We start from the raw sequence: 56,252 nt of genomic DNA on the forward strand, positions 1-56,252 counted from the left end.
TAGCCATCGCAATTCAGTTTGCGGCAAAAGCGCAGCACGGTGGTGGTGGAAACCCCTGCCGCATCCGCCAGTTCGCGGATGGTCATGTACATCACCCGATCGCGGTTTTTAATGACGGTGTTATAGACCATCATCTCCAGATTATTGAGGCTGGCAATGGCGGAATGGGAGAACATGCTCACAGTGGCTAAACTCACTCATCAGACTTCATCTTCAGGGAATAATAACATGCAGCCAAACGACATTACTTTTTTTCAGCGCTTTCAGGACGACATTCTGGCCGGACGTAAGACCATCACCATCCGGGATGAGAGCGAGGCACACTTCAAAGCGGGCGATGTTCTGCGGGTGGGACGTTATGAAGACGACGGCTACTTTTGCACCATTGAGGTGACGGGAACCTCGACCGTGACGCTGGAAACGCTGACCGAAAAACATGCTCAGCAGGAGAACATGACCCTCGGTGAACTTAAGCGGGTCATCGCGGAGATCTACCCGAGTCAGACTCAATTTTATGTCATTGATTTTAAATGTCTTTGATTGATAAGTCGAACAGGCGTTAGCTGAAATATTTATATAAATACATGATTTAATTGGTTAAATATTTATATGATATTTATTTTAGCTAACAGGTGTTCACTGGAATCATTCTCAGTTAGCATAGTCAGCGATGCATTATTAACTTATGTTTTCCCGGAGTTCTCTATGGTTAGCAAACCATTAACCACACAGGGATATTCGCTGGCTGAGGAAATAGCCAACAGTATTAGTCACGGAGTCGGCCTGGTGTTTGGCATCGTCGGGCTGGTACTGCTTCTGGTTCAGGCCGTCGACACTAACGCCAGTGCGCTGGCGATCACCAGTTACAGCCTGTATGGCGGAAGCATGATTCTGCTGTTCCTGGCGTCCACCCTTTACCATGCCATTCCGCATCAGCGGGCCAAGATCTGGCTGAAAAAATTCGACCACTGCGCCATCTATCTGCTGATTGCCGGGACCTATACGCCGTTTCTGCTGGTGGGGCTGGATTCGCCGCTGGCGCGCGGGCTGATGATTGTTATCTGGAGCCTGGCGCTGCTGGGGATCCTGTTTAAGCTGACTATCGCGCACCGCTTTAAGGTGCTGTCGCTGGTGACCTATCTGACCATGGGCTGGCTGTCGCTGATTGTTGTCTATCAGCTGGCGGTAAAACTGGCGGCAGGTGGGGTAACGTTGCTGGCGGTAGGCGGAATCGTCTATTCGCTGGGGGTGATTTTTTACGTCTGCAAGCGCATCCCCTATAACCACGCGATCTGGCACGGGTTTGTGCTGGGTGGCAGCGTATGCCATTTCCTGGCGATCTATTTGTACGTTGGGCAGGTTTAAAGCGGCTTGTGCCCGGCGGCGCTTCGCTTGCACGGGCCTACAAGTCGAACCGTAGGCCGGGTAAGGCGAAGCCGCTACCCGGCATTCACACCATCACTCTTCCAGCGAATACGGCAGCGGCTCGATGCTCAGGGTATTTACATCTTCGCGCACGCGGAACACGCTGTCGGGCTCCATGTCATTGTTCATAACGGCCTGCACCAGCAGACGGCCATCATCGAGCTGAACGGCGGCGAGCACGGTGCCGGTCCGGCGCCAGTTCTCACCCATTTTCAGCTCCAGATCTTCACCGGCTTCCGGAACGCGGCTGGCCTGGCCCGCCAGATACCACAGCGCGCGTTTGTTGGCACCGCGGAACTTCGCACGAGCCACCATCTCCTGGCCGGTATAGCAGCCTTTTTTGAAGCTGATCCCGCCGAGCGCCTGCAGGTTGGTCGCCTGCGGAATAAACTGTCCGCTGTTGGCGGCGTCGATTACCGGGATGCCCGCTTCAATATTCAGTGACAGCCACTGCTGGCTGTTATTCAACTGGGCTTCACCGCGCAGGGCCTCGGTCACGCGCTCCGCGGTGGCGACATCGGTCACCAGCAGGAAGCGCTCCGCCGGGTGTTCAAACCACAGCAGCGAAGTGGCACCCTCGTGGGTCACCTGTTTTTCGGCATCAGGCAGTTCGCTGAACAGGTTTTTCAACGCCGCACGCGCCTGGAACCCGGCCACGCCTAACAGCACCAGCTCGTCATCGGCGGCAATGGTGACTTTTGAGAACACCGCATACTTTTTCAGCTCGGCAAGCTGCGCGTCGCGCAGGCTGCGGCGTTCAATCAGGGCAAAACCGTCCTGACGGCGGAAGAGACGCAGGTTGCTCCACATCTTGCCTTTCGGATCGCAGTGCGCGGCCAGCAGATGTTGGTGTTCGGTCATTTGACTGACATCAGCGGTCACCTGGCCCTGCAGGTACTTTTCGCTGTCGACACCGACCAGTGTTGCCAGCGCCCAGTCATCAAGAGTCATAAGCGTCAGCGGCAGACGCGCAGAGGCGACAGGCTGGCGCGGAGAAAAAGGTGTAAATGCCATAGTGATGTCCTGAATTGCATAACGCTTTATTGATGCCTAATGGTAAAAGAGACTGTAGCCAATGCAAGCGGTTTCAACAGGCTATTCGTGCCCTCACGCTGTTCTGCGTAACGCCACGCAAAACGGATGAACGCCCGGATTTGTTGTGGTTTTTTCTGGAAGAGTGCGCCAGCAACCTAATATTCCAGTAATGAAACAGCAAAAAACACGTTACACTAAGAGCCGTTTCTTCCCGGTAGATTTGCTTTCTCAGCCGATACGAACGGAACACTGCCTGAACTCAACGTTATGCAGGAAAATGCACATGGACATTACTAATAAAGCCCGCATTCATTGGGCATGCCGCCGCGGTATGCGCGAACTCGATATCTCCATCATGCCGTTCTTCGAATACGAATACGACACCCTGAGCGATGAGGACAAAAAGCTCTTCATCCGCCTGCTGGAGAACGACGATCCTGATTTATTTAACTGGCTGATGAATCACGGCGAACCTGCCGACGCCGAACTGCAACGGATGGTGCTTTTAATTCAAACACGGAATCGGGAACGTGGTCCTGTGGCAATCTGATTTACGCGTCTCGTGGCGCGCCCAGTGGATGTCTCTTTTGCTCCACGGCCTGGTTGCGGCCTGCATTCTGCTGATGCCGTGGCCGCTGAGCTACACCCCATTATGGTTAATCTTACTGTCGCTGGTGGTGTTCGACAGCGTGCGCAGTCAACGGCGCATTAATTCCCGCCAGGGCGAAATCAAACTGTTTATGGACTCCCGCCTGCACTGGCAGGGCAGCGAGTGGGAGATTATCGGCACGCCGTGGATGTTAAATACCGGCATGATGCTCCGCTTACGCAAAGGCGACGGGAAACGCTATCAGCATTTATGGCTGGCGGCAGACAGTATGGACGAAGGGGAGTGGCGGGATTTGCGCCGGATGCTTGCACAGCAGCCGACGCAGGGGCGGTAGCGGGTTAGCTAAACTGCTCCGCCATTTCGCCGAGGATCTGCTCGCACCAGTTTTGCAGGCGCTCTTCGCTCAGATCGTATTGATTGGTCTCATCAAGGGCCAGCCCGACAAACAGCTGGCCGTCGGCAATGATCGGTTTCTTGCTGGTAAACTCATAGCCTTCGGTCGGCCAGTAGCCGATAAAGGTGACTCCTTTCGGCACCAGCTTGTCGTGCAGCATCCCCAGCGCGTCGAGGAACCATTCGCCGTAGCCCAGCTGATCGCCCATGCCGTACAGCGCGATAATTTTACCTTCCAGCTGCAGGCCATCCAGACTATCCCAGATGGCTTCCCAGTCTTCCTGCAACTCGCCAAAATCCCAGGTCGGGATACCGAGGATCAGCACGTCGTACTGCTCCATCAGCGTCGGGGCGTCGTCTTTGAGATTATGCAGGGTGACCAGTTCCGGACCGATAATGTCGCGAATTTTCTCTGCGGCCATCTCGGTGTAGCAGGTGCTGGAACCATAAAACAGACCAATATTCATCGCTAAAATGTCTCAATACTTGCTATGACTTTGCGTGTAGTGTACCAGAAACAACCCGCATTCAGGCATAATGCACCCATTGCAGAACGAAAGAGGCTGACGTGGAAAAGGATCTCGCACTCATCGAGCAGTTTCTCGATGCACTGTGGCTGGAGAAGAATCTTGCCGAAAATACCCTCAGCGCTTACCGACGCGATCTGACGATGCTGGTGGCCTGGCTGCATCATCATGGCCTCACGCTTGCCACCGCACAGAGCGACAACTTGCAGGCGCTGCTTGCCGAGCGCATGGAGGGGGGCTATAAAGCCACCAGCTCCGCGCGGCTGCTGAGCGCCATGCGGCGTCTGTTCCAGCATCTGTATCGTGAGAAATTACGCGCCGACGATCCCAGCGCCGCGCTGGCGTCACCTAAGCTGCCGCAGCGTCTGCCGAAGGATCTCAGCGAAGCGCAAGTTGAGAGATTATTACAGTCGCCGGTGGTTGACCAACCGCTGGAGTTACGCGATAAAGCGATGCTTGAGGTCTTGTACGCGACGGGGCTGCGCGTCTCCGAGCTGGTCGGGCTGACGATGAGCGATATCAGCCTGCGTCAGGGCGTGGTGCGGGTGATTGGTAAAGGCAACAAAGAGCGTCTGGTACCGCTGGGTGAAGAGGCGGTGTACTGGCTGGAGAACTATCTTCAGCATGGGCGCCCGTGGTTGCTTAACGGAGCCTCCATTGATGTGCTGTTTCCGAGCCAGCGCGCGCAGCAAATGACGCGTCAAACCTTCTGGCATCGCATCAAACATTACGCCACACTGGCGGGTATCGACAGTGAAAAACTTTCGCCGCACGTTCTGCGTCACGCTTTTGCGACCCATCTTCTGAACCATGGTGCCGACCTGCGCGTGGTCCAGATGCTGCTTGGGCACAGTGACCTTTCAACGACGCAAATCTACACGCATGTCGCGACGGAACGCCTGCGGCAGCTACACCAACAGCATCACCCACGGGCGTGATGACTTGTAACAGGAACCCATATGAAAAAGTCTTTAGTGCTGTTCTCTCTGCTGGCAGCCTCATTATCTGGTCTGGCGCATGCTGACGATGCGGCCATTAGACAGTCTCTGGCGAAGCTCGGCGTTACCGGGAGCGAAATCCAACCTGCGCCAATCCCGGGGATGAAAACCGTCATGACCAGCGGCGGCGTACTGTACGTCACCGAAGACGGTAAGCACTTCCTGCAGGGGCCGCTGTACGATGTGAGCGGTGCCCAGCCGGTCAACGTCACTAACCAGATGCTGATGAAAAATCTGAACGCGCTGGAAAAAGAGATGATCGTCTACAAAGCGGCGCAGGAAAAGCATGTCATCACCGTATTCACCGACATCACCTGCGGCTATTGCCACAAGCTGCACGAAGAGATGAAAGACTACAACGCGCTGGGGATCACCGTGCGTTATCTCGCCTTCCCGCGTGCGGGCGTGCAGAGCCAGCCTGAGCAGGACATGAAGGCCATCTGGTGTGCAAAAGATCGCAACAAAGCCTTTGATGATGCCATGAGCGGCAAGGGTATTCAGCCCGCCTCCTGCGATATCGACATTGCCAACCACTACGCGCTGGGCGTGCAGTTTGGCGTGACCGGCACGCCTGCCATCGTCCTGAGCAACGGCTACGTGGTGCCGGGTTACCAGGGGCCGAAAGAGATGAAAGAGTTCCTCGACGCGCACCAGAAACAGTTTGGCGGTAAATAATTCGCGTGAAATCTTCGATCCAACTCCGTCGTCGTGAAGTGAACGACAGCGCCGTGTTACCCGCGGATCTGTCGCCTCTGTTACGTCGACTGTACGCCAGTCGTGGCGTACAAACGGCAGACGACCTTGAGCGAGGCGTAAAAGGTATGCTGCCCTGGCAGCAGCTGAGTGGCGTCGAGACGGCCACGGAGCTGCTGTACAACGCCTTTCGTGAAGGGACGCGCATCATCGTGGTGGGGGATTTCGATGCCGATGGTGCCACCAGTACCGCGCTGAGCGTGCTCAGCCTGCGGGCGATGGGGTGCGATAACGTCTCCTATCTGGTGCCGAACCGCTTTGAGGATGGCTACGGCCTGAGTCCGGAAGTGGTCGATCAGGCCCATGCCCGCGGCGCGCAGATGATCCTCACCGTCGACAATGGGATCTCCTCCCATGCCGGTGTCGATCGTGCGCATGCGCTGGGGATCCCGGTGCTGGTTACCGATCACCACCTGCCTGGCGACACGCTGCCGGCGGCGGAGGCGATCATCAACCCCAACCTGCGCGACTGCGACTTCCCGTCGAAAGCGCTGGCGGGTGTCGGCGTGGCCTTCTACCTGATGCTGGCACTGCGTACGAAGCTGCGGGATAAAGGCTGGTTTGAGGCGCAGGGCATTGCCGCGCCGAATCTGGCGGAATTCCTCGATCTGGTGGCGCTGGGCACCGTGGCGGACGTGGTGCCGCTGGATGCCAATAACCGCATTCTCACCTGGCAGGGCTTAAACCGTATTCGGGCGGGCAAGTGCCGTCCGGGCATTAAGGCACTGCTGGAGATCGCTAATCGGGATCAGCAGCGGCTGGCGGCCAGCGATCTGGGCTTTGCCCTCGGTCCGCGTCTCAACGCCGCCGGGCGACTGGATGATATGTCGGTCGGCGTGGCGCTGCTGTTGTGTGACAACGTCGGCGAAGCGCGCGTGCTGGCTAACGAGCTGGATGCCCTGAACCAGACCCGCAAAGAGATCGAACAGGGGATGCAGGCCGAAGCCCTGATCCTGTGCGAAAAGCTGGAGCGCAGCGGCGAAACGCTGCCCGGTGGGCTGGCGATGTATCACCCCGAGTGGCACCAGGGGGTGGTTGGGATCCTGGCCTCGCGCATTAAAGAGCGTTTTCACCGCCCGGTGATTGCTTTTGCACCGGCCGGAGACGGCACGCTGAAAGGATCGGGCCGATCCATTCAGGGGCTGCATATGCGCGATGCGCTGGAGCGTCTGCACACGCTCCATCCCGATCTGATGATCAAGTTTGGCGGCCACGCGATGGCAGCGGGCCTGTCGCTGGAGGAGGCGAAGTTCGACCGGTTCCAGCGCCTGTTCAGCGAGCTGGTCACCGACTGGCTGGATCCGGCCCTGTTGCAGGGCGAAGTGGTCTCCGACGGTCCGTTAACGCCTGCGGAAATGACCATGGAGGTGGCGCAGATGCTGCGTGATGCCGGGCCGTGGGGGCAGATGTTCCCGGAGCCGCTGTTCGATGGCCGTTTCCGTCTGCTGCAACAGCGGCTGGTGGGGGAACGCCATCTGAAAGTGATGGTGGAACCGGTTGGCGGCGGCCCGCTACTGGACGGTATCGCGTTTAACGTCGATACCACCATCTGGCCGGATAACGGCGTGCGCGAAGTCGAACTGGCCTACAAACTGGATATCAACGAGTTTCGCGGCAACCGCACGCTGCAAATCATCATCGACCATATCTGGCCACTTTAGCATCACTATTCCGCTATAAAACAGGGCGTGAATCCGGTACAATTCCGCCCTTATCTCCGCATTTTGACTAGTCCATAAAAGAAAACAGACCATGTTTGAAATTAATCCGGTAAAAAACCGCATTCAGGACCTCACGGAGCGCTCCGACGTTCTTAGGGGGTATCTTTGACTACGATGCCAAGAAAGAGCGTCTCGAAGAAGTAAACGCCGAGCTGGAACAGCCGGACGTGTGGAACGAACCTGAACGCGCACAGGCGCTGGGTAAAGAGCGTTCCTCTCTGGAAGCTATCGTCGATACGCTGGATCAGATGGCGCAGGGTCTGGATGACGTTTCCGGGCTGCTGGAGCTGGCCGTTGAGGCCGACGACGAAGAGACCTTCAACGAAGCCGTGGCAGAACTCGACGTGCTGGAAGAGAAGCTGTCGCAGCTGGAATTCCGCCGTATGTTCTCCGGCGAATATGACAGCGCCGACTGCTACCTGGATATCCAGGCCGGTTCCGGCGGCACAGAAGCGCAGGACTGGGCCAGCATGCTGACCCGTATGTACCTGCGTTGGGCTGAAGCCCGCGGCTTTAAGACTGAGATCATCGAAGAGTCTGAAGGCGAAGTGGCAGGCCTGAAATCTGTCACCGTTAAAATCATTGGCGATTACGCCTACGGCTGGCTGCGTACTGAAACCGGCGTTCACCGCCTGGTGCGTAAGAGCCCGTTCGACTCCGGCGGCCGTCGTCACACCTCATTCAGTTCCGCGTTTGTCTATCCGGAAGTGAAGGACGATATCGACATCGAAATCAACCCGGCGGATCTGCGTATTGACGTTTACCGCGCCTCCGGTGCGGGTGGTCAGCACGTTAACCGTACGGAATCCGCAGTGCGTATTACGCACCTGCCGACCGGGCTGGTAACACAGTGCCAGAACGACCGTTCCCAGCATAAAAACAAAGACCAGGCCATGAAGCAGATGAAAGCGAAGCTTTATGAACTGGAGATGCAAAAGAAAAATGCTGAGAAGCAGGCGATGGAAGATAACAAATCCGACATCGGCTGGGGCAGCCAGATCCGTTCTTACGTCCTTGATGACTCCCGCATCAAAGACCTGCGTACCGGTGTCGAAACCCGTAACACGCAGGCGGTGCTGGACGGCAGCCTGGATCAATTTATCGAAGCAAGTCTGAAAGCAGGGTTATGAGGAACCAACATGTCTGAACAACAAGCACAGGGCGCTGACGCGGTCGTCGATCTTAACAATGAACTGAAAACCCGCCGCGAGAAGCTGGCTGCGCTGCGCGAGCAGGGCGTGCCGTTCCCGAACGATTTTCGTCGTGACCACACCTCAGACCAACTGCACGCTGACTTCGACGCTAAAAAGAACGAAGAGCTGGAAGCGCTGAACATCGAAGTGGCCGTGGCCGGCCGCATGATGACCCGTCGTATCATGGGTAAAGCCTCCTTTATCACGCTGCAGGACGTTGGCGGCCGCATTCAGCTGTACGTCTCCCGTGACGACCTGCCAGAAGGCATCTACAACGAGCAGTTCAAGAAATGGGACCTGGGCGATATCCTCGGTGCCAAAGGCAAGCTGTTCAAAACCAAGACCGGCGAGCTGTCCATTCACTGCACCGAGCTGCGTCTGCTGACCAAAGCCCTGCGCCCGCTGCCGGACAAGTTCCACGGCCTGCAGGATCAGGAAGCGCGCTATCGTCAGCGTTATCTGGACCTCATCTCAAACGATGAATCCCGCAACACCTTCAAAATTCGCTCCCAGATCATGGCCGGTATCCGCCAGTTCATGGTGAAACGCGACTTTATGGAAGTGGAAACCCCGATGATGCAGGTGATCCCGGGCGGTGCCTCTGCGCGTCCATTCATCACCCATCACAACGCCCTGGACCTCGACATGTACCTGCGTATCGCGCCGGAACTGTACCTGAAGCGTCTGGTAGTCGGTGGCTTCGACCGCGTGTTTGAGATCAACCGTAACTTCCGTAACGAAGGCATCTCCGTGCGTCATAACCCAGAGTTCACCATGATGGAACTCTATATGGCGTATGCGGATTACAAGGATCTGATCGAGCTGACCGAATCCCTGTTCCGTACCCTGGCGCAGGACATTCTGGGCACCACTGAAGTGCCTTACGGCGAAGAGGTCTTCGACTTCGGTAAGCCGTTCGTGAAGCTGACCATGCGCGAAGCGATCAAGAAATACCGTCCGGAAACCGAGATGGCCGATCTGGATAACTTCGACTCGGCGAAAGCGATCGCCGAAAGCATCGGTATCAAGGTTGAGAAGAGCTGGGGTCTGGGCCGTATCGTGACCGAGATCTTCGAAGAAGTGGCCGAAGCGCACCTGATTCAGCCGACCTTCATCACCGAGTACCCGGCAGAGGTTTCTCCGCTGGCGCGTCGTAATGACGAGAACCCGGAGATCACTGACCGCTTCGAATTCTTCATCGGTGGCCGCGAAATCGGCAACGGCTTTAGCGAGCTTAACGATGCAGAAGATCAGGCGCAGCGCTTCCAGGATCAGGTTGATGCGAAAGCCGCAGGCGACGACGAAGCGATGTTCTTCGACGAAGACTACGTGACCGCGCTGGAACACGGTCTGCCGCCAACGGCGGGTCTGGGTATTGGTATCGACCGTATGGTTATGCTGTTCACCAACAGTCACACCATCCGTGACGTGATCCTCTTCCCGGCGATGCGTCCGGTGAAGTAAGCCGCAACGATATAAAAAAGCCCCGAAAGGGGCTTTTTTATTGCGCCGCGAAGGCCCTGAGTGCCTCGCGAGCCGTACTCGCCTCCATGACCATCCACGGGCTAAAGGCCCAGGGCGTCGCATCCAGCGCGCGGAATAAGGCTTCCAGCTCAACCCACTGATAGTCCATCACTTCATCATTATTCAGTGTGACGTCACTGATGATGCGAGCGGCAAACACCGGGCAAATTTCGTTTTCAACAATCCCGGAAGGATCGGTTTCACGGTAGCGAAATTCAGGCGCGACGGGAGTGATACGGGCAATTTCAGCCCCCACTTCAAAACGACAGCGGCGGATAATCGCCTGCTCTGTCTCTTCGCCAGACTGCGGATGGCCGCAGACCGAGTTTGTCCAGACGCCGGGCCAGGCTTTTTTGCTCAGTGCGCGGCGGGTAATCAGGCACTCTCCTCTGGCGTTAAAGAGCCAGGATGAGAATGCCATGTGCAGTGGGGTATGAGAGGTGTGCGCGGCGTACTTTTCCTGAGTGCCAATCACCTTTCCCTGGTCATTTACCAAAATAACGTGTTCTTGAATGCTCATTCTTGCTCCAGGACCAGACATGCCAGATGGTGTGGTGCCATCCGCGGCATGATTATACTGCATTCTTATACGAACGGTTTGACGCGCAGAGCGGAAAAGGGCTGACCCATATCTGTCCGGGCTGCTATCATAGCGCGGCCATTCACGTTGACCGAGGAACTGTTTTGTTTGCAGGAAGCCCGACGAAAAACCCTGTTTCTGCTCTGTTTTGCCTGATCCTGGCTCTGTTGCTGGCGGGATGCGCGGGCAATCAGTCATCGGACTCTGGTCCTGTGTATACCGTCAAGCGCGGCGATACGCTGTACCGCATCTCGCGTGCGACCGGCACCAGCGTGAAGGATCTGGCGCGCCTTAATAATATTTCTCCGCCTTACACTATTGAAGTGGGACAAAAGCTGCGGGTTAACGGCAGCGGCGGCACAGCCAAAAAATCCTCGTCAAAGAGCAGCCGTAAAACCGCTGCAGTCACCCCGTCTTACGTGGTACCTAAGTCCTCCTGGCCGCCCGTCGGGCAGCGCTGCTGGGTCTGGCCTGCCAGCGGAAAAGTGGTAATGCCGTACTCCACCGCGGAAGGGGGAAACAAAGGGATTGATATTGCGGGCACCCGGGGATCGCCTGTGTACGCTTCTGATGCGGGCAAGGTGGTCTATGTCGGCAACCAGCTGCGCGGGTATGGCAATCTGATCATGATTAAGCATGGCGAGGATTACATCACCGCCTATGCCCATAATGACACCATGCTGGTAAATAACGGACAAAACGTGAAGGCCGGGCAGAAGATCGCCACCATGGGCAGCACCGGCTCCAATACCGTGGCGCTGCATTTCCAGATCCGTTATCGGGCGACGGCCATCGATCCGGTACGCTATTTACCGGCGCAGGGCGGTAAACCGAAGTGCTAAGTGGTTATTTTATCGCCGGTTAGCGCAAAGGAGTCTTGTCAGAAGAGGCGTAAGGTCTATAATGCTTTACGCACCTCAAAGCGGGCGTAGTTCAATGGTAGAACGAGAGCTTCCCAAGCTCTATACGAGGGTTCGATTCCCTTCGCCCGCTCCAGATTTTTCCCCAGCCAGACCTGTTCGAAATCCTCTGTTTCTTTCAGCCCGCTATGCAGTCGTGCCTCATTCACTCTTTTTGAATAGAAATCTTCATTACACGCATAACCATTCAGTGCTAGCATGGCAGGTCTGTTCCTGTACTTCTGGAGATGGCGATGCTGGATATAACTAACTTTGGGCTTTTTGCTCTGTCCGTTTTTCTTCTTTCCGTAACACCGGGGCCTGACATGGCCTACGTGATAGGTCAAAGCGTGGCTAACGGAAGACGATCGGGTGTCATCTCTGCGGCTGGTGTCGCCTTAGGTAGCTGTACCCATGCTGTAGCAAGCGCAGTGGGATTAACGGCATTGATCACCGCTTCTCCGCTGATGTTTACCATCATCAAGTATCTCGGTGCGGCTTATCTTATCTATCTCGGAAGTAAGATGGTTTTGGGGACCTTCGCAAAACACACCACCCATCACAGCGAAGCTGAACCCGTAAAGACCAAAGCTAATCTCACGAATCTGCTTTCTAAAGGCTTCATTACCACCTTAACCAATCCGAAGGTGCTTTTATTCTTTATCTCCTTCTTTCCTCAGTTCGTTTCACCCGGAGGCGAGCACCAGACAGCCTCTTTTCTGATCCTGGGGATGGCTTACGCGCTGATCGCTTTTTTGACGGATTTAACCTTCGCGATTCTTGCAGGTAGCGCCGCGGGTGCCGTCTCACAAAATCGGGGTTTGCAGAAAATCCTGGATCGGATTGTGGGGGTGACTTTTATTGGATTGGGGTTGAGGCTGGCTCTGACGCGTCGTTAAAAATGAGGGGGCGTTGCGCCCCCTATTATTAGATTAATGTTTTCACATCAAAATCGATGTTTGTATCGGTATCGGCTTCGTAGTTAACCTCTTCGAATCCGAAACCAAACAACTTCAGGAACTCTTCTTTATAAGCGATGTAATCTGTCAGCTGCTCCAGATTTTCATCGGTAATGGTCGGCCAAATTTCGCGGCACGCCTGCTGAACGTCTTCGCGAAGTTCCAGATCGTCCATACGAATTCGCTGCTCGTCATCAAGTTTGGCATCATCGCCGTACAGGCTGGTAGTCATCAGACGATTGATTTGCTCAATACAACCTTCGTGGATCCCACGGTCTTTCATCAGCTTGAAGACGATAGAAATGTAAAGCGGCATCACCGGAATGGCTGAGGACGCCTGGGTGACAACAGACTTCAACACCGCCACGTTTGCAGCGCCGTTGAGCGGAGCCAGCTTGTTGCGTAACGCTTTCGCAGCCCGATCCAGGTCTTCCTTCGCCTTACCGAGCGCGCCGTGCCAGTAAATAGGCCAGGTCAAATCCGTGCCGATGTAGGAGTAGGCCACGGTCTTCACGCCGTCAGCCAGAACGCCCGCGTTATTCAGCGCATCAATCCACAGTTCCCAGTCCTCGCCACCCATCACGGTAACCGTATTACGCACTTCTTCTTCGGTTGCCGGTTCAATGCTGGCGGTAATGATCTGATCTTTGTTGGTATCAATGGCTTTAGAGGTGTAAACCTCACCGATTGGCTTCAGCGCAGAGCGAACAACTTCGCCTGTTTTTGGCATCTTTCTGACCGGAGAGGCCAGCGAATACACCACTAAATCAATCTGACCCAGATCTTCTTTGATGAGCTTGATGACTTCGTCACGGCACTCATCGGAGAAGGCGTCGCCGTTGATGCTTTTCGAGTAAAGACCTTCACGCTTCGCCGCTTCATCAAAAGCCGCGGAGTTATACCAGCCCGCAGAGCCTGGCTTGGTATCCGTACCTGGTTTTTCGAAGAAAACACCGATAGTGGACGCACCGCCGCCAAAGGCAGCAGAAATTCTGGAAGCCAGCCCATAACCCGTGGAAGCGCCAATCACCAGCACACGCGCAGGGCCATCAGTGAGTTTTCCGTTTTTACGGACGTACTCGATTTGTTTGTTTACGTTGACCTGGCAACCAACCGGATGTGTGGTGGTACAGATGAATCCACGAATCTTGGGTTTAATTATCATGTTGATTTTAATCCATATTCAAAATGTCTTTAACATACATTTAATGATAACTCTTTTAGGAACAGTTGTAATGAAGAATACGCCTGCATTACCTAACCGAAAGATTGATAATGTTTTTTTAAAACGTAAATGTTATTAGATTTCAGCGTCATCACAGCGGTGTCAGAATACCTACGTTAATAAGAACTGAACCAGCATCTGTACAAAATACAACGCACAGGCGATCTGGATTACCCGAAACCCCCATCTGACATCACGCCACCTATGGCGTTCCCGGGCATCAGCTTGTGCGATAGCGGGATCCTCGGGCTGTTTTTTTCGCTTCGGTTTAAGGAGATCCCAGATCCAAAAGGCAAAAAGTAAAACAACTAACGCTTTCAAAAATAGTGGATTATCCATAGCGATCATAAGCCCCGGGCGGTTTGCCGATCAAAAAACCAGACTAACCGAAAGGGCTTGTATTAACCATGGTTATTGAATGATGCCGGGCGCTAAAGGGAGTGGATCAATGTATTAAATAAATGTTAACTTTTTTAAGCTGCACGCCAACACGATGTTTGTTCCCGACCCCATAATAATTACAGAGGCAATGTCATGGATAACGATCTCCTGCAAGCGGGATACCGGGCCTATACCGGTGAAAAAATTGATGTTTACTTCAATACCGGTATTTGCCAGCACGCGGGAAACTGCGTGCGCGGCAGCGCCAGACTCTTCAACCTGAAACGTAAGCCGTGGATCGTCCCTGATGAAGTGGATGTTGATACGGTGGTACGTGTGATTGACACCTGCCCAAGCGGCGCACTCAAATACCGCCACAAATAAGCGAGAAACCATGGAAATTCAGGAAGGCCATAACAAGTTTTACGTCAACGATGCCGAAGGCAACCAGGTCGCGGAGATCGTCTTTGTTCCTACCGGCGAACACCTCAGCATTATTGAGCATACCGATGTCGATCCCAGCCTGAAAGGGCAGGGCGTGGGCAAACAGCTGGTGGCGAAGGTGGTGGAAAAGATGCGCGCAGAAAACCGCAAAATCATCCCCCTGTGCCCGTTTGCGAAACACGAATTTGATAACACCCGCGAGTATGACGATATCCGCGCCTGATGTTAAACAGCACGCTGTTGCAAACCAGCGTGCTGATGTTGGTCAGGCAATAAACATCACCGACACGCACAATACCCCGACGATCAGCGTCAGCACGTTGCCGATGGAGCGGTAAGGCTTCAGGGCCGGGATCAGGAAGGTCGACAGGGTCGGCATGATAAACAGGATCATAGCGATAAGCGGCCCGCTGATGGCGTAGATCATCGAGATGGCGTTGGGATTAATGCAGCACACCGCAAAGGTGATCAGCGAGACCCCCATTACCGACACGGCCCGATTGAAGGCCCGGCTTTTCTTCACCCCAACCTGATTTAATCCTGATTTCACCATCTCCGTCGCCCCTTCAATCACGCCAAAATAGGTGCCAAGGAAGGATTTCGACATCGCGATGATGGCCACCACAATACCGGAGATCCCAAGCCAGGAAGGGGAGGAGGGCATCATCGACAGCGCAGAGAGAATAGTCACCCCTTCCTCTTTGGCAGCGACGATATAGGACGGCGGGATCGACAGCAGGCAGCTGAAGACGAAGAACAGCACGCTCAGACAGATGATCAGATACGCCACCTTCATAATGCGGGTACATTTGCCCATCGCGGCGTCGCCGTATTTCTCCTGCCGGTCGACGGCAAAGGTCGAAATAATCGGGGTATGGCTGAAGGCGAACACCATCACCGGAATGGAGATCCACACCTGGTGCAGGGTGTGCTTATCCACGTTCATCTGGCTGGTGAGCAGCGCGGGCTGCCAGCTGTGGACGAGATACAGCGACACCAGCAGAAAGTAAGCAATGAGCGGAAAGACCAGAAAACCCATCACCCGGATGGTGACATGACGCCCCATCAGAAAGATCAGGTTTAACGTCAGCACCACGCCGAGACTGACCAGCACCCGCGCGGTCATGTCCACCGCCATATGCTTCGCCAGCTGTTCGGTCAGAGAATTGGTGATCGCCACGGCATAAATCTGCACCACCACAAAAAAGGCGACAAAGTAGAGGGTGGTGATCAGATTGCCGATCTTTTTCCCGTAGTAGTGCGTCACCGCGCCGGTGATCCCTTCGCTACCTTTAGTTTTTGCGGAGAGGATGAACTGGCATAACGCTTTGTGGGGCCAGTAGGTGAATGGATACGCCACGAGGGCGGTGATAAACAGGACGACAGCGCCCGCAGATCCCAGCTGGATGGGCAGAAACAAGGTTCCTGCGCCCACGGCCGTGCCGTACAGGGCAAAGCTCCAGAGGGTCTCTTCTTTAGACCAGATTTTCGACATGAGAGAAACGTATCAACTATAAAACCAACAAAAAGGAGACTATTTTACCATAATCCTCAGTTGGCGTGGCGGTTGGCGCGGGGTTAAGCAGGCCGGAAAGCATTTCCGGCCGGAGGGATTAATTCGTGGCGGCCTGCCGCTGCTGGCGTCGCTTCATCATGCGATCGCGCAGGGTGTCGTAGGCCCAGTTATAGACCATGGTGTACGGCAGGAAGAAAATAAAGAAGCCGATCTCCAGGGTGAACGCCTGCAGCAGGCTCACGCCCAGCACCAGCGACACAATGCCGACACCGATAAAAATAAACCCGACCTCAAAGCCGAGGGCGTGCAGGGCGCGGACTTTGGCGGTGCGGGTGACGATATGCCGCGGCCAGAGTCTGTCGAAACCGGCGTTATAGATGATGTTCCAGATCATCGCCGTGGTGGCGAGGAGAATGGTTAATCCACCCATCTCCAGCACCGGACGTTGCATCAGCCAGGCGGTGGTCGGAGCAAGGATCGCTGTGGCGATGCCCTCAAAACAGACGGCGTGGAAGATACGCTCCGGCAGTTTTCGCTGTTGAATATCGTTGTGCTGCATAACCTGATACCTCATGAACTTGCCAGAATGGGCAGAATCAGGCCGCTATTTTTATCGTTAAAAGTGATATATAAAAGTTAGATTCCATCGATAAAGTAGATACATCATGCGCTACTCCCCCGAAGCCTTAACGGCCTTTGTCGAGACGGTTGCCGCAGGCTCGTTCTCCGCCGCTGCCCGCCGTCTGCGCAAAAGCCAGTCCACTATCAGCACCGCCATCGCCCATCTGGAAGACGACCTCGGGTTTGCCCTGTTCGATCGCAGCGCCCGCCAGCCGGTGCTCACCGCCCAGGGCAAACAGGTGCTGGGCTATGTTCAGTCGATCCTCGCCGCCAGCGCCCGGCTGGACGAGCTGGCGGTCTCCCTCAGCGAAGAGACCGAAGCGCGGCTAAGCTTTGTGCTCTCCGATACCCTGCACCCGGACGTGCTGGAGGAGATGCTGTTTCGTTTCGACGAGCGTTTTCCCCACACGGAATTCGAATGCCTGATCGGCGAAGATGACGATGTCATCGACCTGTTGCAAAAAGGGCGGGCACACATCGGCCTTACCGAGGCGCGGGAGAGTTATCCCACCGACATTGCCGCCGTCCGCCTGCCGATGCAGACCCACATGGCGATCTATACCTCCGCCACGCATCCTCTCGCCGCGCAAAGTCGCACCGAGGCCGATGAGCTGCACGGCTGGCGGGAGCTGCGCCTCAACACCTATCTTGAGCGGGAACCGGTGCTGGCTCAGGGGCCCGTGTGGTCCGCACCCAACTACCTGATGCTACTCAGCATGGCGGTGCAGGGCTTCGGCTGGTGCGCGCTGCCCTGTGCGCTGGTGGCGGAGTTCGCGCCCGCGAATGCGCTGGTGCAGATCCACGTCCCGGGTTGGCCGCGCTCGGTGGCAATCGATCTGGTGTGGAATAAGCGCTCCCCGCCCGGGACGGCGGGAAACTGGCTGCGGCACTGGCTGCAGCACCAGGCGGATCCGGCGTGACGAATACGACATTCACCTGATCGATGCCGAAATCTAAAAGGACTACACTTAATGGGGTGAATTTACGGGCTGAGAAGAGATATGAACGCTGAAAATACCATTACGCCCCGCGTGCTGATGCTCTCAGCCCGAGACTGGGTGCCGAATAATCCTCATCTGCCGGTGCTGATCTATAAAGGAGTGCTTTCGGAAGGCGACATAGCCAGCCAGTTTGAACAACGCTTTGCCGACAACGGGTGGCCGCCCCAGTGGCGCGATGGGATTTTCGACTATCACCATTACCACTCCACGGCCCATGAGGTGTTAGGTGTTGCCCGGGGAACGGCGCGCCTGATGATTGGCGGTCCGGGGGGAGAAGAGATCGAGGTAGAAGCCGGGGACGCGCTGTTATTGCCTGCGGGTACCGGGCATTGCCGCTTGTCTGCAACGCTCGATTTTCAGGTGGTGGGGGCGTATCCGCCGGGGATGGAGTTCGATCTGTGCAAGCAGCCGGCGACGCCAGCCATACTGGCGCGCATCGTTGCGTTGCCGTTTCCTGAGTCGGACCCGATAAACGGCAGCTCGCCGGCCTTAACTCAGTACTGGAAAACTCCGCCCTTCAGCCAGTGAAGGGCGGAATGGCATTACTTGCCTGTATAAATATCAAAGCTGAAGTATTTTGCGGCGAGCTTCTTGTAGGTGCCGTCGGCCAGGATCGCCGCGATGGCACCGTTCAGCTCCTGGCGCAGCTGGTCATCCTCTTTGCGCAGGCCAATCGCCGCCCCGGCACCGAACAGGGCATCGTCCTGCAGGGCACTGCCGACAAAGGCAAACTCTTTGCCCTGCGGCTTGCTGAGGAAGCTGTAATCCGCCATCACCCCGGAGAGCACCGCGCCGTCAATACGCCCTGACTCGAGGTCGCGGATCACCTGATCGGCACCCTGATAGGCCACCACGTTAACGCCCTTGCCGCGCCACTGCTCATTGGCATAGGTTTCCTGGGCGGAACCCTGCTCAACGCCGATGGTTTTCCCTTTCAGCTGATCCACGCTGTTGCCGGTGAGGCTGTTTTTACGTGCCACCAGGAAAGCCGGGCCGCTGTAGATCTTGTCGCTGAAGGCAATCTGCTCTTTACGCTTCTCGGTGATATACATCCCGGAGAGGATGGCATCAAATTTTCGCGCCTTCAGGGACGGAATGATGCCGTCGAAGTTACTTTCAACCCAGACGCATTTCGCCTGCAGTTGCTGGCAGAGGGCATTGCCCAGGTCGATATCAAACCCGACCACCTCGCCCTGCGGGTTTTTTGATTCAAAGGGGGCAAAGGTCGGATCCACGCCGAAACGCAGCTCTTTGGTCTCTGCTGCAAAGGCAGAGGATGTCGCCAGCAGCGCTACCAGCGGTAAAAGGTATTTTTTCATGTTATATCCCTGTCTTAACGGCAATAGTTTTCAACCAAACGGGCAAAGAAGGAGGCCCCGGTGGTAATGATTTCGTCATTGAAGTCGTAGCCGGGGTTATGCACCATGCAGCCGCCTTTTTCCCCTTTCTCGCCATTACCGAGCAGGAAATAACTCCCCGGACGTTGCTGGAGCATAAAGGCGAAATCTTCACTGCCGTTGGACGGGGAGACGCTGTCCAGCACTGCATCCTCGCCAAAGAATTCGACGGCCAGCTGGCGGGCGAAGGCGGTCTGCTCCGCATCGTTGACCAGCACCGGGTAGGAGTCGTAGATCTCCACTTCGCTGGTGGCCCCGTAGCTGCGGGCGGTGAACTCGGTAAGCTCCTGAATGCGGCGGATCAGCAGGTCGCGGATCTCCGGCTTCATCGAACGAACCGTCAGCTCCATCACCGCGCTGTCCGGGATGACGTTGGAGGCGATACCCGCCTGGAAGGTCCCGACTGTCACCACGGCGGTTTCACCCGGCGGCACGTTACGCGCCACAATGCTCTGCAGGGACATGATCAGCGCGGCCCCGGTCACAATCGGATCCACGGTGCGCTCCGGGTGCGCGCCATGTCCGCCGTACCCTTTCAGGGTGACTTTGACGGTATCGGCGGAGGCCATAAAGTTGCCTTCATAGAAGCCAAACTTACCGGTCGGCAGATAAGGCATATTGTGCAGGGCAAAAATACGGTCGCAGGGGAAGCGGTCAAACAACCCGTCTTTAATCATTAAATCCGCGCCGCCAATCGCCTCTTCGGCAGGCTGGAAAATAAGGTGCACGGTGCCGTTAAACTGGCAGGCATCGGAGGCAATATATTTCGCCGCGGCCAGCAAAATTGCCGTGTGGCCGTCGTGACCGCAGGCGTGCATTTTGCCCGGAACGGTGCTGGCCCAGGGTAAATCGGTGGCTTCAAAGATGGGTAAGGCATCCATATCGGCGCGCAGGCCGATGGATTTGCTACCCTGGCCTTTTTTGATGGTGCCGACCACGCCGGTTTTGCCGATTTCGCGCGTGACCTGATAACCCCAGCCTTCCAGCTGGCGAGCCACCAGGTTGCTGGTATTAAACTCTTCGAGGCTTAATTCGGGATTGGCATGGAGATGACGGCGGATAGCGATGATTTCTTCTTCTGATTCTTTTATTTCTGGAATGATACAGTCGGACATTTGTTACTCCAGTGTAAACGCGTGTTTGCCACTCCTAACTTATCGCCGCGCCGTCATAATGCAAACGCGTTATCTAATAATTACCGTGAAAATTATAAGTTACGTGAATACATGCAGATTCCGCGCACGATCCTTTGTGATAAAACTCACTTTTTTTAAACAATTACATCATTGGTTGATAACAATCCTATACGATGAGCGGTGTCATTTTGCACAGAGGTTGAGATGAAAGACGTCGTGATAGTGGGTGCGTTGCGCACAGCAATCGGCTGTTTCCAGGGAGCGCTCTCACGCCACTCGGCGGTAGATCTGGGCAGCGTGGTGGTCCGCGCGCTGGTGGAGCGCAGTGGCATTGAGGCCCACGAGGTTGATGAGGTGATCCTCGGTCAGGTGCTGACCGCCGGAGCGGGGCAAAACCCTGCCCGCCAGGCGGCGCTGAAAGGGGGCTTACCCAACACCGTCTCGGCCATTACCATCAACGACGTCTGTGGCTCCGGCCTCAAGGCGCTGCACCTGGCAACCCAGGCGATCCAGTGCGGGGAAGCCGACGTGGTGATCGCCGGTGGGCAGGAGAACATGAGCCGCGCGCCGCACGTTCTGACCGACAGCCGCACGGGTGCCCAGCTGGGAAACAGCCAGCTTATCGACAGCCTGGTGCATGACGGGCTGTGGGATGCGTTCAACGATTACCATATGGGCGTCACGGCGGAAAATCTGGCCCGGGAATACGGAATCTCCCGTGAGCGGCAGGACGCTTACGCCCTTAGCTCGCAGCATAAAGCCCGGGCTGCCATCGACGCAGGCCGCTTCCGGGATGAGATTGTCCCGGTCAACGCGCAGAAGCAGAACGGTGAACCTCTGCTGGTGGATACCGATGAGCAGCCGCGCACCGACGCCAGCGCCGAAGGGCTGGCGTTGCTCAATCCGACCTTTGAACTCACCGGCTCGGTGACCGCCGGGAATGCCTCCTCCATTAACGACGGCGCTGCCGCGGTCATGATGATGAGCGAGAGCAAAGCCGAAGCCCTGAATCTGCCGGTGCTGGCGCGCATCAAAGCCTTTGCCAGCGTCGGCGTGGATCCTGCCCTGATGGGGATCGCCCCGGTGCATGCCACGCGCCGCTGCCTGGAGCGGGCAGGGTGGCAGCTGGCGGATGTCGATCTGATCGAAGTGAATGAAGCCTTTGCCGCCCAGGCGCTGTCGGTGGGCAAAATGCTGGAGTGGGATGAGCGCCGGGTCAACGTCAACGGCGGAGCAATCGCGCTGGGCCACCCCATTGGGGCCTCAGGCTGCCGTATTCTGGTTTCGCTGGTGCATGAGATGGTCAAACGCGATGCCCGCAAAGGGCTGGCTACGCTGTGCATTGGCGGCGGACAGGGTGTGGCGTTAGCTATAGAAAGATAATTCGCGTTGATATATATCAACCAACACAGGCCTCCCTACCCGGAGGCTTATTTGTTTGTGAGCTTTGTCATATTTTTACGCTTGTAAGTAAATCCTCAAACCTCCCCGAAATATTTATCGCCTTCCCTGAAGCGCTAATAACATTTTAGTGTGATCCCGATCCGTTAAATTCCCCTTAAAACCCCTCTTTTGTTGATACCGCTCACGCCTGGCTTTGCCAAAAAAAATGAAACAAATAATTACGATCATGATCACTAAAATTACGTATTTAAAAAAATAAAATGCAATTCCATAAAAACGAAACATCATTTTAAACGAGGGTTTTTCCATGTTTAAGAAATCTCTGGTCCTTGCTTCTCTTATTGGCGCTTCTTTCGCAGCTCAGGCTGTCACCGTCGATCTGCGTCACGAATACATTGATACGGGTACCAACGCAGACCGCGTGGCCGTTTCACACCGTTTTGATAATGGCTTTGGTTTTTCAGTCGAAGCGAAATGGAAATCCGGCGGCGATAAAACTGACCAGCCGTTTTCCGATATGGTAGGTAATGGTCACGAAGACCAGATTAGCTGGCGCTGGAAAGCCAACGACAATATCTCCCTGACCCCAGGCTTTACGGTCGAGAGTAAAGAAAGCAACACTATTTATAAACCTTTCCTGCAGGCGCAATACAGCTTCGACAACGGTTTCTATATTTCCGGTCGTTACCGCTATGAGTACACCCGTTATCCGTCAACCCCGGACAGAGAAGACGATAAAGTTAACCGTGGTGATGCATGGATTGGTTGGGTAATGGGCGACTGGCGTACCGAGCTGAACTACGTTTACGCCAAAAGCTCCGAAGGGAATATTCGTAACAACAACAAAGATTACTCCCAGGAATATAACGTCAAGCTGGCGTACAAAATTGATAAAAACTGGTCCCCGTATGGCGAAGTGGGTAACGTCGGCGTGAAAACAACGGATGAACGTCAGACCCGTCTCCGTGTTGGCGTAGCATATTCGTTCTGATAACAAGCAGTACCTCCGGGATTAACCGGCTCGCAAGAGCCGGTTTTTTTATGCCTGCAATGTATGTCTTCCCGATCTGCAGATAAAAAAAAGCCCTCCATAAAGAAGGGCAAGGCCAGTTACAGGAACACAAACACTAACTTTTATTCACGCAACAGTTCAGGTTGCTCAGGAAGCTTCGCAATATAGAGAGCAGGTTTGCCGTCTTTATCGGAACTAAACAGAACCGCTTTATCATCCGGGGTAAAGGATGGGTGCGGATGGGTTACCTGGCGGCTGTTAGCCACGGTGGCCCAGGAGGTATCGTGACGCGCGATGCGGAAGTACGCTTTTTTCGCTACGTCGAATGCATAGAGGTAAGGATCGTTATCGATGGTGTAACCGCTGGTGTCCTTCACATCGACCGGAGTACCGGAACCATCCCCCACCAGCATTGTGCCGTCAAAATTACTCATCAGGTGCGAACAGGCGGGCATCTGCATCACCGCGCTGTTCTCGCCGGTATCCGGGTTGAAGCTGTATACGGTACGGCCTTGTTGACCTTTCAGATAAGAGACATACACCAGCGCCGAGCCGTTCGGAACCCAGAATTCGTGGGTGCAGCTTTCGCCTTCCGCATGCTCTTTAACCTTACGCACGTTGCTGCCGTCTTCGTTGACCATCCACATGCGGGCATCCACCAGATCGTGCGGCCCTTCATGGCAGAAGGCGACGGTGTTGTCGTCAAACGGACGGTAGATAGGGTGGCCGAGCCAGTTTTTCTCTTCGTGGATCACGCTACTTTCGCCGGTCTGCAGATCGACGCGCAGCAGGCGGCAGTGCGGGCCTTTATGGAAGAAGTCGTGGAAGATTTTCCAGTCGTTCAGCGGCGTCCAGTCGCTTTTCGCAATTTCGATCCCCACCAGTTTGGTGCAGTCAGAGTTGGCGACCCAGGTACCGTAGCCCACCCAGTCGTCGCTGACGCGATACACTTCGCGCTCGGCAAGCGTCGTCAGATTGACTTCCAGCAGGGTGCGATCATTCTTAACGTAATAGAGGGATTTATCATCCGGCGACAGGAAGCCGCCGAAGGTGTTGTCCCCCGCGCCTTCAGTTAACTGCACCGCTTCAGCCTTTTTCAGATCCAGCAGATAGTAGTTCCAGTGACCATCGAATTCGCCGGCAAACAGCAGATGGCTACCGTCGTTGAAAAAGCACTTTTGATAGAAGTAGTTACGATGACAGGTTACTTCAGGTGGGGTCAGGCGGGTCACTTCCACGCCTGTATCCGGATCGCGACTGACCTCATAGTTCAGTTTGACCCGCATGCCTTTTGCCATGATGCGCTCCTTGAATTCGACGGCAGGATATCGCCTGCGGTCCGATCGATAAAATATGAGTTTAAAAACTGGGTGTTAAAATATCAAAACATCGTTTCAGTGTGTGTGACTGGTGGCGCACTTCTGAAGGAAAAGGCCGCAAAACCTGCACTCTCTTTACATCTGTTCAGATTTTTATCATCCCAACATCAATTTATTATCCTTTCATAACTGACTGTTTAATCTATAAATTAACCCTAAAGTATTAAAGAAAGGATTTAACAAAGCCCTGTCAACTCCCTGACATTCGTGATCGCAACTGCAATTTTGAGATTAACTTACAGAAAAAGTGAAACATCGTTTTAAATGTAATTGAAAACCCATTTCACAGCAGATAATATGTGCCCATCATGAAAACGGAACACCGTTTTGTTAATTGTCCAGGCCTTCGGGGCCGATAAATTCTGGAGGTTAATGTGGAAGTCAGACAAAGCATCCACAGCGCGCATGCAAAAACGCTGGATACCCAGGGTCTGCGCGATGAGTTTTTAGTTGAGAAAGTGTTTGTCGCAGATGAGTACACCATGGTGTACAGCCATATTGACCGCATTATCGTGGGCGGCATCAAGCCGGTGACCAAAACGGTCTCCGTCGGGGGTGAAGTGGGCAAGCAGCTCGGGGTCAGCTTCTTCCTCGAGCGTCGTGAGCTGGGCGTGATTAACATTGGCGGCCCGGGCACCATCACCGTTGACGGTCAGTGCTACGAAATTGGCCATCGCGATGCGCTGTACGTCGGGAAAGGCGCGCAGGAAGTGGTCTTCGCCAGCGTCGATAGCAGCCAACCGGCGAAGTTCTACTATAACTGCGCTCCGGCACACACCACTTATCCAACCAAAAAAGTCACGCCGGCAGACGTCGCGCCCGTCACCCTGGGTGACAACCTCACCAGCAACCGCCGCACCATCAACAAATACTTCGTTCCTGACGTGCTGGAAACCTGCCAGCTCAGCATGGGGCTGACCGAGCTTGAGCCGGGCAACCTGTGGAACACCATGCCGTGCCATACCCATGAGCGCCGCATGGAAGTGTACTTCTACTTCAATATGGAAGAGGACGCCTGCGTATTCCACATGATGGGACAGCCGCAGGAGACTCGCCATATCGTGATGCATAACGAGCAGGCGGTGATTTCGCCAAGCTGGTCGATTCACTCCGGCGTGGGCACGCGTGCCTATACCTTCATCTGGGGCATGGTGGGTGAAAACCAGGTCTTCGATGATATGGACCACGTAGCCGTTAAGGATCTGCGCTAGTCGCGGACAGTTAAGCACAAACTTGCCTGTTCGTTCAGGCGCTGAAAGATAAAGGATAAAAAATGATTCTGGATGCATTTTCTCTGCAAGGTAAAGTGGCGGTCGTGACCGGTTGTGATACCGGCCTGGGTCAGGGTATGGCGGTGGGTCTGGCGGAAGCTGGCTGTGACATCGTCGGGATCAACATCGTTGAGCCGCAGGAGACCATCGAGCGTGTCACCGCCCTGGGCCGTCGTTTCCTGAGCCTGACCGCTGACCTGCGTAAAATCGACGCCATTCCTGAGCTGCTGGATCGTGCGGTGGCGGAATTCGGTAAAATCGACATTCTGGTCAACAACGCCGGTCTGATCCGTCGCGAAGACGCGATCAACTTCAGCGAGCAGGACTGGGACGACGTGATGAACCTGAACATCAAGAGCGTGTTCTTCATGTCTCAGGCGGCGGCGAAGCACTTCATCGCCCAGGGCAACGGCGGCAAAATCATCAATATCGCCTCCATGCTCTCCTTCCAGGGCGGCATCCGTGTGCCTTCTTACACCGCCTCTAAAAGCGGCGTAATGGGCGTGACCCGTCTGCTGGCGAACGAATGGGCGCAGCACAACATCAACGTTAACGCCATCGCACCGGGCTACATGGCCACCAATAACACCCAGCAGCTGCGTGCTGACGAAGAGCGCAGCGCGGCGATCCTCGAGCGTATCCCGGCCGGTCGTTGGGGTCTGCCAAGCGATCTGATGGGGCCAGTTGTGTTCCTGGCCTCCAGCGCATCTGACTACATCAACGGCTACACCGTTGCGGTTGATGGCGGCTGGCTGGCGCGTTAATTCTCGCCTCTGCCAATAAACCTCTGCCCCCGGGCGGAGGTTTTTTTTGCGTCAAATAATTCATTGTCCATATGGGTAAAAGAGAAAAATCCATAGTCTTTTTAGCAAAATGACCCATATCACATATTTATTTCCGATAAATCATGTTTTTAACAAAAAGTGGTGAATATTCATCGCTGTTTTAAATTGTAATGTCCATCACAGATCGCACCTTGCCAGCTGATATATCCATATTTTCACGTTATACGACCTGACACTTTTTCAGGGTTTCTCGTAATTTCATTTAACGTCTTACGCTGTTCAGGCAGGAAAATATGACATCAATAAACGACTCTACCTTTATGCCCCGCGCCCTACGCGATACCCGCAGGATGAACCTGTTTGTGTCCATTTCCGCGGCGGTGGCCGGTTTGCTGTTTGGGCTGGATATCGGCGTTATTGCCGGTGCGCTACCTTTTATCACCGATCACTTTACGCTCAGCAATCGCCTGCAGGAGTGGGTAGTGAGCAGTATGATGCTGGGCGCAGCAGTCGGTGCCCTGTTCAACGGCTGGCTCTCCTTCCGCCTTGGCCGAAAGTACAGCCTGATGGTGGGCGCCGTTCTGTTTGTGGCCGGCTCACTCGGCTCGGCGTTTGCCACGGGGGTTGAGGCGCTACTGCTTTCTCGCGTGCTGCTGGGCGTGGCCGTGGGGATTGCCTCCTACACTGCACCCCTTTATCTCTCAGAGATGGCGAGCGAAAACGTTCGCGGCAAAATGATCAGCATGTACCAGCTGATGGTGACGCTCGGGATCGTGCTGGCCTTTCTTTCCGATACGTATTTCAGCTACAGCGGCAACTGGCGCGCCATGCTGGGTGTGCTGGCACTCCCGGCGGTATTGCTGATCGTGCTGGTGATCTTTTTACCTAATAGTCCGCGCTGGCTGGCGCAAAAAGGGCGACACGTCGAGGCGGAAGAGGTGCTGCGGATGCTGCGCGATACCTCTGAAAAAGCGCGGGAAGAGCTGAACGAGATCCGCGAAAGCCTCAAGCTGAAGCAGGGGGGCTGGTCGTTATTCAAAATCAACCGCAACGTCCGTCGCGCGGTCTTCCTCGGCATGCTGTTGCAGGCGATGCAGCAGTTTACCGGCATGAATATCATCATGTATTACGCGCCGCGTATTTTCAAAATGGCCGGGTTCACGACTACCGAACAGCAGATGATCGCCACTCTGGTGGTGGGGCTGACCTTTATGTTTGCCACCTTTATTGCGGTGTTTACTGTTGATAAAGCGGGCCGTAAACCGGCCCTGAAAATTGGTTTTAGCGTGATGGCGCTGGGGACGCTGATCCTCGGCTACTGCCTGATGCAGTTTGATAACGGTACGGCGTCCAGCAGCTTGTCCTGGCTCTCTGTGGGGATGACCATGATGTGCATCGCGGGTTACGCGATGAGTGCTGCTCCGGTAGTGTGGATCCTGTGCTCTGAAATTCAGCCGCTGAAATGCCGCGACTTCGGGATCACCTGTTCCACCACCACCAACTGGGTGTCGAACATGATCATCGGGGCCACCTTCCTGACCCTGCTGGATGCGATCGGTGCGGCGGGTACCTTCTGGCTCTATACGGTGCTGAACGTGGCATTTATTGGCATCACATTCTGGCTGATCCCTGAAACCAAAGGCGTCACCCTGGAGCACATCGAGCGCAGGCTGATGGCAGGGGAGAAGTTAAGAAACATCGGCGTGTGAGGTTAACGCCCGGCGGCACTTCGCTTGCCGGGCCTAGGGTTTTGTCTTTTTGTAGGCCGGGTAAGGCGCAGCCGCCACCCGGCTTTTTTTTACACCCGGGCGAGATACAGCGCCGGCATCCCTTCTTCGTCCGACGTATACAGCACCCAGTTGTTGTCCGGTGAAAACGACGGATGCGGATGGGTCACCTGGCGATCGCCGTCCAGCACTTTCCAGCTGGTGTTGTGCTGGCAGACGGCGGTCTGCGTGCCTCGTGCAATATCGAACACCCAGATGAAGGGATCGTTGAGGCTGATATCTCCGGTATTGTGCGGCGCACCATCCCCGACGATCAACGAGCCGTCGTGGTTACTCATCAGGTGCGAGCAGGGCGGGATCGCCATCAGTTGACGGTTCTCCAGCGTCGCCGGATCGGCGCTGAACAGATAGCGCTGCGGGTCGTTCTCCTTGTGCGCCACGTAATAGAGCGCCGAGCCGTCCGGTACCCAGAACTCGTGGGTAAAACTCTCGCCCTCCGCATGCTGACGCACCTTGCGCAGATGGCTGCCATCCTCGCCGATCAGCCACATGCGAGCATCGATCGCATCGCGCGGGCCTTCGTGACAAAACGCCACCGTGCTGTCGTCAAACGGACGGTAAATCGGATGACCGAGCCAGCGTTTCTCCTGCAAAATCACCCGCCGTTCACCGGTCTGCAGATCGATATTAATCAGGCGGCATTCCGGGTTGGTGAAATAAAAGGCGCGGAACTTGCTCCAGTCGGTGAGCGGCTGCCAGTCGCTTTTTTTGATCTCGATGCCCACCAGTTTCGTGCAGTCCGAGTTCGCCACCCAGGTGCCGTAGGCCACCCAGTCGTCATCGACCTCATACACCACATACTCTTCCAGGCTCTCAAGATCGACGCGGCGCAATTCGCGGCTATTTTTCACGTACCACAGGGAGGTATCGTCCGCGGAGAGGAAGCCGCCGAAGGTGTTGTCGCCCGCGCCGTCGGTCAACTGGGTTGCCTGCTGCTGTGCAATGTCCAGCAGGTAGTAGTTCCAGTGACCCTCAAAGGCGCCGCCGAAGATCAGCTTGCTGCCATCCCGGGTAAAGCATTTCTGATAGAAGTAGTTACGGTGACAAATAATGTGCGGCGGCGTCAGGCGTATCACCTCGTGTCCGGTTTGACTGTCCTGACGGGTACGAAAACGCAGGGGGATGATTTTTCCTTTCATAATGTGTTCCTTCAGATAAAAAAATACCCCACCGCAGAACGGTAGGGTATTGATAATCTAAAATAATTAGCGCATTGCGCGTTTCAGGATACGTTCAGCCTGACGCTGGAAGTCAGCGGCAGTCTCTTCCACGGTTTTCTGACCATAGTCGATGTACTGCAGGGAGGTACCGAACTGGGCCACGATCTGCGGGTCATCAAAGTATGGCGAGACGGAGAGTTTGGCTGGCAGGGACTGGGCCAGACGCAGACCCGCAACCGCCGGATCGTTCTCTTTGATGGTGCCGTCTTCGGTCAGGTATTTCACCGCCACTTTGCTCAGCGGTACGCCACGCTCCAGGCCCAGGGTCTCAACGCCTTCTTTGCTGTTCAGCAGGAAGTTGATGACTTTCGCTGCGGCTTCCGGGTTCTTCGTGGATTTACCGATAGAGAGCATCTGGGCAGGTTTAAAGAACAGACCCGCGTCGGTTGCACCCGGCAGCATTGGGTAGCTGCCCAGCTCCAGATTTGCTGGTGGCTTCAGGTTGTCGGAGTATTTCTTGATGGTGGAGTTCCACATGTAGGTCCCGCCCCATTCACCCTCGATCCACGGCTTCATCTCGTACATGTTGCTCTTACCGAAGGACGCATAGTACTTGGTGTCCGGCATCACGTGGCTGTCGATCAGCTTTTTATAGGTCTGGAAGAACTCAACCCACTGCTCTTTGCTGTAGGAGAATTTCTTCGCCTTCTCGTCAACCGCCGGGATGTTGTACTTCTGGATCATGTAAGAGTTCAGCAGCGCCAGGGTATCCTGGTGCTCCAGCACGACCGGGTAGTACTGTTTGCCCAGTTTGCTCTCGAAGGCTTTACCCGCCGCCATCAGCTCATCCCAGGTTTTCGGGTATTCAACGCCCGCTTTTTTCCAGGCTTCATCGTTGAAGTAGAAGACGCGTGCGGTCACGGAGATCGGGATCCCGTTCAGCTTGCCGTTCACCGTGGTGGACTGCAGCTCTTTCGGATCGAACTGAGACAGGTCGATCACGTCCTTCATTTTGTTCAGGTCGTAGAAGCCGTCGCCGGTTTTGGAGAAGATCGGCAGCCAGTTCCAGTTGGTCTGCATCACGTCCGGCTCGGTGCCGCCCGCAATCTGCGTGGTCAGACGCGACAGGTGACCGTCCCAGCCGGTGTATTCCGACTTCACGTTAATATCCGGGTTCTGTTTATGGAACTCTTCCAGAGCCTTCAATGTGACCTGGTGACGGCCATTGCCGCCCCACCAGGACATACGCAGATCGGTGCTGTCCGCAGCAAAAGTGGGTAGGGCACTCATTCCAAAGGTAGCGGAGATAACGGCGCTTAAAAGCACTTTTTTCATTTTTATAACTCCATTAAAGAGAGATGTTCTGTTCAGTTTTTGCGTCAAAAATATGACATTTATTCATATCAAACTTGAAGTACACCTTACGGTGAAGGCCCTTGTTGATCATGGGCTTAGCTTCATCGGAAGGAATTCGGGCCGTCAGTTCATACTCGCCAACTTTCAGGTACACAAAGAATTCATGTCCCATGTTTTCTGCACGAACCATCTCACCGCTGCAGCAGCCCTGGGCGAAAGGCTCATCGGCGATCGAGACAAAGTCCGGGCGAATACCGTAGAAAATGTCCTGGTCGGCGTAGCTTTCAACTTTCGCTTTCAGCTCAGGGCTTAACGGCATGGTCTGGTTGCCGATGGTCAGAGAGAGCTGGCCGTCCTGCTGCACCAGCTTGCTGGCGCGGATGTTCATCTCCGGCGAGCCGATAAAGCCAGCCACGAACATGTTTTTCGGTTTGTGATACAGGTTGTCCGGGGTGTCCACCTGCATGATATGGCCGAGCTTCATCACGCAGATGCGGTCGCCCATGGTCATGGCTTCGGTCTGGTCGTGGGTTACGTAGACGGTGGTCGCCGGTTTGCCGGAAGCCTTCAGCTGCTTGTGCAGATCTGAAATACGGATACGCATCGAGGCACGCAGTTTGGCGTCGAGGTTAGAGAGCGGTTCGTCGAACAGGAACACGTCCGGCTTCTTCACAATTGCACGGCCTACGGCCACACGCTGGGCCTGACCGCCGGAGAGCTGGCGCGGCAGGCGGTCCAGCAGCTCATCCAGCTCGAGGATTTTCGCCGCTTCATTCACCTGAGCCTCAATCTGCGCTTTTGGCAGCTTGCTCAGCTTCAGGCCAAAGGCCAGGTTTTCACGCACGGTCATGTGCGGATAGAGCGCATAGTTCTGAAACACCATCGCAATCCCGCGCTCTTTTGGCGCGAGGTTATTGACGATCTTGTCGCCGATACGCACTTCGCCGCCGCTGATAGTCTCCAGACCGGCCAGCATACGCAGGGTGGTGGACTTGGCGCAGCCGGATGGGCCGACGATCACCATGAATTCACCTTCAGCGATTTTCAGGTCGATAGCATGTACCGCTTTGAAGCCGTTGGAGTAAACCTTTTCCAGTTTGTTGAAAATAACTTCAGCCATGATATTTCCCTCTTAACCTTTAATTCCGCTGCTGGTTACGCCCTGTACGAAGTAGCGCTGTGCCAGGAAGAAGACAATGATGGATGGCAGAATGGAGATGCTCGCCATTGCCAGAATTTCGTTCCACGGCGCACCTTCGGTGACGTCGATGGACATTTTCAGAGCCAGTGCAATCGGGTATTTATCCACGCTGTAGACGTAAATCAGCGGCCCGATAAAGTCGTTCATTGACCACATGAACTGGAACAGCGCCACGGAGATGATGGCCGGCTTCAGGATAGGCACCACTACGTACCACAGCACCTGAATGGAGTTACAGCCGTCGATCTGCGCCGCCTCTTCCATGTCACGCGGTACGCCGCGCAGGAACTGGATCAGCATGAAGACGAAGAACCCCTGGGTGGCGAAGGCCAGCGGCAGGTACAGTGGCATGTAGCTGTTCAGCATGCCCATTTCACGGAACATCAGGTACTGCGGGATCAGCAGCACGGTGCTTGGCAGCAACATGGTGGTGATCAGCGTGGCGAACCAGAACTTCTTCCACGGGATCTCGAAGCGGGCAAAGCCGTACGCCACGATGGTGGAGGAGATAATGGTCAGGATCACTTTCGGGATCACATACTTGAAGGTGTTCAGCATGTAATGACCGAAGTTGTACTCGGTACCGGTTTTCCAGCCGTTAATGAAGCCGTCCCAGGTCGCGTGGGCTGGCCACAGGCTCAGGGTGGTAAAGATCTCGTGGTTCGGTTTGAACGATGCCGAGAACATCCACACCAGCGGATAGAGCATCAGCAGGCCAACAAACAGCAGGATCACATAGCGAATGCTGGCGCTTATTTTTTCACGACGCAGCGTCCGCGCCACTTCACGTTCTGCGACGCTTCTCGCCGTGGAGAGTTGTTGAATATCAGCCATTTTTGCCTCCCTTATCGGCGGAGTAGAACACCCAGTATTTCGAAGACTTAAAGGCGATAGCGGCGAAGACCGCGACGACCAGGAACAGGATCCAGGCCAGTGCCGCGCCGTAACCCATGTCAAAGTACTTGAATGCGGTGTCGTAGATGTACAGCGAGAACAGATAGGTGGAGTAGGTTGGTCCACCGCCGGTAATAACATACGGACCGGTAAATTCCTGGAACGCCTGGGTGGTCTGCATGATGAAGTTGAAGAAGATCACCGGCGTAATCAGCGGCACGGTCACTTTCATGAACATCTGCCACTTGGACGCGCCATCGATCATCGCCGCTTCATACTGCGACTGCGGGACGTTCTGCAGGGCGGCGAGGAAGATCACCATCGCGGAGCCGAACTGCCAGACGCGCAGCAGGGTCACGGACATCAGCGCCAGAGAAGGTTCGCCAAGCCAGTTCACCGCGTCAAAACCAAACACGCCGATAAAGCTGTTGAGCAGGCCATCAATCGCAAACAGCGCGCGCCACAGCACGGCAATAGCCACGGAGCTGCCGAGGATCGACGGAATATAGTAAGCGGTACGGAAGAAGCCGATGCCGCGCAGTTTAAAGTTCAGAACGAACGCAATACCCAGCGCAAAGGCCAGTTTCAAAGGGATGGTTAAAAAGACATAGGCAAAGGTCACGCCCATGGATTTCCAGAAGAGGGTATCTTCCGTAAACATGTAGCGATAGTTTTCTATGCCGTTAAATACCGGCGGGCTCATCAAATCGTACTCAGTAAAACTGAGGAAGAAAGACGAAACAAAGGGGAAGGCGGTGAAAAGTATCAACCCAATTATGTAGGGTGATATCCACGCCAGCCCCAACATCTTGTTTTCATTCATACATACCTACCTGGTAATTAATGGTTTAAAACGGAATCTGTACGGGTGCTGCTGGCCGCTGTTTCAATTTTTTAAAACTTATGAACCACCGTTTTCAATTTGTAAAACGACGTTTTAATTTATTTTATTGTGATTTAAATCCACGTCATTCGATAAATAGTGGAAATGTGATCGCGGTCGAAACAGCGTTTCAATAAGGTGAGATGGATGGCATTTTTATCGACTTGCGGGGAAAGACGATGAGAAAAAACCTGCTAAACAGCGGACTTTGCTCACCTATTCTGGGAATTTTCATCGGTAGAGACAAACTACTAATATTTGTAGCAAAAATGTAACATCGAGAGGGCGGAAAAAAGGCGATGCCGGTGCATCGCCTTGTGGTTTATTTCAGGAAGTCTTCCCGAACCGGGGTAAAGGTATCCAGCAGGGTGCCCGGCTTCAGGCAAACGCAGCCGTGCATAATATGTGGCTGCTTATACAGGGTATCCCCGGCGGTGACGACATGCTTCTCTTCACCGATGGTGAATTCGAATTCGCCGGATAATACATAGGTCAACTGTTCGTGCGGATGGTTGTGCATCGGACCGACGGCACCCGCTTCAAAATTGACTTCCACCGCCATCATTTTGCCGTCGTGCGCCAGAATACGGCGGGAAACGCCGTTGCCCAGGTCTTCAAGTTGGGTCTCTTTGTGGAAAATAAACATGCTCATGTCCTGTTATATAGTGAAACATCGTTTCATTTAATTTATCCCAGCGCCGGGTAAAAGGAAATGTGGAACCAGAGAACTGGAAACTCGATCACAAGTTTGCTTCACTGGGAAAAACCGTAAAGGAGAGCACGATGAAAACGATTGGCCTGTTGGGGGGAATGAGCTGGGAGTCCACCATTCCCTATTATCGTCTGATTAACGAGGGGGTGAAGCAGCGCCTGGGGGGATTGCACTCGGCCAGCCTGCTGCTGCACAGCGTCGATTTTCATGAGATAGAAGCCTGCCAGTCCAGCGGCGACTGGGAGAAGGCCGGAGAGATCCTCGCCGATGCGGCGCTGGGATTACAGGGGGCAGGGGCGGAGGCCATTCTGCTCTGCACCAACACCATGCACAAAGTCGCGGCGCAGATTGAAACCCGCTGCTCCCTGCCGTTCCTGCATATTGCCGATGCTACCGGGCGGGCCATTACTGCGGCGGGCATGACCCGCGTGGCGCTGCTCGGCACCCGCTACACCATGGAGCAGGATTTCTACCGCGGGCGGCTGACGGCGCAGTACGGTATTGAGAGCCTGATCCCGGAGGAGGCGGATCGGGCCCGCATCAATCAGATCATCTTTGAAGAGCTGTGCCTCGGCACCTTTAGCGAGGCCTCACGTCAGTACTACCTGAGCGTGATCCAGACGCTCGCCGAACAGGGGGCGGAGGGGGTGATCTTTGGCTGCACCGAGATTGGCCTGCTGATCCCGGCGGAAGAAAGCCCGATCCCGGTGTTTGATACCGCCGCGATCCACGCCGCCGATGCGGTGGCGTTTATGCTTTCGTAACGGGCGAGGTTAAAAGCCGCTCCAGCGGATCAACAAAAGCGCCCAGCCCCTGTTGCAGGTGGGCGCTGAAGGTATCCACCAGCGCCGAGGCCGGGCGGTGCAGCGGCCTGATTAGGCTCACCGTAAAGGGCACCGAAATGCTGAAGCGACGGATCGCAATTCCGCTGTCGGCATAATCCAGCGCCGTCAGCGGATTCACTACCGAAATCCCCACACCCGCCCGCACCATCGCGCAGATCGACGCCGCGCTGTGGGTCTCCACCACCATCCGTCGTTTCACCTGATGCTCGGCAAACAGCGTATCGAGCAACTGCCGGTAGCTGTCGGTGCGCGACAGGCTGATGTAGTTCTCGCCCTGAAAATCGGCCGGAGTCAGCACCGCTTTTTCAGCAAGCCGATGCCCGGCGGGCAGGACGCACACCTCATCCAGCGACAGCAGCTCGTGACGGGCGGTGCCCGCCGGGGTGGCGAGGGTCTCGGTCAGGCCAAGATCGTGGCGCTGGGCCGAGAGCCACTCCTCCAGCAGGGGCGACTCCTGCGGGACGATGGTCAGGTTCACGTCCGGGTAGCGGGCGAGAAACGGCTGTAGCAGGGCGGGCAAAAACGACTGGGAGAAGACCGGCAGGCAGACGATGGACAGCTCGCCCTGTCGAAACTCGCGCAGGCTGTCGGCGGCGCTGACGATGCGGTCCAGCCCGTACCAGGATCGCTGCACCTCCTCGAACAGCCGCAGCCCCTGCACCGTGGGGTGCAGCCGCCCGCGGGTGCGCTCGAACAGCGTCAGGCCGATCACCTTCTCGAAGCGCGCCAGCTCGCGGCTCACCGTCGGCTGGGAGGTGTGCAGCAGGCGGGCGGCTTCGGTTAGGTTTCCGGCGGTCATCACGGCGTGGAAAATCTCAATATGACGGAGGTTTACAGCGGGCATGGGAGGTAACCTGTTTCAGCACGTTATCCATATCATTTTTGCATAGACTGGCGATAAAACGATATTTTTTATTCTCTTCGGGCTGTGGCGTAATCAGTAAAAATTGCTTTCCCGGAGAAGACCATGCCACGCCCGCTGAACAACACCGATACCGATCTGAACGCCGACAATTTGCTGCGCCTGCCTGCGGAGTTTGGCTGCCCGGTCTGGGTTTATGACGCGCAGATTATCCGCGACAAAATTGCCGCCCTGCATCAGTTTGACGTGGTGCGTTTTGCCCAGAAAGCCTGCTCCAACATCCATATTCTGCGCCTGATGCGCGAGCAGGGCGTGAAGGTTGACTCCGTGTCGCTGGGTGAGATCGAGCGTGCGCTGGCGGCGGGTTACGATCCAAAGGCTGACCGCGACTCCATCGTCTTTACCGCCGACCTGATCGACAGCGCCACTCTGGCGCGGGTGCATGAGCTGCAGATCCCGGTTAACGCCGGTTCGGTGGATATGCTGGAGCAGCTGGGTCAGGTGTCGCCGGGCCATCGCGTCTGGTTGCGCGTTAATCCGGGCTTTGGTCACGGCCACAGCCAGAAGACCAACACCGGCGGCGAAAACAGCAAACACGGCATCTGGTATAGCGATCTGCCTGCGGCCCTGACCGTCCTGCAACGCTATAACCTGAAGCTGGTGGGGATCCACATGCACATCGGATCGGGCGTGGACTACGGTCATCTTGAGCAGGTGTGCGGGGCGATGGTGCGCCAGGTGATCGAGTTTGGTCAGGATCTGGAGGCGATCTCCGCGGGCGGTGGCTTATCGATCCCGTATCGCGAAGGGGAAGAGGCGATCGACACCGATCACTACTACGGCCTGTGGAACGGCGCGCGGGACAAAATTGCCGCCCATCTGGGCCATCCGGTGAAGCTGGAGATCGAGCCGGGACGTTTCCTGGTGGCGGAGTCCGGCGTGCTGGTGGCGCAGGTGCGCAGCGTGAAGGCGATGGGGAGCCGTCACTTCGTGCTGATCGACGCGGGCTTTAACGATCTAATGCGTCCGTCCATGTACGGCAGCTATCACCACATTACCGCCCTCGCGGCGGACGGCCGGGATTTAACCCAGGCCCCCGTGGTGGAGACGGTGGTGGCCGGCCCGCTGTGCGAGTCCGGGGATGTCTTCACCCAGCAGGAGGGCGGGAAAGTGGAAACCCGCGCCCTGCCGCAGGTGGTACCGGGGGATTATCTGGTGCTGCACGATACCGGCGCGTACGGCGCGTCCATGTCCTCGAACTACAACAGCCGTCCGCTGCTGCCGGAAGTGCTGTTTGATAAAGGCGCGGCGCGACTGATTCGCCGTCGCCAGACCATTCAGGAACTACTCGCCCTCGAACTGTTCTGATCGCACCAGGGTCCCGTCGCCACCGAATCGCGTAACACCAGCGTGCCGGTAAAGGGCGGGATCGCTTCGATCGGCTCGTTTTTCGCCAGCCGGATCGCCTGATCGATAGCGGTGGTGATCATGTTGTCGATCGGCAGATAGACCGTAGAGAGCGCCGGCTCCAGCCACTTCGCGCAGGGCGCGTCATCAAAACCGAACAGCGACACGTCCTGCGGAATGTGCAGCCCGGCCTGATGCAGCGCCTTCGAGGCGCCCAGCGCCATATCGTCATTACAGGCAAACAGGGCGCTGAACGGCACCTTGTCGTGCAGCAACTCCTGACACAGCTCATATCCGCGGGTCATTCCCGAATCGCCATACTTCACCCGACTCTCATCCCAGGGAATACCGTGCTTCTCCAGCGCCTTGCGGTAGCCGGTGAGGCGCGCCTTGCCGGTGGGGGTGTGGATCGGCACCGTCATACAGGCGATCTCCCGGTGCCCCTGGCTTATCAGGTACTCCACGGCGCTGAAGGCCGCTTCCTGCTGCTCGAAGAACACGCAGCGCTCCCGGGCCTGGCTGACGTCACGGTTGATCACGATAAGCGGCATCTTCACGCTGTTGATCAACTTCATGATCGCTTTTTCGCTCATGTAGCGGGTGTAAAGCACGATGGCATCGCACTGGCGATCCGCCAGCATCTGCACCGCTTCCTCTTCCCGCTCCGGGGTATCGTGACCGTCGGTGACGATCAGCTGCTTGCCGTGCGTTTCGGTCTGACGGGAGGCCTGCTGTAGCAGGCGACCAAAGTAAAAACCGTCAAAGGTCGACACCACCAGACCAATGCTGTTGCTGGTCCGGTTCGCCAGCGATCGCGCCAGAAAATTGGGGCGATAGCCCAGCTCTTCCATCGCGTTAAACACCTGCTGACGGGTACTCTCTTTGACCTGACCTGTGCCGTTCAGTACGCGCGACACCGTGGCTTTCGACACGCCCGCGCGCAGCGAGACATCCAGCATTGTTGCCATTTGCTCTTCCTGCTTCCACGTTATGCCCGCAAGTTTATCACAGACGTTCAGGGGCATAAGCCGGGCGGGAGAGGCAAAACCCCCTCAGGATCACGCTTTCTGGTAACGGGTGGTGGGTCAGGCAAAAGTGGCATACCAAAGTGATTATAAATCACACTCTGGGATACCTCTTGCCGCGTTGAGAGCTTAATCACAGAACAAATCGTGACTGGAAGCTATTTTTGGTATGCCAATAGAAGCCGGCTGTACACCTTATCCCAATAAAGGCCCTTTTACTGAGGTATTACCCCATGGCATTACAGGAAAAACTGATCAACTCTCTGGGCAGTTTCGCCACCAGGTTCAACAGTTATCGCTATATCATGGCGATAAAGTCCGCCTTCATCACCTTAATGCCGGTCATCATCGTGGGCGCATTTTCGGTGCTAATCTCCAATATGGTGCTGGATCCGAAAAACGGCCTCGCCAGCTTTCAGTCTCTGTCGTTTCTCGCCACGCTGAAGCCGATCACCAGCGCCCTGAACTACGCCACGCTGAACTTCCTCAATATCGGGGCCGTGTTCCTGATCGGTATCGAGCTGGGGCGTATCAACGGCATTAAGTCCCTGTTCCCGGGGCTGCTGGCGGTGATCTGCTTTATCTGCGTCACGCCGACGACCGTCGAGATGATGGTCGATGGCGAAATGCACATGGTGAAAGATGTGCTCCTGCGTCAGTTCTCCGATACCCGCAGCCTGTTCCTCGGCATGTTTATCGCCATCCTGTCGGTAGAGATCTACTGCTGGCTGGAGGGGCGTCCGGGGCTGAAAATCCGCATGCCTGACACCGTGCCGCCGAACGTGTCGGCCTCGTTCTCGGCGCTGATCCCGGCGATCATAACCACTACCCTTATCGCTACCTTCGGCTTTGTGTTCCATCAGGTCACCGGCATGTACCTCTACGATGCGGTCTACCAGGTGGTGCAACAGCCACTGGAGCGTGTCGTGCAAAGCCTGCCGGGGATCCTGCTGCTGATGTTCGTCGCCCAGCTGTTCTGGGTGATCGGGATCCACGGCAATCAGATGATCAAACCGATCCGCGAGCCGCTGCTGCTGGGGGCGATCACCGTCAACATGAGCGCCTTTGAGCAGGGGAAAGAGATCCCGAACATCATCACCATGCCGTTCTGGGACGTGTACATGAGCATCGGCGGCTCGGGTCTGACCATCGGCCTGCTGATTGCGGTGATGATCGGCACCAAACGCAAAGAGATGAAGGAGATCGCCAAGCTCTCCATCGGCCCGGGGATCTTCAACATCAACGAGCCGGTGATCTTCGGTATGCCAATCATGCTGAACCCGATACTGGCGATCCCGTTCATCATCACCCCATTAGTCACCGGCTCCATCGGCTACTTCGCCACCGTCACCGGTTTTGCCGGTAAAGCGGTGGTGATGGTGCCCTGGACCACGCCGCCGCTGATCAACGCCTGGCTCTCTACTGCGGGCTCGATGGGCGCGGTGGTCACCCAGTTTGTCTGCATCATTACGGCTGTGCTTATCTACCTGCCGTTTGTGAAGATCGCTTCACGCCGGGCTGAACAGGCCGCAATGCAGGCCGCCAATCAGGAGGCGACGAATAACGTATGAGCATTAAACAGATGACTATCCCCGGAGACTTTATTCTCGGGGCCGCGGCTTCCGCCTGGCAGACCGAAGGCTGGAGCGGCAAGAAAGCGGGGCAGGATTCGTGGATCGATCTCTGGTACAAGCACGATCGTCAGGTGTGGCATAACGGCTACGGCCCGGCGGTGGCTACCGATTTCATCAACCGTTTCCGCGAAGACGTGGCGCTGATGAAGCAGGCCGGACTGACCCACTACCGCACCTCCATCAACTGGTCGCGTTTTCTCACCGACTATGAAAATGCCACCGTCGATGAGGAGTACGCCGCCTATTACGACGCCCTGTTTGCCGAGATGCACCGCCAGGGCATTGAGCCGATGATCTGCCTGGAGCACTACGAGCTGCCGGGCACTCTGCTGGAAACCTACGGCGGCTGGGCGTCGAAGCATGTGGTGGAGCTGTTCGTTCGCTACGCCGAACAGGTCTTCGCCCGCTATCACCACCTGGTGAAGCGCTGGTTTAGCTTCAACGAGCCGATTGTGGTCCAGACCCGGGTTTACCTCGATGCCCTGCGCTGGCCTTACGAGCAGAACACCGGCACCTGGATGCAGTGGAATCACCACAAAGTGCTGGCGACGGCGAAGGTGGTGAAGCTGTTCCGCGAGAAGGGCTACAGCGGCAGCGTGGGCTGCATTCTCAACCCGGAAGTGACGTATCCCCGCTCGCGCGCGGCCCATGACCTGAAGGCCGCGGAGATCTACGATCTGTTCTACAACCGGGTGTTCCTCGATCCGCTGGTCCACGGCCACTACCCGCAGGAGCTGTTCACCCTGCTGGAAAAACATCAGGTGCCGTGGGACTACACACCTGAGGAGCTGGCGCTGATTGCCGACAACACCGTCGACGAGCTGGGTATCAACCTCTATTACCCGCATCGGGTGAAGGCTCCGTCCCGGGCCTGGCACCCGGAAACGCCGTTCCACCCGGCGTACTACTACGAGCCATTTGAACTGCCGGGGCGGCGGATGAACCCCTCCCGCGGCTGGGAGATCGCCCCGCGCATCATTTACGACATGGCGATGCGGATCAAAAACGACTATCGCAATATCGACTGGTTTGTGGCCGAAAGCGGGATGGGGGTCGAAAACGAAGCCCAGTACCGCAACCGCGACGGCATCATCGAGGACACCTACCGCATCAACTTTATCAGCGAGCATCTCTATTATGCCCTGCTGGCGCGGGAGGAGGGGGCGAACTGCCACGGCTACATGCTGTGGGCCTTTACCGATAACGTCTCGCCGATGAACGCCTTCAAGAACCGCTACGGCCTGATTGAGATCGATCTGGCGGATAACCGCGCCCGACGCCCTAAAAAATCGGCCAGCTGGTTCCGGCAACTGCGCGATGAGCGCGTCCTGACCCTGACCCTCGATGACGAATGGAAGTAGGCGCAGATCGCGACGCTTCTGGTAACATAGGGCGCAAACTGGCCCGCATTAACTCAGAGTACAGGTGATAACGTGGATAAGGCTGTCGTCCCGGCGGAAAAGAAGCAGTACCAGGAGATTGGCGAGGATTTACGCGCCCAGATCATCCAGGGGCACTATCCCGTGGGCTCGCGTCTGCCGCCGGAGCGCAATATCGCGGAGACCTACGGCGTCAGCCGCACCATCGTGCGGGAAGCGCTGCTGATGCTGGAGCTGCAGGGCACGGTGGATATTCGTCAGGGCTCCGGCGTCTACGTGATGCGCATTCCCGAAGAGCATGAGAACGAGGAAGAGCGCCTGTTAAAAAGCGACGTCGGCCCGTTTGAAATCCTGCAGGCGCGCCAGCTCCTCGAAAGCAACATCGCCGCCTTTGCTGCCAAAATGGCGACCCGGGCGGACATCGACAACCTGCGGCGCATCATTGAGCAGGAGCAGCGGGCAATCGCCGCCAACGACAACAGCCAGGACAACAGCAAGATGTTCCATCTGGTGCTGGCGGGTGCCACCCAGAATCAGATGCTGCTGGCGACCGTCGAAAGCGTCTGGCACAACATGGACAGCAGCCCGCTGTGGCAGCAATTTAATGCCCACATTGCCAGCCGGGCGTATCGCCTGAAGTGGCTGGGCGACAGGCAGACCATCCTCGCCGCCCTGCGTCGCCGCGACGTGATGGGGGCCTGGCAGGCGATGTTCCAGCATCTGGAAAATGTGAAAAAGAGCCTGCTGGAACTCTCGGACGAAGACGCCCCGGATTTCGACGGCTATCTGTTTGAGTCGGTGCCCATTTTTCAGGGGAAGCTGGTGTGAAGATCCAACCGCTGTACGCCGCCCCGCAGCATGCGGAGCAGGTGATTGACTGGCAGTGGCAGGCCTTTGGTGACGGTCTGCCGCGCGACTTTTTCGCCAGCATTGTGGCTAACAGTCAGACCCCAGGCGCACTGCCTTTGACCTTTATTGCCACTGAGGGCCAACGGTTACTGGGCACGGTGGGGCTGTGGCGCTGCGACCTGATCACCCGCCAGGATCTGTATCCCTGGCTGGCGGCGCTGTACGTGGATGAAGCCGCGCGCGGGCAGGGGCTGGCGGGGAAATTACAGCAGCATGTGCAGCAGTATGCCGCCGAGCGCGGGTATCCTGAGCTGCACCTCTGGTCCGCCTGCCGCGACTTCTATGAAGGCTACGGCTGGCACTACATCGGGGACGGTCTGGAGTATCCGGACAAAACCGTGCACCTCTACCGCTATTCGCTGGCAGACTCTGCCGGTGGCGTGACCGAGTGACGGCGCACCAGCGTCGGGCTGAACACGTGAGTGATCTCCGGCGGCTGACGTTTATCCGCCAGGGATAGCGCCAGCTCCGCCGCCTGGGTCGCCATGGTGACGATGGGGTAGCGCACCGTGGTCAGCCGCGGTCGCACGTAGCGGGAGATAAGAATGTCATCGAAGCCGATCAGCGAAATATCCCCTGGCACGTCAATCCCGTTATCGTTCAGTACCCCCATCGCCCCGGCGGCCATCGAGTCGTTGTAACAGGCGACCGCCGTAAAGTTTCGTCCCCGTCCCAATAGCTCCGTCATGGCATGCTCGCCACCGCGCTCATCGGGTTCAGCGTAAGTGACCAGACGATCGTTGCAGGGCAGGTCGTTCTCGCGCAGCGCATCGTAGTAGCCCTGCAGCCGATCTTCGGCGTCGGAGATGGCGTGATTGGAGCAGAGATAGCCGATGCGGGTATGGCCCTGCTGAATAAGGTGACGGGTGGCAAGCCAGGCGCCGTAGCGATCGTCCAGCGCCACGCAGCGCTGCTCATAGCCGGGGATAATGCGGTTCACAATCACCATGCCGGGGATCTGCTTCATCAGATGCACCAGCTCGTCATCCGACAGCTTTTTAGCATGCACCACCAGCGCCGCGCAGCGATGGCGGATCAGCTGCTCAATCGCCTGACGCTCTTTCTGCTCGTTGTGGTAGCCATTGCCGATCAGCAGAAAGTTGCCGGTGTGATAGGCAACCTGCTCGACGGCTTTCACCATCGCGCCGAAAAAGGGATCCGACACATCGCCCACCACCAGCCCGACGGTGTCGGTGGACTGCTGAGCCAGCGCCCGGGCGTTGGCGTTGGGGTGATAGTTGAGCGACTCCATGGCCGTCAGCACCGCCTGGCGGGAGGTTTCGCTGGCTTTCGGGGAATTGTTGATGACCCGTGAAACCGTGGCAACAGAAACACCCGCCAGTCGGGCCACATCCTTAATTGTCGCCATTCTCTACCTTCTCTTTGGGGTAAGCGTTTACACACTAAATAGTGTTGCGGAAAAGTCAGGCGTATTCAAGCGCAGGGCGGTGAGGCAATTCACAAACATGATACACAGCGGAAGAAATCGTGTAATCGTTACACAGCGAAGCGTGACAGACGCGTGTGAATTTGCATCTTTGCTTACACTTTGCCTCAGGCTGTTGCGATTGTCCGCTGGCGGGGGTTTGGTCGCCATTGCTACATTTGAGATCCCAGAGGTATTGATTGGTGAGAATTCTTAGTACGTACTGCGTACTCATCTCTTGCACCAGCCTGCGCAGATGCGCAGGTTTTTTTTTGTCTCTATCCTGCTGTCGCTCCTGCTGCACTTCTCGTGTAATCTGCCACAATTTACCGTAACCCGGCTTATTGAAAGGCAAAGGGAGTTGAAATGCTATTTGGGTTCTTCCGCACGCTGTTCCGCATTCTTTTTCGCGTCCGTCTGACGGGCGATACGCAGGCATTGCACGCCAGTCGCGTTCTTATTACCCCCAACCACGTCTCCTTTATCGATGGCATTCTGCTGGCGCTGTTTTTACCCGTGCGTCCGGTATTTGCGGTCTATACCTCGGTCAGCAAGCAGTGGTACATGCGCTGGCTGACGACACTGATCGACTTTGTCCCCCTCGACCCGACCAAACCGATGATGATCAAACACCTGGTGCGTCTGATTGAGCAGGGGCGTCCGGTGGTGATCTTCCCGGAAGGGCGGATCTCCATCACCGGCTCGCTGATGAAAATCTATGACGGCGCGGGTTTTGTGGCGGCGAAATCCGGCGCTACGGTGGTGCCGGTGCGTATTGAAGGCGCAGAGCTGACCTTTTTCAGCCGCCTGAAAGGGCTGGTGAAACAGCGCCTGTTCCCGCGCATCACTCTGCATCTGCTGCCGCCGACCACCCTGCCAATGCCCGACGCGCCGCGCGCCCGGGATCGACGTAAAATCGCCGGTGAGATGCTGCATCAGGTAATGATGGAAGCCCGGATGGCGGTGCGCCCGCGTGAAACCCTGTACGAGTCGCTGCTGACGGCGATGTACCGCTATGGCGCGAAGAAAAACTGCATCGACGACATCAATTTTGCGCCGGACAGCTATCACAAGCTGCTGACCAAGACCTTGTTCGTCGGACGCATCCTTGAAAAATACAGTAAGCAGGGCGAAAAGATCGGCCTGATGCTGCCGAACGCCGGGATCAGCGCCGCGGTGATCTTTGGTGCCGTCTCCCGTGGACGTATTCCGGCGATGCTCAACTACACCGCAGGGGTGAAGGGGCTCAGTAGCGCCATCACTGCCGCCCAGATCAACACCGTGTTTACCTCCCGCACCTTCCTCGATAAAGGCAAACTCTGGCATCTGCCGGAGCAGCTCACCCAGGTGCGCTGGGTCTTCCTCGAAGATCTGAAAGCGGAAGTCACTACCAGCGACAAACTGTGGATCTTTGCTCACCTGCTGGTGCCGCACCTGGCGCAGGTGAAACAGCAGCCGGAAGATGCCGCCGTGATCCTCTTTACCTCCGGTTCGGAGGGGAACCCAAAAGGGGTGGTCCACAGCCATAAGAGCCTGCTGGCTAACGTCGAGCAGATTAAAACTATCGCCGACTTTACCGCCCGGGATCGCTTTATGTCGGCGCTGCCGCTGTTCCACTCCTTTGGCCTGACGGTGGGGCTGTTCACGCCGCTGCTGACCGGGGCCGAGGTGTTCCTCTACCCGAGCCCGCTGCACTATCGCATCGTGCCGGAGCTGACCTATGACCGTAACTGTACGGTGATTTTCGGCACCTCGACCTTCCTCGGCAACTACGCCCGTTTTGCTAACCCGTATGATTTCCACCGCGTGCGTTACGTGGTGGCCGGGGCGGAAAAACTGCAGGAGAGCACCCGCCAGCTGTGGCAGGACAAATTTGGCCTGCGCATTCTGGAAGGCTACGGCGTGACCGAGTGCGCGCCGGTGGTCTCCATTAACGTGCCGATGGCGGCGAAACCCGGCACCGTCGGGCGCATCTTACCGGGGATGGACGCGCGTCTGCTCGCCGTTCCGGGCATTGAAGAGGGCGGACGCCTGCAGCTGAAAGGGCCGAACGTGATGCACGGCTACCTGCGGGTGGAAAATCCGGGCGTGCTGGAAGCGCCGACGGCGGAAAACATCAACGGCGAAGTAGAAACCGGCTGGTACGACACCGGAGACATCGTGCGCTTTGACGAGCAGGGCTATGTGCAGATCCAGGGCCGCGCAAAACGCTTCGCTAAAATCGCCGGAGAAATGGTCTCGCTGGAGATGGTTGAACAGCTGGCGCTGGCCGTATCGGCGGACAAAATGCACGCCACTGCGGTGAAAGCCGATGCCAGCAAAGGCGAGGCGCTGGTGCTTTTTACCACCGACAGCGAGCTGAAGCGCGAGCAGCTGCTCCAGCATGCGCGTGAACACGGTATTCCGGAGCTGGCCGTGCCGCGTGACATTCGTTATCTGAAACAACTCCCGGTGCTGGGCAGCGGTAAGCCGGATTTTGTCACCCTTAAAGAGATGGTTGAACAGGCGGAGCCGCATAATGAGTGAGTCAGTACCCACTAACACCTCTATCTGGTCGAAGGGGATGATGGCGGTTACCGCCGCCCAGTTCCTCTCCGCCTTTGGTGATAACGCGCTGCTGTTTGCCACCCTGGCGCTGCTCAAATCCCAGTTTTACCCGGACTGGAGCCAGCCGATCCTGCAGATGGTGTTTGTGGGCGCTTACATCATTTTCGCCCCCTTTGTCGGTCAGGTGGCGGACAGCTTCGCTAAAGGCCGGGTGATGATGTTTGCCAACAGCCTGAAACTGCTGGGTGCCGCCAGCATCTGCTTTGGCGTGAATCCCTTTATTGGCTATACGCTGGTGGGGATCGGGGCGGCGGCCTACTCCCCGGCCAAGTACGGTATCCTCGGTGAACTCACCACCGGCGATAAGCTGGTCAAAGCCAACGGGCTGATGGAGGCGTCGACCATTGCGGCAATCCTGCTGGGTTCGATGGCGGGCGGGGTGCTGGCGGACTGGCACGTGCTGGCGGCGCTGGGGGTCTGCGCGGTGATGTATGCCGGGGCGGTGATCGCCAACCTGTTTATCCCGAAACTGCCGGCGGCGCGTCCGGGGCAATCCTGGCGTTTTACCCCGATGACTGCCAGCTTCTTTAATGCCTGCCGCGTGCTGTGGCGCAACGGCGAAACCCGCTTCTCGCTGCTGGGCACCAGCATGTTCTGGGGCGCGGGGGTGACGCTGCGCTTCCTGCTGGTGCTATGGGTGCCGACGGCGCTGGGCATTACCGATAACGCCACGCCAACCTACCTTAACGCCATGGTGGCGGTGGGGATCGTGCTCGGCGCGGGAGCGGCAGCGAAGCTGGTGACGTTGCAAACCGTCGCCCGCTGCATGCCCGCCGGGATCCTGATTGGCGTGGTGGTGCTGATCTTCGCCTTGCAGCATGCGCTGTTACCGGCCTATGCGTTGCTGTTCCTGATGGGGATCTGCGGTGGCTTCTTTGTGGTGCCGCTGAATGCGCTGCTGCAGGAGCGCGGGAAGCAGACCGTCGGGGCAGGCAATGCGATTGCGGTGCAAAACCTCGGCGAAAACGCCGCCATGCTGCTGATGCTCGGGGTTTACTCGCTGGCGGTGAAGGTGGGTGTGCCGGTGGTGGGCATTGGCGTCGGGTTTGGTGGTTTGTTTGCGCTGGCGATTACAGGACTGTGGATCTGGCAGCGTCGGCGGTAGAGCGATCTGGGGGTTGCCGGGTGGCGGCTACGCCTTACCCGGCCTACAAAACCCCGCCTTTGACCTTCCAGGCCCGGCAAGCGAAGCGCCGCCGGGCAAAATGCCGTTACGGTGCCGGGTAGGTATACACCTGATGCACCGCTTCAATCTCCGCTAACACCTCTTCACTCAGCTCCAGATGGAAGCTTTCTACGTTCGTTTTCAGCTGCTCCAGAGTGGTTGCGCCCAGCAGGGTGCTGGCAACAAACGGCTGACGACGCACAAAGGCCAGCGCCATTTGCGCCGGGTCGAGCCCGTGACGTCGGGCGATATCCACATATGCCGCCACGGCTTTCTGCGTCTGCTCGCCGCTGTAACGGGTAAAGCGACTGAACAGCGTATTACGCGCCCCCGCCGGTTTTGCACCATTGAGATACTTACCGGTCAACGTGCCAAAGCCGAGGCAGGAGTAGGCCAGCAGCTCAACGCCCTCATACTGGCTCACCTCCGCCAGACCCACTTCATAGCTGCGGTTCAACAGGCTGTAGGGGTTCTGAATAGTGACGATGCGCGGCAGGTCATGCTTATCCGCAAGATGCAGATAGCGCATCACACCGAAGGCCGTTTCGTTAGAGACGCCTATGTAGCGGATTTTCCCGGCGCGCTGGCATTCGGTTAAGGCTTCCAGGGTTTCCAGCAGCGTCACAACCGGGGCGCTGTCGCTCCAGCTGTAGCCGAGCTTGCCGAAGCAGTTGGTCGGACGCTGAGGCCAGTGAACCTGATAGAGGTCGAGATAGTCGGTCTGGAGACGCGTCAGGCTGGCGTCCAGCGCCGCACGGATGTTCTTACGGTCGAGGATCTGATTCGGGCGAATGCCGCTGTCGTTATTGCGCGACGGGCCGCTGACCTTGGAGGCAACAATCAGCTTTTCGCGGTTGCCGCGTTTTGCCAGCCAGTTGCCGACGTAGGTTTCGGTTAACCCCTGGGTCTCCGGGCGTGGCGGAACCGGGTACATTTCAGCGACATCAATCAGGTTAATGCCCTGGCTGACGGCGTAATCGAGTTGTGCATGGGCATCGGCTTCGCTATTTTGTTCACCAAATGTCATCGTGCCCAACCCCAGTTGGCTGATCTCAAGAGCGCTATGGGGGATACGGTGATAATGCATAGCCGGCTTCCTTAGTAGACATGTTAGACGCGTCAGGAAACTCCCGACAAAGGACTATAAACATGGCAGAAGGGAAGCGAAAGGGGAAGAGAAAATCAAAAGGCCAGCAAGCTGCTGACCTTCAACATTATCTTTCGATAATCTGCGACACGTCGTCGCGGTTGATCTGCATATTATTACCCTGCTGATCGCGGTAGCTGACCAGACCGGTATCATCGTCGACTTCGGGTTTGCCGTCGGTCAGGATCATGCGACCATCTTTCGTCGCCATGACGTAATCGCTGCTACAACCTGAAACGGCAAACGCTAAACCAACAGCCGAGATTATCACTGCCCATTTTTTCATTCTTTATTACCTCCACCTGGCTCGTATCACATCATATTGTAGTAATAACCCGGGCAAGGGTTTTCACAAAGCGGTGAAATCTGAAAAAACAGGCAAATATGTGATAAACGGCATAATTCTGGCTAAAAATTCAGGTAGTCAGCAGAAAGTGACGGGCTAACAGCGCACCTGTGAAGTTCTTTTTCAAATAAAAGCCGCGGGGCAGAGTCAGGATCGGTTCGCCGCCCGCGCCGATGGCCTCGGTGAGAGCTTTGCTGTTCGCCGCTTTGGGCCGCAGCTGCAGCACTTCGCCGTGACGAGCGGTGATACGCTCCACCTGGCCCAGCACGATCATGTCCATCAACTCCTCCCAGTCCAGACGCAGCTGACGATCTTCCTCTTCATTCGGGCTCCAGATCAACGGCGCGCCGACGCGCCGTGCCGCCAGGGGGATCGCACGATCCCCCTCCACCGGGATCCACAGCACGCGCTTCAGCTTATGCCGCACGTGGCTGCTTTCCCAGGTGATCCCGGTATTGCCGGTTAAGGGGGCCACGCAGACAAAAGTGGTCTCCAACGGGCGGCCCAGGCTGTCGATGGGGATGGTCTTCAGCTCTACTCCCAGCGCGGCAAAATCCTGTTCAGGTTTGCTGCCCGCGCTGGCTCCCAGCCACAGTTCCAGCAGAACGCCCGTCCACCCCTTATCCCGCTTAAGATCGGGCGGAATGGGGAGCCCGGCCAGAGCGGCGAGTTCTCCCAGCGAGTAGCCCGCCAGGCGCTGGGCTTGTTGCAATAATGCCGCTTCCGTTGCGGGGGGAGAGGTCAGGGGGACGAGGGGAAGCATGAACGTTGCCTTCTGGTTAAAAAATGAACAGCAGTTTTCCACTGCACAGACCGAGTTTATCTTTTTCTTTTTGCCGATGCCAGGTGGATGATTTATCAGACTTTTTATCCGCTGTATTTCCGTTTCGCTAGCGGGGGGATCCCGGTTGTTCAAATCTGGTCACTGACAATGAACAGGATCTTACACCCTGTTATCCACAGAAAAATGGGATAACTGGGCATAACCCCCACTACTGTTTCCATTTACAGCCTTGACGTGGGACGAAAATCGAAAAATCAGACAAAATGTGCCTAACTTATTGGCACAATCTGTGGATAAAACCGACGTTGTTCGATCTTTCATCAGCACGACGATCTTTAAAGTGATGTACATCACACTGCGTGATGTAATTCCCGTAATTCACAGTTTAACTCTATGAATTATAGTGATTTTTAAAAAACGCCATTCTCTGTAATATTCAGAGTGATCTGGGTTGTCCATCGGTAATTCCACACTTCTTCACAACTCTATCCACAGAAAAAGTGAATAAAATTGCCCTTTTGGACCGTCATCTGTTTATAACTCTGATGATAATTGTGAGTTATTCAAATGTTATTAGGCTCCAGGCCAGAAAGAGAGTGGTTTACCGCCTCACTGGAGTGTGAAACAATCATTTATATATAAGGTTTAGTTTGGGGTAGTCCGGTGATTGATGACGATGGCTACCGCCCGAATGTAGGTATCGTAATTTGTAATCGCCAGGGTCAGGTAATGTGGGCCCGGCGATATGGTCAGCACTCCTGGCAATTTCCCCAAGGTGGGATCAATCCAGGAGAGTCCGCAGAGCAAGCGATGTATCGGGAGCTGTTCGAAGAAGTTGGCTTAAGCCGCAAGGATGTTCGCATTCTGGCTTCGACCCGCAACTGGTTGCGTTACAAGTTACCGAAGCGTTTGGTGCGTTGGGACACAAAGCCGGTATGTATCGGCCAGAAACAGAAATGGTTTCTTCTGCAATTGGTGAGCAGCGATGCGGATATCAATATGCAAACCAGCAGCACGCCCGAATTTGATGGCTGGCGCTGGGTCAGCTACTGGTATCCCGTTCGTCAGGTCGTGTCGTTTAAGCGCGATGTTTACCGTAGGGTGATGAAAGAGTTCGCAAGTGCTGTGATGTTGCTTCAGGAGACGCCTCCAAAGCCGCAGAGCGCACCTGCCTGGCGACGTAAAAGAGGTTAAGCTACGCACATTATGCTCACCCGCCTGCGCGAAATAGTCGAGAAGGTGGCCAGTGCCCCGCGGCTCAACGAGGCGCTGGATATTCTGGTCACGGATATCTGCCTTGCGATGGAAACCGAGGTCTGTTCGGTCTATCTGGCCGACCACGACCGCAGGTGTTACTACCTTATGGCCACGCGCGGATTAAAAAAACCGCGTGGTCGTACTGTTGCGCTGGCATTTGACGAAGGCGTTGTAGGTCTGGTCGGGCGACTGGCGGAACCCATCAACCTTGCCGATGCGCAGAAACACCCCAGCTTTAAATACATCCCCTCCGTAAAAGAGGAGCGCTTCCGCGCCTTCCTCGGCGTACCTATTATCCAGCGCCGTCAGCTCCTTGGCGTGCTGGTGGTCCAGCAGCGTGAGCTGCGCCAGTACGACGAAAGCGAAGAGTCCTTCCTCGTTACGCTGGCAACGCAAATGGCGGCCATCCTCTCACAGTCTCAGCTGGCGGCGCTGTTTGGTCAGTACCGGCAGACGCGCATTCGCGCCTTACCGGCCTCGCCGGGCGTCGCGATAGCAGAAGGCTGGATGGACGCCACGCTGCCGTTAATGGAACAGGTTTACGAAGCCTCGACGCTGGACACCGCTCTTGAGCGCGAGCGTCTCACCGGCGCGCTGGAAGAGGCCGCCAACGAGTTTCGTCGCTACAGCAAGCGTTTTGCTGCCGGAGCGCAGAAAGAGACGGCGGCGATCTTCGATCTCTACTCCCACCTGCTGTCTGATGCCCGGCTGCGCCGGGAGCTGTTTGACGAGGTCGACCGCGGTTCGGTCGCGGAGTGGGCGGTCAAAAAGATCATCGAAAAATTCGCCGAGCAGTTTGCCGCCCTGACCGACGGCTATCTGAAAGAGCGTGCCGGGGATCTGCGCACCTTAGGCCAGCGTCTGTTATTCCATCTCGATGACACCATTCAGGGGGCCAATACCTGGCCGCCGCGTTTTGTGCTGGTGGCGGATGAACTCTCCGCCACCACCCTCGCAGAACTGCCGCAGGACCGGCTGGCCGGGATCGTGGTGCGCGATGGTGCCGCCAACTCCCATGCCGCCATTATGGTGCGCGCGCTGGGTATCCCGACCGTCATGGGCGCGGATATTCAACCCTCGGCACTGCACCGGCGCACGCTGGTGGTCGACGGCTATCGCGGCGAGCTGCTGGTGGATCCTGAGCCGGTTCTGCTTCAGGAATATCAAAAGCTTATCAGCGAAGAGAACGAGCTGAGCCGTCTTGCGGAAGATGACGTTAATCAGCCTGCCGCGCTGAAAAGCGGCGAGCGCATCAAAGTGATGCTCAATGCCGGCTTAAGTCCGGAGCATGAAGAGAAGCTCGGCAGCCGCATTGACGGCATCGGTCTCTACCGCACCGAAATCCCGTTCATGCTGCAAAGCGGCTTCCCCTCTGAGGAGGAGCAGGTCGCGCAGTATCAGGGTATGTTGCAGATGTTCAACGACAAACCGGTGACCTTACGCACCCTAGACGTTGGCGCAGATAAGCAACTGCCGTACATGCCGATCAGCGAAGAGAACCCCTGCCTGGGCTGGCGCGGGATCCGCATCACCCTCGATCAGCCGGAGATCTTCCTGATCCAGGTGCGCGCCATGCTGCGCGCCAATGCCGCCACCGGCAACCTCAGCATTTTGCTGCCGATGGTCACCAGCATTGACGAGATCGATGAAGCCCGTCGTCTGATCGAACGCGCCGGGCGCGAAGTCGAAGAGATGATCGGTTACGACATCCCGAAACCGCGCATTGGGGTGATGCTTGAAGTCCCCTCGATGGTCTTTATGCTGCCGCAGCTGGCGAGCCGCGTCGATTTCATCTCGGTGGGCACCAACGACCTGACCCAGTACATGCTGGCGGTGGATCGCAACAACACCCGGGTGGCGAGCATTTATGACAGCCTGCATCCCGCGATGCTGCGTGCGCTGGCGATGATTGCCCGCGAGGCACAAGAGCAGGGGCTCGACCTGCGTTTGTGCGGTGAGATGGCCGGTGACTCGATGTGTGTGGCGATCCTGATTGGCCTCGGCTTCCGTCACCTGTCGATGAACGGACGCTCCGTCGCCCGCGTGAAGTATCTTCTGCGTCATATCGACTTTGAGGATGCACAGCTGCTGGCGAAACGTAGCCTTGAAGCTCAGCTGGCCACCGAAGTGCGTCATCAGGTGGCGGCCTTTATGGAGCGCCGCGGCATGGGTGGCCTGATCCGCGGCGGGCGTTAAACATTGGGTATCCCTTCCCCCTGGGGGAGGGATACAAACTGCGCGAAGTCTCTATACACATCTTTTACATCTCGGGCGCAACCTCCACGCTCGCTTGTGCTATGATTCGCAACTTTGGAGCGCAGGGTAATCCTTTGCGCGCATCTTTACCGCTGTCCACTTTCAGCGGAATAACAACATCTTGTGGTGACAGATGAACAGTGGCTATCTGCATTTTCCGGAGTTTGATCCGGTCATTTTCTCTATTGGACCCGTCGCGCTTCACTGGTACGGCCTGATGTATCTGGTCGGTTTCGTCTTTGCCATGTGGCTGGCTGGCCGTCGCGCCAAACGCCCTGGCAGCGGCTGGACCAAAGACGAAGTGGAGAACCTGCTGTATGCCGGTTTCCTCGGCGTTTTCCTCGGTGGACGTATCGGCTATGTGCTGTTCTATAACTTCCCGGTCTTCCTGGCGGATCCGCTCTATCTGTTCCGCGTCTGGGATGGCGGCATGTCCTTCCACGGTGGCCTGATTGGCGTCATCCTGGTGATGGTCATCTTCGCCAAACGCACTAAACGCAGCTTCTTCCAGGTGGCTGATTTTATTGCCCCTCTGATCCCGTTTGGTCTGGGCGCGGGTCGTCTCGGTAACTTCATCAACGGTGAACTCTGGGGCCGCGTCGATCCGAGCGTCTCCTTTACCATGCTGTTCCCGCAGTCCCGTGCCGAAGATATGGCGCTGCTGCCGTCGCACCCGGAGTGGCAGTCGATTTTCGACACCTACGGTGTCCTGCCACGCCACATGTCCCAGCTGTATGAAATGGCGCTGGAAGGCGTGGTGCTGTTTATCATTCTGAACCTGTTCATTCGCAAACCGCGTCCGACGGGCTCCGTATCCGGTCTGTTCCTGATTGGTTATGGCGCGTTCCGCATCATCGTTGAGTTCTTCCGTCAGCCGGATGCGCAGTTTACCGGGACCTGGGTTCAGTACATCAGCATGGGGCAGATCCTCTCCATTCCGATGATTGTCGCGGGTATCGCGATGATGGTCTGGGCGTACCGTCGTCCACAGCAACAGGTCTCCTGAGGAATCATGAAACAGTATCTTGAACTGATGCAAAAAGTGCTCGATGAGGGCACGCCAAAGAACGATCGCACCGGCACCGGTACGGTCTCCATTTTTGGCCACCAGATGCGCTTCAACCTGCAGGAAGGCTTTCCGCTGGTCACGACCAAGCGCTGCCATTTACGCTCAATCATCCATGAACTGCTCTGGTTCCTGCAGGGCGATACCAACATCGCGTATCTGCGTGAGAACAACGTCTCTATCTGGGACGAGTGGGCGGATGAAAACGGCGATCTGGGCCCGGTCTACGGTAAGCAGTGGCGCGCCTGGCCAACGCCGGATGGCCGTCATATCGACCAGATCACCACCGTGGTGAACCAGCTGAAAAACGATCCAGACTCGCGCCGTATCATCGTGTCGGCCTGGAACGTGGGCGAGCTGGACAAGATGGCGCTGGCTCCGTGCCACGCGTTTTTCCAGTTCTACGTGGCGGATGGCAAGCTCTCCTGCCAGCTCTACCAGCGCTCCTGCGATGTGTTCCTCGGCCTGCCGTTTAATATCGCCAGCTATGCTTTGCTGGTGCATATGATGGCCCAGCAGTGTGACCTGGAAGTGGGTGATTTTGTCTGGACCGGTGGGGATACCCACCTGTACAGCAACCATATGGAGCAGACCCACCTGCAGCTGTCCCGTGAGCCGCGCGCGCTGCCGAAGCTGGTGATCAAACGTAAACCGGACTCCATCTTCGACTACCGCTTCGAAGATTTCGAAATTGAAGGTTACGACCCGCATCCGGGCATCAAAGCCCCTGTAGCCATCTGATGCTGCAATCCTGACACAACCGGCGCCCTCTGCGCCGGTTTTTTTATGCCCGCGTGATGGTTTTGCGAGCCTGCCTCCGCGCGGATTGCAACGTGCTGCAATTCCTCAAAAAGTGCGGAAACCGCCTCGTAATTTGCTCATCCGCCCCTCGTACTGTTTTTTTCCTCACGGCACACTGCCGCCATGAAAAAGGAAAAGGGCTTTACCCTCATGGAAATGCTGATCGCCCTCTCGCTGATCGTGACGCTCAGTGCGACAGGGCTCTACGGCTGGCGGCGCTGGCAGCAGCAACAGCAGCTGTGGCAGACGGCGCGCCAGGTGCGGGATTATCTGGTGGTGCTGCGAAACGACGCCTGGCGGAATAACCGGGACCATATCGTGGCTATGAAACAGGACGGCAAGCGGTGGTGTCTGTTGAAAACCGGCATTCCGGTGTGCCAGGCGGACAACGCTTTTGTGCTCACCCCGCAGTGGCCTGATATTCAGCTCACCGAGTTGACGCCTGCGCTGGGGTTTTACGGGTTACGGGATACCGCCTGGGCCGGACACGTCCGTCTGCAAAGCCAGGCCGGAGAGTGGCTGATCCTCGTTTCCGCGTGGGGGCGTATCCGCATGTGTAACGGTAAAGGAGAGTTCGCATGCCGGTAAAGCAGCAGGGGTTCTCCCTGACCGAGGTGCTGATCGCCATGGCAATAAGCAGCGTGCTGCTGATGAGTGCCGCGCGATTCTTGCCCGCGCTTCAGCGGTCGATCATGCTGCTCACAAAGCAGCAGGAGCTGGAAGAGGAGCTCTGGCTGCGTATAAACGGCATCGGTAAACATCTGCAACGGGCGGGGTATTGTGCGGGCAAGTGTGAAGGCGAGGCGTTGAAGATAGGGCCGGGCGGCGAATGCGTTATTGTCCAGTGGGATGAAAATAGTAACGGTCGCTGGGAAACCTTGCCATCAGCCGCCGCCGAGCAGACCGGCTTTCGCCTCAACGGCGGTGCCCTGGAAACTTTGCGAGGTGCGACGCAGTGCGAGGGTAAGGGTTGGGAGAGAATGACCGACCCTGATAGGATCAGGGTTCAGCGTTTTCAGGTACAGCGCGTTGCACGTGCGGGCTTTGCCCCGGAGTTGACCCTGACGCTGGCGGCCTCCGTCAGCGGAAAGCGCGATGGCGAGGTTGAGGCGCGCCACACCGTGACCGGGTTTAATCTTTGAACCGGCAGCAGG

Annotated in this window: 57 protein-coding genes and 1 tRNA gene (2 of these 58 cut by a window edge); 36 read left to right on the forward strand and 22 right to left on the reverse strand. The window is 56.4% G+C overall.

From position 1 onward, the window contains the following. Positions 1-176: the start of a MurR/RpiR family transcriptional regulator gene (locus tag WFO70_RS14850; RefSeq protein ID WP_142490021.1), read on the reverse strand. The gene continues 556 nt to the left of window position 1, outside the view; the window shows 176 of its 732 coding nt (coding positions 1-176); the start codon lies at positions 174-176; its stop codon lies beyond the left edge, outside the window. Between the two features lie 52 nt (positions 177-228). On the opposite strand from WFO70_RS14850, the gene yqfB reads away from it, so the two are divergent. Beyond that, positions 229-540 carry a N(4)-acetylcytidine aminohydrolase gene (gene yqfB / locus WFO70_RS14855; protein ID WP_337017082.1) on the forward strand — a complete coding sequence of 104 codons (312 nt, stop codon included), beginning with the start codon at positions 229-231 and terminating at the stop codon, positions 538-540. Between the two features lie 165 nt (positions 541-705). After that, positions 706-1,365 (forward strand): PAQR family membrane homeostasis protein TrhA, encoded by a 660-nt coding sequence (gene trhA, locus WFO70_RS14860; RefSeq protein ID WP_337017084.1) that lies wholly within the window; start codon positions 706-708, stop codon positions 1,363-1,365. Between the two features lie 93 nt (positions 1,366-1,458). On the opposite strand, the gene ygfZ is transcribed toward trhA, so the two are convergent. Further along, positions 1,459-2,439, reverse strand: a complete 981-nt coding sequence (gene ygfZ, locus WFO70_RS14865; protein ID WP_337017085.1) for a tRNA-modifying protein YgfZ — start codon at positions 2,437-2,439, stop codon at positions 1,459-1,461. A 304-nt stretch (positions 2,440-2,743) separates the two neighbouring features. Here ygfZ and sdhE point away from each other — a divergent pair, with 304 nt between their 5' ends. Continuing rightward, positions 2,744-3,010: an FAD assembly factor SdhE gene (gene sdhE, locus WFO70_RS14870; protein WP_032613860.1), complete on the forward strand. Its 267-nt coding sequence runs from the start codon at positions 2,744-2,746 to the stop codon at positions 3,008-3,010. Continuing rightward, the gene (locus tag WFO70_RS14875) at positions 2,991-3,404 is read left to right on the forward strand and encodes a protein YgfX (protein WP_337017086.1); all 414 of its coding nucleotides are present in this window, start codon (positions 2,991-2,993) and stop codon (positions 3,402-3,404) included. Before sdhE ends, WFO70_RS14875 begins: the two co-directional genes overlap by 20 nt. Positions 3,405-3,408: 4 nt before the next feature. Here the strand turns inward: WFO70_RS14875 and fldB are convergent, their stop codons facing one another. After that, positions 3,409-3,930, reverse strand: coding sequence for a flavodoxin FldB (fldB, locus tag WFO70_RS14880; protein WP_337017088.1), 522 nt, complete (start codon positions 3,928-3,930; stop codon positions 3,409-3,411). Between the two features lie 101 nt (positions 3,931-4,031). Between fldB and xerD the strand changes: the two genes are divergently transcribed. From xerD to lysS, 5 genes are all read left to right on the forward strand, one after another. Beyond that, on the forward strand, positions 4,032-4,928 hold the full coding sequence (gene xerD, locus WFO70_RS14885; protein ID WP_337017090.1) for a site-specific tyrosine recombinase XerD: 897 nt from the start codon (positions 4,032-4,034) through the stop codon (positions 4,926-4,928). Positions 4,929-4,949: 21 nt separating this feature from the next. Then, positions 4,950-5,663, forward strand: coding sequence for a bifunctional protein-disulfide isomerase/oxidoreductase DsbC (dsbC, locus tag WFO70_RS14890; RefSeq protein ID WP_337017092.1), 714 nt, complete (start codon positions 4,950-4,952; stop codon positions 5,661-5,663). 5 nt (positions 5,664-5,668) lie between these two features. After that, the gene (recJ, locus tag WFO70_RS14895) at positions 5,669-7,402 is read left to right on the forward strand and encodes a single-stranded-DNA-specific exonuclease RecJ (RefSeq protein ID WP_337017094.1); all 1,734 of its coding nucleotides are present in this window, start codon (positions 5,669-5,671) and stop codon (positions 7,400-7,402) included. Between the two features lie 91 nt (positions 7,403-7,493). Then, positions 7,494-8,592, forward strand: a protein-coding gene (gene prfB, locus WFO70_RS14900; RefSeq protein WP_333853859.1) for a peptide chain release factor 2 whose coding sequence is annotated in 2 segments (ribosomal slippage) — positions 7,494-7,568 and positions 7,570-8,592 — 1,098 coding nt in all. Because the reading frame shifts where the segments join, the coding sequence is not laid out codon by codon here. Between the two features lie 9 nt (positions 8,593-8,601). After that, positions 8,602-10,119, forward strand: a complete 1,518-nt coding sequence (gene lysS / locus WFO70_RS14905) for a lysine--tRNA ligase (protein ID WP_337017097.1) — start codon at positions 8,602-8,604, stop codon at positions 10,117-10,119. A gap of 37 nt (positions 10,120-10,156) precedes the next feature. On the opposite strand, the gene idi is transcribed toward lysS, so the two are convergent. Next, positions 10,157-10,699, reverse strand: coding sequence for an isopentenyl-diphosphate Delta-isomerase (idi, locus tag WFO70_RS14910; RefSeq protein WP_337017099.1), 543 nt, complete (start codon positions 10,697-10,699; stop codon positions 10,157-10,159). Positions 10,700-10,839: 140 nt separating this feature from the next. Here idi and actS point away from each other — a divergent pair, with 140 nt between their 5' ends. The 3 genes from actS (at position 10,840) to WFO70_RS14925 (ending at position 12,557) form a co-directional block, all read left to right on the forward strand. Continuing rightward, positions 10,840-11,601, forward strand: a complete 762-nt coding sequence (gene actS, locus WFO70_RS14915) for an amidase activator ActS (RefSeq protein ID WP_442913390.1) — start codon at positions 10,840-10,842, stop codon at positions 11,599-11,601. A gap of 80 nt (positions 11,602-11,681) precedes the next feature. Further along, positions 11,682-11,755: transfer RNA gene (locus tag WFO70_RS14920), tRNA-Gly, on the forward strand. 157 nt (positions 11,756-11,912) lie between these two features. After that, complete coding sequence (locus WFO70_RS14925; RefSeq protein WP_337017103.1) at positions 11,913-12,557, forward strand: LysE family translocator; 645 nt, start codon at positions 11,913-11,915, stop codon at positions 12,555-12,557. Positions 12,558-12,585: 28 nt separating this feature from the next. On the opposite strand, the gene fabV is transcribed toward WFO70_RS14925, so the two are convergent. Continuing rightward, on the reverse strand, positions 12,586-13,782 hold the full coding sequence (fabV, locus tag WFO70_RS14930; RefSeq protein ID WP_337017105.1) for an enoyl-ACP reductase FabV: 1,197 nt from the start codon (positions 13,780-13,782) through the stop codon (positions 12,586-12,588). Between the two features lie 594 nt (positions 13,783-14,376). On the opposite strand from fabV, the gene yjdI reads away from it, so the two are divergent. Further along, on the forward strand, positions 14,377-14,607 hold the full coding sequence (gene yjdI / locus WFO70_RS14935) for a 4Fe-4S mono-cluster protein YjdI (protein ID WP_337017107.1): 231 nt from the start codon (positions 14,377-14,379) through the stop codon (positions 14,605-14,607). 10 nt (positions 14,608-14,617) lie between these two features. After that, positions 14,618-14,890: a GNAT family N-acetyltransferase gene (locus WFO70_RS14940; RefSeq protein WP_039029866.1), complete on the forward strand. Its 273-nt coding sequence runs from the start codon at positions 14,618-14,620 to the stop codon at positions 14,888-14,890. 42 nt (positions 14,891-14,932) lie between these two features. On the opposite strand, the gene WFO70_RS14945 is transcribed toward WFO70_RS14940, so the two are convergent. Together WFO70_RS14945 and WFO70_RS14950 are read right to left on the reverse strand one after the other, a co-directional pair. After that, positions 14,933-16,162: an amino acid permease gene (locus WFO70_RS14945; protein ID WP_337017110.1), complete on the reverse strand. Its 1,230-nt coding sequence runs from the start codon at positions 16,160-16,162 to the stop codon at positions 14,933-14,935. 118 nt (positions 16,163-16,280) lie between these two features. Continuing rightward, positions 16,281-16,742, reverse strand: coding sequence for a multidrug/biocide efflux PACE transporter (locus tag WFO70_RS14950; RefSeq protein WP_337017112.1), 462 nt, complete (start codon positions 16,740-16,742; stop codon positions 16,281-16,283). Positions 16,743-16,848: 106 nt separating this feature from the next. On the opposite strand from WFO70_RS14950, the gene WFO70_RS14955 reads away from it, so the two are divergent. Further along, on the forward strand, positions 16,849-17,724 hold the full coding sequence (locus WFO70_RS14955; RefSeq protein WP_337017113.1) for a LysR family transcriptional regulator: 876 nt from the start codon (positions 16,849-16,851) through the stop codon (positions 17,722-17,724). An 81-nt stretch (positions 17,725-17,805) separates the two neighbouring features. Next, positions 17,806-18,333 (forward strand): cupin domain-containing protein, encoded by a 528-nt coding sequence (locus WFO70_RS14960; protein ID WP_337017115.1) that lies wholly within the window; start codon positions 17,806-17,808, stop codon positions 18,331-18,333. Between the two features lie 14 nt (positions 18,334-18,347). Here the strand turns inward: WFO70_RS14960 and WFO70_RS14965 are convergent, their stop codons facing one another. Then, positions 18,348-19,124 (reverse strand): ABC transporter substrate-binding protein, encoded by a 777-nt coding sequence (locus tag WFO70_RS14965; protein ID WP_337017116.1) that lies wholly within the window; start codon positions 19,122-19,124, stop codon positions 18,348-18,350. A gap of 14 nt (positions 19,125-19,138) precedes the next feature. After that, entirely contained in the window at positions 19,139-20,317 is a 1,179-nt protein-coding gene (locus WFO70_RS14970) for a M20 aminoacylase family protein (protein WP_337017118.1), read from the reverse strand. A 225-nt stretch (positions 20,318-20,542) separates the two neighbouring features. Between WFO70_RS14970 and WFO70_RS14975 the strand changes: the two genes are divergently transcribed. Both WFO70_RS14975 and WFO70_RS14980 read left to right on the forward strand, forming a co-directional pair. Further along, positions 20,543-21,721 carry an acetyl-CoA C-acetyltransferase gene (locus tag WFO70_RS14975; RefSeq protein ID WP_337017119.1) on the forward strand — a complete coding sequence of 393 codons (1,179 nt, stop codon included), beginning with the start codon at positions 20,543-20,545 and terminating at the stop codon, positions 21,719-21,721. A 328-nt stretch (positions 21,722-22,049) separates the two neighbouring features. Then, a complete protein-coding gene (locus WFO70_RS14980) occupies positions 22,050-22,733 on the forward strand; it encodes a porin (RefSeq protein WP_337017120.1) in 684 nt (227 codons plus the stop codon). 143 nt (positions 22,734-22,876) lie between these two features. Here the strand turns inward: WFO70_RS14980 and WFO70_RS14985 are convergent, their stop codons facing one another. Then, positions 22,877-24,052, reverse strand: a complete 1,176-nt coding sequence (locus WFO70_RS14985; protein WP_337017122.1) for an oligogalacturonate lyase family protein — start codon at positions 24,050-24,052, stop codon at positions 22,877-22,879. Between the two features lie 455 nt (positions 24,053-24,507). Here WFO70_RS14985 and kduI point away from each other — a divergent pair, with 455 nt between their 5' ends. The 3 genes from kduI (at position 24,508) to araE (ending at position 27,898) form a co-directional block, all read left to right on the forward strand. Next, positions 24,508-25,344, forward strand: coding sequence for a 5-dehydro-4-deoxy-D-glucuronate isomerase (gene kduI / locus WFO70_RS14990; protein ID WP_337017124.1), 837 nt, complete (start codon positions 24,508-24,510; stop codon positions 25,342-25,344). Positions 25,345-25,406: 62 nt separating this feature from the next. Further along, complete coding sequence (gene kduD / locus WFO70_RS14995) at positions 25,407-26,168, forward strand: 2-dehydro-3-deoxy-D-gluconate 5-dehydrogenase KduD (RefSeq protein WP_032613810.1); 762 nt, start codon at positions 25,407-25,409, stop codon at positions 26,166-26,168. A gap of 296 nt (positions 26,169-26,464) precedes the next feature. Continuing rightward, a complete protein-coding gene (araE, locus tag WFO70_RS15000; protein WP_337017475.1) occupies positions 26,465-27,898 on the forward strand; it encodes an arabinose-proton symporter AraE in 1,434 nt (477 codons plus the stop codon). A gap of 89 nt (positions 27,899-27,987) precedes the next feature. On the opposite strand, the gene WFO70_RS15005 is transcribed toward araE, so the two are convergent. The 6 genes from WFO70_RS15005 to WFO70_RS15030 form a co-directional block, all read right to left on the reverse strand. Then, entirely contained in the window at positions 27,988-29,115 is a 1,128-nt protein-coding gene (locus WFO70_RS15005; protein WP_337017127.1) for an oligogalacturonate lyase family protein, read from the reverse strand. A gap of 66 nt (positions 29,116-29,181) precedes the next feature. After that, entirely contained in the window at positions 29,182-30,471 is a 1,290-nt protein-coding gene (locus WFO70_RS15010) for an ABC transporter substrate-binding protein (protein WP_337017130.1), read from the reverse strand. 13 nt (positions 30,472-30,484) lie between these two features. Then, entirely contained in the window at positions 30,485-31,612 is a 1,128-nt protein-coding gene (locus WFO70_RS15015) for an ABC transporter ATP-binding protein (protein ID WP_337017132.1), read from the reverse strand. 12 nt (positions 31,613-31,624) lie between these two features. Beyond that, positions 31,625-32,527: a carbohydrate ABC transporter permease gene (locus WFO70_RS15020; RefSeq protein WP_337017134.1), complete on the reverse strand. Its 903-nt coding sequence runs from the start codon at positions 32,525-32,527 to the stop codon at positions 31,625-31,627. Then, positions 32,520-33,410, reverse strand: coding sequence for a carbohydrate ABC transporter permease (locus WFO70_RS15025; RefSeq protein WP_039029882.1), 891 nt, complete (start codon positions 33,408-33,410; stop codon positions 32,520-32,522). Before WFO70_RS15025 ends, WFO70_RS15020 begins: the two co-directional genes overlap by 8 nt. A gap of 382 nt (positions 33,411-33,792) precedes the next feature. Next, a complete protein-coding gene (locus tag WFO70_RS15030) occupies positions 33,793-34,116 on the reverse strand; it encodes a cupin domain-containing protein (protein WP_337017137.1) in 324 nt (107 codons plus the stop codon). Between the two features lie 137 nt (positions 34,117-34,253). Between WFO70_RS15030 and WFO70_RS15035 the strand changes: the two genes are divergently transcribed. Continuing rightward, positions 34,254-34,946, forward strand: coding sequence for an aspartate/glutamate racemase (locus WFO70_RS15035; protein ID WP_337017139.1), 693 nt, complete (start codon positions 34,254-34,256; stop codon positions 34,944-34,946). Here the strand turns inward: WFO70_RS15035 and WFO70_RS15040 are convergent. Then, positions 34,933-35,871 carry a LysR family transcriptional regulator gene (locus tag WFO70_RS15040; protein WP_337017141.1) on the reverse strand — a complete coding sequence of 313 codons (939 nt, stop codon included), beginning with the start codon at positions 35,869-35,871 and terminating at the stop codon, positions 34,933-34,935. The two genes, WFO70_RS15035 and WFO70_RS15040, sit on opposite strands and share 14 nt — an antisense overlap. A 123-nt stretch (positions 35,872-35,994) precedes the next feature. Between WFO70_RS15040 and lysA the strand changes: the two genes are divergently transcribed. After that, positions 35,995-37,257 carry a diaminopimelate decarboxylase gene (lysA, locus tag WFO70_RS15045; protein ID WP_337017143.1) on the forward strand — a complete coding sequence of 421 codons (1,263 nt, stop codon included), beginning with the start codon at positions 35,995-35,997 and terminating at the stop codon, positions 37,255-37,257. On the opposite strand, the gene WFO70_RS15050 is transcribed toward lysA, so the two are convergent. Continuing rightward, a complete protein-coding gene (locus WFO70_RS15050) occupies positions 37,227-38,264 on the reverse strand; it encodes a LacI family DNA-binding transcriptional regulator (protein ID WP_337017145.1) in 1,038 nt (345 codons plus the stop codon). The two genes, lysA and WFO70_RS15050, sit on opposite strands and share 31 nt — an antisense overlap. Positions 38,265-38,554: 290 nt before the next feature. Between WFO70_RS15050 and WFO70_RS15055 the strand changes: the two genes are divergently transcribed. From WFO70_RS15055 to WFO70_RS15070, 4 genes are all read left to right on the forward strand, one after another. Further along, positions 38,555-39,892, forward strand: coding sequence for a PTS sugar transporter subunit IIC (locus WFO70_RS15055; RefSeq protein ID WP_337017146.1), 1,338 nt, complete (start codon positions 38,555-38,557; stop codon positions 39,890-39,892). Further along, complete coding sequence (locus WFO70_RS15060) at positions 39,889-41,316, forward strand: glycoside hydrolase family 1 protein (protein ID WP_337017150.1); 1,428 nt, start codon at positions 39,889-39,891, stop codon at positions 41,314-41,316. The genes WFO70_RS15055 and WFO70_RS15060 overlap by 4 nt, the downstream gene beginning before the upstream one ends. Before the next feature lie 72 nt (positions 41,317-41,388). Next, positions 41,389-42,162: a GntR family transcriptional regulator gene (locus WFO70_RS15065; RefSeq protein WP_333853751.1), complete on the forward strand. Its 774-nt coding sequence runs from the start codon at positions 41,389-41,391 to the stop codon at positions 42,160-42,162. After that, positions 42,159-42,635 carry a GNAT family N-acetyltransferase gene (locus tag WFO70_RS15070; RefSeq protein ID WP_337017152.1) on the forward strand — a complete coding sequence of 159 codons (477 nt, stop codon included), beginning with the start codon at positions 42,159-42,161 and terminating at the stop codon, positions 42,633-42,635. The genes WFO70_RS15065 and WFO70_RS15070 overlap by 4 nt, the downstream gene beginning before the upstream one ends. Here WFO70_RS15070 and galR read toward each other — a convergent pair. Beyond that, complete coding sequence (gene galR, locus WFO70_RS15075; protein WP_337017154.1) at positions 42,596-43,612, reverse strand: HTH-type transcriptional regulator GalR; 1,017 nt, start codon at positions 43,610-43,612, stop codon at positions 42,596-42,598. The genes WFO70_RS15070 and galR overlap by 40 nt on opposite strands. Positions 43,613-44,035: 423 nt before the next feature. Here galR and aas point away from each other — a divergent pair, with 423 nt between their 5' ends. Continuing rightward, the gene (gene aas, locus WFO70_RS15080) at positions 44,036-46,195 is read left to right on the forward strand and encodes a bifunctional acyl-ACP--phospholipid O-acyltransferase/long-chain-fatty-acid--ACP ligase (protein ID WP_337017156.1); all 2,160 of its coding nucleotides are present in this window, start codon (positions 44,036-44,038) and stop codon (positions 46,193-46,195) included. Further along, the gene (gene lplT / locus WFO70_RS15085; RefSeq protein WP_337017158.1) at positions 46,188-47,381 is read left to right on the forward strand and encodes a lysophospholipid transporter LplT; all 1,194 of its coding nucleotides are present in this window, start codon (positions 46,188-46,190) and stop codon (positions 47,379-47,381) included. Before aas ends, lplT begins: the two co-directional genes overlap by 8 nt. Positions 47,382-47,487: 106 nt before the next feature. Here lplT and WFO70_RS15090 read toward each other — a convergent pair whose 3' ends face one another. The 3 genes from WFO70_RS15090 to mutH all read right to left on the reverse strand — a co-directional run bounded on the left by WFO70_RS15090 (position 47,488) and on the right by mutH (position 49,697). Beyond that, the gene (locus tag WFO70_RS15090; protein WP_337017159.1) at positions 47,488-48,528 is read right to left on the reverse strand and encodes an NADP(H)-dependent aldo-keto reductase; all 1,041 of its coding nucleotides are present in this window, start codon (positions 48,526-48,528) and stop codon (positions 47,488-47,490) included. A gap of 127 nt (positions 48,529-48,655) precedes the next feature. After that, complete coding sequence (gene ygdR / locus WFO70_RS15095) at positions 48,656-48,874, reverse strand: lipoprotein YgdR (protein WP_032613767.1); 219 nt, start codon at positions 48,872-48,874, stop codon at positions 48,656-48,658. Positions 48,875-49,004: 130 nt separating this feature from the next. Beyond that, positions 49,005-49,697 (reverse strand): DNA mismatch repair endonuclease MutH, encoded by a 693-nt coding sequence (gene mutH / locus WFO70_RS15100; protein WP_337017161.1) that lies wholly within the window; start codon positions 49,695-49,697, stop codon positions 49,005-49,007. Positions 49,698-50,381: 684 nt separating this feature from the next. Here mutH and rppH point away from each other — a divergent pair. The 7 genes from rppH to WFO70_RS15135 all read left to right on the forward strand — a co-directional run. Further along, the gene (rppH, locus tag WFO70_RS15105) at positions 50,382-50,912 is read left to right on the forward strand and encodes an RNA pyrophosphohydrolase (protein WP_142486968.1); all 531 of its coding nucleotides are present in this window, start codon (positions 50,382-50,384) and stop codon (positions 50,910-50,912) included. 12 nt (positions 50,913-50,924) lie between these two features. Further along, complete coding sequence (gene ptsP / locus WFO70_RS15110; protein ID WP_337017164.1) at positions 50,925-53,171, forward strand: phosphoenolpyruvate--protein phosphotransferase; 2,247 nt, start codon at positions 50,925-50,927, stop codon at positions 53,169-53,171. Positions 53,172-53,364: 193 nt separating this feature from the next. Next, entirely contained in the window at positions 53,365-54,237 is an 873-nt protein-coding gene (lgt, locus tag WFO70_RS15115) for a prolipoprotein diacylglyceryl transferase (protein ID WP_337017166.1), read from the forward strand. Between the two features lie 6 nt (positions 54,238-54,243). Next, positions 54,244-55,038 (forward strand): thymidylate synthase, encoded by a 795-nt coding sequence (gene thyA, locus WFO70_RS15120; RefSeq protein WP_337017167.1) that lies wholly within the window; start codon positions 54,244-54,246, stop codon positions 55,036-55,038. A gap of 183 nt (positions 55,039-55,221) precedes the next feature. Continuing rightward, the gene (locus WFO70_RS15125) at positions 55,222-55,686 is read left to right on the forward strand and encodes a prepilin peptidase-dependent protein (protein WP_337017169.1); all 465 of its coding nucleotides are present in this window, start codon (positions 55,222-55,224) and stop codon (positions 55,684-55,686) included. Further along, positions 55,677-56,240, forward strand: coding sequence for a prepilin peptidase-dependent protein (locus tag WFO70_RS15130; RefSeq protein ID WP_337017171.1), 564 nt, complete (start codon positions 55,677-55,679; stop codon positions 56,238-56,240). Before WFO70_RS15125 ends, WFO70_RS15130 begins: the two co-directional genes overlap by 10 nt. Further along, positions 56,237-56,252: the 5' portion of a DUF2509 family protein gene (locus tag WFO70_RS15135; RefSeq protein WP_337017173.1), read on the forward strand. Its footprint extends 389 nt past the window's final position; the window shows 16 of its 405 coding nt (coding positions 1-16); the start codon lies at positions 56,237-56,239; its stop codon lies off the right edge, out of view. Before WFO70_RS15130 ends, WFO70_RS15135 begins: the two co-directional genes overlap by 4 nt.

The organism is Leclercia sp. AS011, from assembly GCF_037152535.1.
Taxonomy (GTDB): Bacteria; Pseudomonadota; Gammaproteobacteria; order Enterobacterales; family Enterobacteriaceae; genus Enterobacter.

Excerpts from the sequence above, each read along its gene's own strand:
- WFO70_RS14955 (WP_337017113.1), top strand. The coding sequence starts at position 16,849 with ATGCGCTACTCCCCCGAAGCCTTAACGGCCTTTGTCGAGACGGTTGCC.
- WFO70_RS14950 (WP_337017112.1), bottom strand. The coding sequence starts at position 16,742 with ATGCAGCACAACGATATTCAACAGCGAAAACTGCCGGAGCGTATCTTC.
- WFO70_RS14965 (WP_337017116.1), bottom strand. The coding sequence starts at position 19,124 with ATGAAAAAATACCTTTTACCGCTGGTAGCGCTGCTGGCGACATCCTCT.
- WFO70_RS14960 (WP_337017115.1), top strand. The coding sequence starts at position 17,806 with ATGAACGCTGAAAATACCATTACGCCCCGCGTGCTGATGCTCTCAGCC.
- yqfB (WP_337017082.1), top strand. The coding sequence starts at position 229 with ATGCAGCCAAACGACATTACTTTTTTTCAGCGCTTTCAGGACGACATT.
- WFO70_RS14975 (WP_337017119.1), top strand. The coding sequence starts at position 20,543 with ATGAAAGACGTCGTGATAGTGGGTGCGTTGCGCACAGCAATCGGCTGT.
- WFO70_RS15005 (WP_337017127.1), bottom strand. The coding sequence starts at position 29,115 with ATGAAAGGAAAAATCATCCCCCTGCGTTTTCGTACCCGTCAGGACAGT.
- ygfZ (WP_337017085.1), bottom strand. The coding sequence starts at position 2,439 with ATGGCATTTACACCTTTTTCTCCGCGCCAGCCTGTCGCCTCTGCGCGT.
- lysS (WP_337017097.1), top strand. The coding sequence starts at position 8,602 with ATGTCTGAACAACAAGCACAGGGCGCTGACGCGGTCGTCGATCTTAAC.
- idi (WP_337017099.1), bottom strand. The coding sequence starts at position 10,699 with ATGAGCATTCAAGAACACGTTATTTTGGTAAATGACCAGGGAAAGGTG.
- WFO70_RS15130 (WP_337017171.1), top strand. The coding sequence starts at position 55,677 with ATGCCGGTAAAGCAGCAGGGGTTCTCCCTGACCGAGGTGCTGATCGCC.
- WFO70_RS15020 (WP_337017134.1), bottom strand. The coding sequence starts at position 32,527 with ATGGCTGATATTCAACAACTCTCCACGGCGAGAAGCGTCGCAGAACGT.
- fabV (WP_337017105.1), bottom strand. The coding sequence starts at position 13,782 with ATGATAATTAAACCCAAGATTCGTGGATTCATCTGTACCACCACACAT.
- WFO70_RS15040 (WP_337017141.1), bottom strand. The coding sequence starts at position 35,871 with ATGCCCGCTGTAAACCTCCGTCATATTGAGATTTTCCACGCCGTGATG.
- lplT (WP_337017158.1), top strand. The coding sequence starts at position 46,188 with ATGAGTGAGTCAGTACCCACTAACACCTCTATCTGGTCGAAGGGGATG.
- WFO70_RS14925 (WP_337017103.1), top strand. The coding sequence starts at position 11,913 with ATGCTGGATATAACTAACTTTGGGCTTTTTGCTCTGTCCGTTTTTCTT.
- thyA (WP_337017167.1), top strand. The coding sequence starts at position 54,244 with ATGAAACAGTATCTTGAACTGATGCAAAAAGTGCTCGATGAGGGCACG.
- WFO70_RS15050 (WP_337017145.1), bottom strand. The coding sequence starts at position 38,264 with ATGGCAACAATGCTGGATGTCTCGCTGCGCGCGGGCGTGTCGAAAGCC.
- WFO70_RS15060 (WP_337017150.1), top strand. The coding sequence starts at position 39,889 with ATGAGCATTAAACAGATGACTATCCCCGGAGACTTTATTCTCGGGGCC.
- WFO70_RS14985 (WP_337017122.1), bottom strand. The coding sequence starts at position 24,052 with ATGGCAAAAGGCATGCGGGTCAAACTGAACTATGAGGTCAGTCGCGAT.
- WFO70_RS15015 (WP_337017132.1), bottom strand. The coding sequence starts at position 31,612 with ATGGCTGAAGTTATTTTCAACAAACTGGAAAAGGTTTACTCCAACGGC.
- WFO70_RS15125 (WP_337017169.1), top strand. The coding sequence starts at position 55,222 with ATGAAAAAGGAAAAGGGCTTTACCCTCATGGAAATGCTGATCGCCCTC.
- WFO70_RS15025 (WP_039029882.1), bottom strand. The coding sequence starts at position 33,410 with ATGAATGAAAACAAGATGTTGGGGCTGGCGTGGATATCACCCTACATA.
- WFO70_RS14970 (WP_337017118.1), bottom strand. The coding sequence starts at position 20,317 with ATGTCCGACTGTATCATTCCAGAAATAAAAGAATCAGAAGAAGAAATC.
- WFO70_RS15090 (WP_337017159.1), bottom strand. The coding sequence starts at position 48,528 with ATGCATTATCACCGTATCCCCCATAGCGCTCTTGAGATCAGCCAACTG.
- ptsP (WP_337017164.1), top strand. The coding sequence starts at position 50,925 with ATGCTCACCCGCCTGCGCGAAATAGTCGAGAAGGTGGCCAGTGCCCCG.
- lysA (WP_337017143.1), top strand. The coding sequence starts at position 35,995 with ATGCCACGCCCGCTGAACAACACCGATACCGATCTGAACGCCGACAAT.
- WFO70_RS14940 (WP_039029866.1), top strand. The coding sequence starts at position 14,618 with ATGGAAATTCAGGAAGGCCATAACAAGTTTTACGTCAACGATGCCGAA.
- aas (WP_337017156.1), top strand. The coding sequence starts at position 44,036 with ATGCTATTTGGGTTCTTCCGCACGCTGTTCCGCATTCTTTTTCGCGTC.
- mutH (WP_337017161.1), bottom strand. The coding sequence starts at position 49,697 with ATGCTTCCCCTCGTCCCCCTGACCTCTCCCCCCGCAACGGAAGCGGCA.
- WFO70_RS15035 (WP_337017139.1), top strand. The coding sequence starts at position 34,254 with ATGAAAACGATTGGCCTGTTGGGGGGAATGAGCTGGGAGTCCACCATT.
- WFO70_RS15010 (WP_337017130.1), bottom strand. The coding sequence starts at position 30,471 with ATGAAAAAAGTGCTTTTAAGCGCCGTTATCTCCGCTACCTTTGGAATG.
- WFO70_RS14945 (WP_337017110.1), bottom strand. The coding sequence starts at position 16,162 with ATGTCGAAAATCTGGTCTAAAGAAGAGACCCTCTGGAGCTTTGCCCTG.
- dsbC (WP_337017092.1), top strand. The coding sequence starts at position 4,950 with ATGAAAAAGTCTTTAGTGCTGTTCTCTCTGCTGGCAGCCTCATTATCT.
- WFO70_RS14980 (WP_337017120.1), top strand. The coding sequence starts at position 22,050 with ATGTTTAAGAAATCTCTGGTCCTTGCTTCTCTTATTGGCGCTTCTTTC.
- lgt (WP_337017166.1), top strand. The coding sequence starts at position 53,365 with ATGAACAGTGGCTATCTGCATTTTCCGGAGTTTGATCCGGTCATTTTC.
- yjdI (WP_337017107.1), top strand. The coding sequence starts at position 14,377 with ATGGATAACGATCTCCTGCAAGCGGGATACCGGGCCTATACCGGTGAA.
- trhA (WP_337017084.1), top strand. The coding sequence starts at position 706 with ATGGTTAGCAAACCATTAACCACACAGGGATATTCGCTGGCTGAGGAA.
- ygdR (WP_032613767.1), bottom strand. The coding sequence starts at position 48,874 with ATGAAAAAATGGGCAGTGATAATCTCGGCTGTTGGTTTAGCGTTTGCC.
- galR (WP_337017154.1), bottom strand. The coding sequence starts at position 43,612 with ATGGCGACAATTAAGGATGTGGCCCGACTGGCGGGTGTTTCTGTTGCC.
- WFO70_RS15055 (WP_337017146.1), top strand. The coding sequence starts at position 38,555 with ATGGCATTACAGGAAAAACTGATCAACTCTCTGGGCAGTTTCGCCACC.
- sdhE (WP_032613860.1), top strand. The coding sequence starts at position 2,744 with ATGGACATTACTAATAAAGCCCGCATTCATTGGGCATGCCGCCGCGGT.
- fldB (WP_337017088.1), bottom strand. The coding sequence starts at position 3,930 with ATGAATATTGGTCTGTTTTATGGTTCCAGCACCTGCTACACCGAGATG.
- WFO70_RS15030 (WP_337017137.1), bottom strand. The coding sequence starts at position 34,116 with ATGTTTATTTTCCACAAAGAGACCCAACTTGAAGACCTGGGCAACGGC.
- kduD (WP_032613810.1), top strand. The coding sequence starts at position 25,407 with ATGATTCTGGATGCATTTTCTCTGCAAGGTAAAGTGGCGGTCGTGACC.